57 protein-coding genes (1 of these 57 cut by a window edge) are annotated in these 56,776 nt (G+C 69.1%); 40 read left to right on the top strand and 17 right to left on the bottom strand.

All coding sequences use genetic code 11. The features are described from left to right. The 4 genes from B0F77_RS25305 to B0F77_RS25290 form a co-directional block, all read right to left on the bottom strand. A protein-coding gene (locus B0F77_RS25305) for a CHAT domain-containing protein (RefSeq protein WP_086665467.1) crosses the window boundary here: on the bottom strand, positions 1–1,723 show its 5' portion. The gene continues 269 nt to the left of window position 1, outside the view; only the first 1,723 of its 1,992 coding nucleotides appear in the window; its start codon is at positions 1,721–1,723; the stop codon falls past the left edge of the window. Then, positions 1,720–2,091, bottom strand: a complete 372-nt coding sequence (locus B0F77_RS25300) for a hypothetical protein (protein ID WP_086665466.1) — start codon at positions 2,089–2,091, stop codon at positions 1,720–1,722. The genes B0F77_RS25305 and B0F77_RS25300 overlap by 4 nt, the downstream gene beginning before the upstream one ends. Further along, positions 2,088–2,618: an RNA polymerase sigma factor gene (locus B0F77_RS25295; RefSeq protein ID WP_086665465.1), complete on the bottom strand. Its 531-nt coding sequence runs from the start codon at positions 2,616–2,618 to the stop codon at positions 2,088–2,090. The genes B0F77_RS25300 and B0F77_RS25295 overlap by 4 nt, the downstream gene beginning before the upstream one ends. Positions 2,619–2,714: 96 nt before the next feature. Further along, positions 2,715–3,878 (bottom strand): pyridoxal phosphate-dependent aminotransferase, encoded by a 1,164-nt coding sequence (locus B0F77_RS25290; RefSeq protein ID WP_086665464.1) that lies wholly within the window; start codon positions 3,876–3,878, stop codon positions 2,715–2,717. An 87-nt stretch (positions 3,879–3,965) separates the two neighbouring features. Between B0F77_RS25290 and B0F77_RS25285 the strand changes: the two genes are divergently transcribed. Together B0F77_RS25285 and B0F77_RS25280 are read left to right on the top strand one after the other, a co-directional pair. Further along, the gene (locus B0F77_RS25285; protein ID WP_086665463.1) at positions 3,966–5,108 is read left to right on the top strand and encodes an RNA-guided endonuclease InsQ/TnpB family protein; all 1,143 of its coding nucleotides are present in this window, start codon (positions 3,966–3,968) and stop codon (positions 5,106–5,108) included. A 122-nt stretch (positions 5,109–5,230) separates the two neighbouring features. Then, entirely contained in the window at positions 5,231–6,478 is a 1,248-nt protein-coding gene (locus B0F77_RS25280) for a DUF445 domain-containing protein (protein ID WP_425435718.1), read from the top strand. On the opposite strand, the gene B0F77_RS49100 is transcribed toward B0F77_RS25280, so the two are convergent. Then, positions 6,451–6,951 carry a CGNR zinc finger domain-containing protein gene (locus B0F77_RS49100; RefSeq protein WP_245848606.1) on the bottom strand — a complete coding sequence of 167 codons (501 nt, stop codon included), beginning with the start codon at positions 6,949–6,951 and terminating at the stop codon, positions 6,451–6,453. The genes B0F77_RS25280 and B0F77_RS49100 overlap by 28 nt on opposite strands. Before the next feature lie 86 nt (positions 6,952–7,037). Between B0F77_RS49100 and B0F77_RS25270 the strand changes: the two genes are divergently transcribed. Genes B0F77_RS25270 through B0F77_RS25260 form a run of 3 tightly spaced genes read left to right on the top strand, consistent with a single transcriptional unit; the run spans position 7,038 to position 10,473 of the window. Then, a complete protein-coding gene (locus B0F77_RS25270; RefSeq protein WP_086665579.1) occupies positions 7,038–7,562 on the top strand; it encodes a PadR family transcriptional regulator in 525 nt (174 codons plus the stop codon). After that, positions 7,559–8,239: an ABC transporter ATP-binding protein gene (locus B0F77_RS25265; protein WP_086665462.1), complete on the top strand. Its 681-nt coding sequence runs from the start codon at positions 7,559–7,561 to the stop codon at positions 8,237–8,239. Before B0F77_RS25270 ends, B0F77_RS25265 begins: the two co-directional genes overlap by 4 nt. Then, entirely contained in the window at positions 8,236–10,473 is a 2,238-nt protein-coding gene (locus B0F77_RS25260) for an FtsX-like permease family protein (RefSeq protein WP_086665461.1), read from the top strand. The genes B0F77_RS25265 and B0F77_RS25260 overlap by 4 nt, the downstream gene beginning before the upstream one ends. Here the strand turns inward: B0F77_RS25260 and B0F77_RS25255 are convergent. Both B0F77_RS25255 and B0F77_RS25250 read right to left on the bottom strand, forming a co-directional pair. After that, on the bottom strand, positions 10,409–12,427 hold the full coding sequence (locus B0F77_RS25255; RefSeq protein WP_245848605.1) for an NACHT domain-containing protein: 2,019 nt from the start codon (positions 12,425–12,427) through the stop codon (positions 10,409–10,411). The two genes, B0F77_RS25260 and B0F77_RS25255, sit on opposite strands and share 65 nt — an antisense overlap. A gap of 71 nt (positions 12,428–12,498) precedes the next feature. Beyond that, entirely contained in the window at positions 12,499–13,566 is a 1,068-nt protein-coding gene (locus tag B0F77_RS25250) for a methyltransferase domain-containing protein (protein ID WP_086665460.1), read from the bottom strand. A 118-nt stretch (positions 13,567–13,684) separates the two neighbouring features. Here B0F77_RS25250 and B0F77_RS25245 point away from each other — a divergent pair, with 118 nt between their 5' ends. The 5 genes from B0F77_RS25245 to B0F77_RS25225 all read left to right on the top strand — a co-directional run bounded on the left by B0F77_RS25245 (position 13,685) and on the right by B0F77_RS25225 (position 16,393). Further along, complete coding sequence (locus B0F77_RS25245) at positions 13,685–14,062, top strand: helix-turn-helix domain-containing protein (RefSeq protein ID WP_169730979.1); 378 nt, start codon at positions 13,685–13,687, stop codon at positions 14,060–14,062. Between the two features lie 5 nt (positions 14,063–14,067). Continuing rightward, positions 14,068–14,742 (top strand): hypothetical protein, encoded by a 675-nt coding sequence (locus B0F77_RS25240; protein ID WP_143466899.1) that lies wholly within the window; start codon positions 14,068–14,070, stop codon positions 14,740–14,742. Positions 14,743–14,906: 164 nt separating this feature from the next. Then, complete coding sequence (locus tag B0F77_RS25235) at positions 14,907–15,182, top strand: DUF2516 family protein (protein WP_086665576.1); 276 nt, start codon at positions 14,907–14,909, stop codon at positions 15,180–15,182. Continuing rightward, on the top strand, positions 15,179–15,835 hold the full coding sequence (locus B0F77_RS25230) for an alpha/beta fold hydrolase (RefSeq protein ID WP_086665458.1): 657 nt from the start codon (positions 15,179–15,181) through the stop codon (positions 15,833–15,835). Before B0F77_RS25235 ends, B0F77_RS25230 begins: the two co-directional genes overlap by 4 nt. Positions 15,836–15,844: 9 nt before the next feature. Continuing rightward, entirely contained in the window at positions 15,845–16,393 is a 549-nt protein-coding gene (locus B0F77_RS25225; RefSeq protein WP_086665457.1) for a DJ-1/PfpI/YhbO family deglycase/protease, read from the top strand. A gap of 27 nt (positions 16,394–16,420) precedes the next feature. Here B0F77_RS25225 and B0F77_RS25220 read toward each other — a convergent pair whose 3' ends face one another. Then, positions 16,421–17,176 (bottom strand): MerR family transcriptional regulator, encoded by a 756-nt coding sequence (locus B0F77_RS25220; protein ID WP_086665456.1) that lies wholly within the window; start codon positions 17,174–17,176, stop codon positions 16,421–16,423. A gap of 155 nt (positions 17,177–17,331) precedes the next feature. Here B0F77_RS25220 and B0F77_RS25215 point away from each other — a divergent pair, with 155 nt between their 5' ends. Further along, positions 17,332–17,880 (top strand): YbaK/EbsC family protein, encoded by a 549-nt coding sequence (locus B0F77_RS25215; protein WP_086665455.1) that lies wholly within the window; start codon positions 17,332–17,334, stop codon positions 17,878–17,880. Positions 17,881–17,884: 4 nt separating this feature from the next. On the opposite strand, the gene B0F77_RS25210 is transcribed toward B0F77_RS25215, so the two are convergent. After that, positions 17,885–21,295: a WD40 repeat domain-containing protein gene (locus B0F77_RS25210; RefSeq protein ID WP_086665454.1), complete on the bottom strand. Its 3,411-nt coding sequence runs from the start codon at positions 21,293–21,295 to the stop codon at positions 17,885–17,887. A gap of 238 nt (positions 21,296–21,533) precedes the next feature. Between B0F77_RS25210 and B0F77_RS25205 the strand changes: the two genes are divergently transcribed. Both B0F77_RS25205 and B0F77_RS25200 read left to right on the top strand, forming a co-directional pair. Then, positions 21,534–22,694 carry a hypothetical protein gene (locus tag B0F77_RS25205; protein ID WP_086665453.1) on the top strand — a complete coding sequence of 387 codons (1,161 nt, stop codon included), beginning with the start codon at positions 21,534–21,536 and terminating at the stop codon, positions 22,692–22,694. A gap of 57 nt (positions 22,695–22,751) precedes the next feature. Then, complete coding sequence (locus B0F77_RS25200; RefSeq protein WP_245848604.1) at positions 22,752–23,177, top strand: hypothetical protein; 426 nt, start codon at positions 22,752–22,754, stop codon at positions 23,175–23,177. A gap of 15 nt (positions 23,178–23,192) precedes the next feature. Here the strand turns inward: B0F77_RS25200 and B0F77_RS25195 are convergent, their stop codons facing one another. Beyond that, positions 23,193–24,260, bottom strand: coding sequence for an LOG family protein (locus B0F77_RS25195; RefSeq protein ID WP_086665452.1), 1,068 nt, complete (start codon positions 24,258–24,260; stop codon positions 23,193–23,195). Between the two features lie 126 nt (positions 24,261–24,386). Here B0F77_RS25195 and B0F77_RS25190 point away from each other — a divergent pair, with 126 nt between their 5' ends. The 4 genes from B0F77_RS25190 to B0F77_RS25175 all read left to right on the top strand — a co-directional run bounded on the left by B0F77_RS25190 (position 24,387) and on the right by B0F77_RS25175 (position 26,740). Then, positions 24,387–25,361 (top strand): aminotransferase class III-fold pyridoxal phosphate-dependent enzyme, encoded by a 975-nt coding sequence (locus tag B0F77_RS25190; RefSeq protein WP_086665451.1) that lies wholly within the window; start codon positions 24,387–24,389, stop codon positions 25,359–25,361. A gap of 55 nt (positions 25,362–25,416) precedes the next feature. Then, on the top strand, positions 25,417–25,842 hold the full coding sequence (locus B0F77_RS25185; protein ID WP_143466898.1) for a hypothetical protein: 426 nt from the start codon (positions 25,417–25,419) through the stop codon (positions 25,840–25,842). Then, positions 25,839–26,243 carry a hypothetical protein gene (locus tag B0F77_RS25180; protein ID WP_086665449.1) on the top strand — a complete coding sequence of 135 codons (405 nt, stop codon included), beginning with the start codon at positions 25,839–25,841 and terminating at the stop codon, positions 26,241–26,243. Before B0F77_RS25185 ends, B0F77_RS25180 begins: the two co-directional genes overlap by 4 nt. A gap of 197 nt (positions 26,244–26,440) precedes the next feature. Beyond that, positions 26,441–26,740 (top strand): hypothetical protein, encoded by a 300-nt coding sequence (locus B0F77_RS25175; RefSeq protein ID WP_086665448.1) that lies wholly within the window; start codon positions 26,441–26,443, stop codon positions 26,738–26,740. A 1-nt stretch (position 26,741) separates the two neighbouring features. Here B0F77_RS25175 and purU read toward each other — a convergent pair whose 3' ends face one another. From purU to B0F77_RS25155, 4 genes are read right to left on the bottom strand one after another with little or no spacing between them, the layout of a single operon-like run. Then, the gene (gene purU / locus B0F77_RS25170) at positions 26,742–27,617 is read right to left on the bottom strand and encodes a formyltetrahydrofolate deformylase (RefSeq protein WP_086665447.1); all 876 of its coding nucleotides are present in this window, start codon (positions 27,615–27,617) and stop codon (positions 26,742–26,744) included. A 25-nt stretch (positions 27,618–27,642) separates the two neighbouring features. Continuing rightward, positions 27,643–28,368 carry a maleylpyruvate isomerase N-terminal domain-containing protein gene (locus B0F77_RS25165; protein WP_245848603.1) on the bottom strand — a complete coding sequence of 242 codons (726 nt, stop codon included), beginning with the start codon at positions 28,366–28,368 and terminating at the stop codon, positions 27,643–27,645. A gap of 9 nt (positions 28,369–28,377) precedes the next feature. Then, positions 28,378–29,184, bottom strand: a complete 807-nt coding sequence (locus tag B0F77_RS25160; protein ID WP_086665446.1) for an SAM-dependent methyltransferase — start codon at positions 29,182–29,184, stop codon at positions 28,378–28,380. Beyond that, entirely contained in the window at positions 29,163–29,651 is a 489-nt protein-coding gene (locus B0F77_RS25155) for a DUF2505 domain-containing protein (protein ID WP_211294009.1), read from the bottom strand. Before B0F77_RS25155 ends, B0F77_RS25160 begins: the two co-directional genes overlap by 22 nt. Here B0F77_RS25155 and B0F77_RS25150 point away from each other — a divergent pair. Together B0F77_RS25150 and B0F77_RS25145 are read left to right on the top strand one after the other, a co-directional pair. Continuing rightward, positions 29,650–30,750, top strand: coding sequence for a UDP-N-acetylmuramate dehydrogenase (locus B0F77_RS25150; protein WP_245848602.1), 1,101 nt, complete (start codon positions 29,650–29,652; stop codon positions 30,748–30,750). The genes B0F77_RS25155 and B0F77_RS25150 overlap by 2 nt on opposite strands. A gap of 76 nt (positions 30,751–30,826) precedes the next feature. Beyond that, positions 30,827–31,855 carry a chymotrypsin family serine protease gene (locus B0F77_RS25145; RefSeq protein WP_086665445.1) on the top strand — a complete coding sequence of 343 codons (1,029 nt, stop codon included), beginning with the start codon at positions 30,827–30,829 and terminating at the stop codon, positions 31,853–31,855. Here the strand turns inward: B0F77_RS25145 and B0F77_RS25140 are convergent. Beyond that, positions 31,809–32,540, bottom strand: coding sequence for an SDR family oxidoreductase (locus tag B0F77_RS25140; RefSeq protein WP_086665571.1), 732 nt, complete (start codon positions 32,538–32,540; stop codon positions 31,809–31,811). The two genes, B0F77_RS25145 and B0F77_RS25140, sit on opposite strands and share 47 nt — an antisense overlap. Before the next feature lie 93 nt (positions 32,541–32,633). Between B0F77_RS25140 and B0F77_RS25135 the strand changes: the two genes are divergently transcribed. The 6 genes from B0F77_RS25135 (at position 32,634) to B0F77_RS25110 (ending at position 39,168) form a co-directional block, all read left to right on the top strand. Continuing rightward, positions 32,634–33,773, top strand: a complete 1,140-nt coding sequence (locus B0F77_RS25135) for an Ig-like domain-containing protein (protein WP_086665444.1) — start codon at positions 32,634–32,636, stop codon at positions 33,771–33,773. A 58-nt stretch (positions 33,774–33,831) separates the two neighbouring features. Beyond that, entirely contained in the window at positions 33,832–34,581 is a 750-nt protein-coding gene (locus B0F77_RS25130) for an alpha/beta fold hydrolase (protein WP_245848601.1), read from the top strand. Further along, on the top strand, positions 34,578–35,825 hold the full coding sequence (gene mshA / locus B0F77_RS25125; protein ID WP_086665442.1) for a D-inositol-3-phosphate glycosyltransferase: 1,248 nt from the start codon (positions 34,578–34,580) through the stop codon (positions 35,823–35,825). Before B0F77_RS25130 ends, mshA begins: the two co-directional genes overlap by 4 nt. After that, entirely contained in the window at positions 35,822–36,301 is a 480-nt protein-coding gene (locus B0F77_RS25120; protein ID WP_086665441.1) for a type III secretion system chaperone family protein, read from the top strand. Before mshA ends, B0F77_RS25120 begins: the two co-directional genes overlap by 4 nt. A 38-nt stretch (positions 36,302–36,339) precedes the next feature. Next, on the top strand, positions 36,340–37,203 hold the full coding sequence (locus B0F77_RS25115; protein WP_086665440.1) for a DUF4349 domain-containing protein: 864 nt from the start codon (positions 36,340–36,342) through the stop codon (positions 37,201–37,203). 399 nt (positions 37,204–37,602) lie between these two features. Then, positions 37,603–39,168 (top strand): 4-coumarate--CoA ligase family protein, encoded by a 1,566-nt coding sequence (locus tag B0F77_RS25110; RefSeq protein ID WP_086665439.1) that lies wholly within the window; start codon positions 37,603–37,605, stop codon positions 39,166–39,168. A gap of 481 nt (positions 39,169–39,649) precedes the next feature. Here the strand turns inward: B0F77_RS25110 and B0F77_RS25105 are convergent, their stop codons facing one another. Continuing rightward, complete coding sequence (locus tag B0F77_RS25105; protein ID WP_086665438.1) at positions 39,650–40,450, bottom strand: hypothetical protein; 801 nt, start codon at positions 40,448–40,450, stop codon at positions 39,650–39,652. Between the two features lie 986 nt (positions 40,451–41,436). On the opposite strand from B0F77_RS25105, the gene B0F77_RS25100 reads away from it, so the two are divergent. The 14 genes from B0F77_RS25100 to B0F77_RS25035 all read left to right on the top strand — a co-directional run bounded on the left by B0F77_RS25100 (position 41,437) and on the right by B0F77_RS25035 (position 54,846). Then, complete coding sequence (locus tag B0F77_RS25100; protein ID WP_086665437.1) at positions 41,437–43,230, top strand: CocE/NonD family hydrolase; 1,794 nt, start codon at positions 41,437–41,439, stop codon at positions 43,228–43,230. Between the two features lie 185 nt (positions 43,231–43,415). Next, a complete protein-coding gene (locus B0F77_RS25095; protein ID WP_045309658.1) occupies positions 43,416–44,162 on the top strand; it encodes a phosphoglyceromutase in 747 nt (248 codons plus the stop codon). Between the two features lie 188 nt (positions 44,163–44,350). After that, complete coding sequence (locus tag B0F77_RS25090; RefSeq protein WP_086665436.1) at positions 44,351–45,523, top strand: sensor histidine kinase; 1,173 nt, start codon at positions 44,351–44,353, stop codon at positions 45,521–45,523. Beyond that, positions 45,520–46,200 carry a response regulator transcription factor gene (locus tag B0F77_RS25085; protein ID WP_086665435.1) on the top strand — a complete coding sequence of 227 codons (681 nt, stop codon included), beginning with the start codon at positions 45,520–45,522 and terminating at the stop codon, positions 46,198–46,200. The genes B0F77_RS25090 and B0F77_RS25085 overlap by 4 nt, the downstream gene beginning before the upstream one ends. Positions 46,201–46,227: 27 nt before the next feature. Continuing rightward, a complete protein-coding gene (locus tag B0F77_RS25080; protein WP_086665434.1) occupies positions 46,228–47,208 on the top strand; it encodes a Ppx/GppA family phosphatase in 981 nt (326 codons plus the stop codon). Next, on the top strand, positions 47,208–48,491 hold the full coding sequence (locus B0F77_RS25075) for a hypothetical protein (RefSeq protein ID WP_086665433.1): 1,284 nt from the start codon (positions 47,208–47,210) through the stop codon (positions 48,489–48,491). Before B0F77_RS25080 ends, B0F77_RS25075 begins: the two co-directional genes overlap by 1 nt. Further along, positions 48,488–49,333 carry a sugar phosphate isomerase/epimerase family protein gene (locus B0F77_RS25070; RefSeq protein WP_086665432.1) on the top strand — a complete coding sequence of 282 codons (846 nt, stop codon included), beginning with the start codon at positions 48,488–48,490 and terminating at the stop codon, positions 49,331–49,333. Before B0F77_RS25075 ends, B0F77_RS25070 begins: the two co-directional genes overlap by 4 nt. Positions 49,334–49,385: 52 nt before the next feature. Then, entirely contained in the window at positions 49,386–50,282 is an 897-nt protein-coding gene (locus tag B0F77_RS25065) for a proline dehydrogenase family protein (protein ID WP_086665431.1), read from the top strand. Then, complete coding sequence (locus tag B0F77_RS25060) at positions 50,279–51,061, top strand: thioesterase family protein (protein WP_086665430.1); 783 nt, start codon at positions 50,279–50,281, stop codon at positions 51,059–51,061. Before B0F77_RS25065 ends, B0F77_RS25060 begins: the two co-directional genes overlap by 4 nt. Before the next feature lie 10 nt (positions 51,062–51,071). Further along, the gene (proC, locus tag B0F77_RS25055; protein ID WP_086665429.1) at positions 51,072–51,881 is read left to right on the top strand and encodes a pyrroline-5-carboxylate reductase; all 810 of its coding nucleotides are present in this window, start codon (positions 51,072–51,074) and stop codon (positions 51,879–51,881) included. 243 nt (positions 51,882–52,124) lie between these two features. After that, positions 52,125–52,337: a helix-turn-helix domain-containing protein gene (locus B0F77_RS25050; protein WP_030477960.1), complete on the top strand. Its 213-nt coding sequence runs from the start codon at positions 52,125–52,127 to the stop codon at positions 52,335–52,337. A gap of 120 nt (positions 52,338–52,457) precedes the next feature. Then, entirely contained in the window at positions 52,458–52,559 is a 102-nt protein-coding gene (locus B0F77_RS25045) for a 30S ribosomal protein bS22 (protein ID WP_015105422.1), read from the top strand. 273 nt (positions 52,560–52,832) lie between these two features. Beyond that, a complete protein-coding gene (locus B0F77_RS25040; protein ID WP_086665428.1) occupies positions 52,833–53,870 on the top strand; it encodes an NAD-dependent epimerase/dehydratase family protein in 1,038 nt (345 codons plus the stop codon). Between the two features lie 16 nt (positions 53,871–53,886). Further along, a complete protein-coding gene (locus B0F77_RS25035; protein ID WP_086665427.1) occupies positions 53,887–54,846 on the top strand; it encodes a lysophospholipid acyltransferase family protein in 960 nt (319 codons plus the stop codon). Here the strand turns inward: B0F77_RS25035 and B0F77_RS25030 are convergent. Further along, positions 54,815–56,080: an isocitrate lyase/PEP mutase family protein gene (locus tag B0F77_RS25030; protein WP_086665426.1), complete on the bottom strand. Its 1,266-nt coding sequence runs from the start codon at positions 56,078–56,080 to the stop codon at positions 54,815–54,817. The two genes, B0F77_RS25035 and B0F77_RS25030, sit on opposite strands and share 32 nt — an antisense overlap. On the opposite strand from B0F77_RS25030, the gene B0F77_RS25025 reads away from it, so the two are divergent. Then, on the top strand, positions 56,017–56,776 hold a 760-nt coding region (locus B0F77_RS25025), incomplete at its 3' end, for an ArsR/SmtB family transcription factor (protein WP_342746829.1). The two genes, B0F77_RS25030 and B0F77_RS25025, sit on opposite strands and share 64 nt — an antisense overlap.

Here is a 56,776-nt window from a genome sequence, read left to right as displayed (position 1 = left end):
CCTCCAGTTCCAGGTAGGAGAACAACGGGTTCTCCGGGTGGACATGCCCGTGTGCCGCGATGTGCGCGACCCCCGAGCCTTCGAGCACTCGCAGTGCCCCGTCCACAGTGGACGCTGTGGTGCCGCCGAGTTCTCTTTGCAGCGCAGGCACTTCCTCACGGTGCAGTCGTGGCCCGGCAATCCAGACCCGATGGCCGCCTCGGCTGGCGGGTCGCCACTGCCGCAGCGACGGAATGACGTGGACTCGCCGGCCGAGCGCTGCCCACGGCACGTCGTGCAGCACGCCGTCCGGGATCACCACGACCTCGTCGACGTCGGGCAGCAGCGCGGGCGCCGTTCTTCCGGCCGTGACCGCCAGCCTGGCCTCGGCCACCAGCCGGGCGGGGTCGGGCACGTCGCGCAGGCTCGCGCGGCCGTTCAGCACGGTGACCGCCCGCATCTGTCCATTGTGGAAGATGAAACTGACCAGCGGCAGCCCGAAGTGCTCGCCCGAGGCGTGCCGCGCACGTGGTGACGTGGCCAGGGTCAGCCTGCGGACATCGCGCTCGAACGGTTCCAACGGCATCCCGAACGCCCGTGCCCGCCGCAGTCTCGTGAGTGCCTGAGCGAGCTCGGGTTCGTTGGGAGGCAAGGGCGCCGAGCGACGGTGCTCCTCGGACCAGCGCAGCACCTCGCGAGCCGTCCGCGCCAGCCCGAGCGCATGCCCGGTCAGCTCGTGGCGAGGCCAGTCGCCGTGGTGTTCGTCGAGCAACCGGAGCCCAGCCCGGCAGGCAGCCAGCGTCCCGCGCCGATCAGACCTGCGGGCCTGCGCGAGCCAGCCGAGCGCCCGCGTCTGCACCGGCCCGCGAAACCGATGGGCCGCAACGGCATCCAGCTTCCCGGCGGCGAGCATGAACTCGACGTCGGAACCGCGGTGCCTGCGCGCGGGCCCCGGATCTCCGTCGCGCAACGAACAGCGCGCACTCAAGATCGCCAGTTCCGGCACCTGCCGATTGCACTTGCGGAGCAGTTCCAACGCCGGCGCCAACACCTTCCGCGCCTCCGCCGTGAGCCCGGCCGCGAGCAACGCCTCGGCCCGGTCGACCAGCGCCTCCGGCCTGCTCGCCGAGTCGAGCCCGGCCTTCGCCGCGTCCTCGTACCGCCGCAGCGCGAGGGGCAGGTCGCCGGCGAGCATCGCCACGAACCCCCTGTTGTGCAGGCACATCGCCGCCCTTCGCGGTTCACCGATGGCCTGCAGCAGGTTCTGCGCGGCGGTGAAGTCGGCATCGGCGTCGGCCAGTTTCGTGGCGCCGCACCGGGCAATGCCCCGGCCGACCAACGCGTTGGCGAGCCAACGCTCGTCACCACACCTCCGCAGGTCCTTGATGACCGACGTGAGTTCCGCGATCGCCAGCCTGGGATCGGCCGAGCCGCAGAGGTGGAGCCCGCGCAGACACCGCGCCCGCGCCAGTTCGGGACCTTTGAGATGCGGTGTGGCTCGATCCAGGTGGCGGAGGCTGTGCTGACGCCGGCCGCGGTCCAGGTCGATCCACGCGAGCGTGAGGTGAAACCGAGCCTCACCGGTGAGCCGCAGCCCGCGTTGGGCGAACCGAGCGGCGACGTCGAGATGACCCAACTCGACGTGGGCGATGCTCAGGTCGTGCAGGGCGTCGGCACGCTGGGCTTTCGTGCCCCGGACTTCGGTGGTGTCGATGGTCGTCCGCGGGTCTGAGCTGGCGCTCATGCGACGAACCACCCCGTCGTCAGCCCCAGCTCGGGCACGGTCACGCACAACGGACCGGGCCGGACGTCGGCGCGGAACCACCCCTCGGCGTCCGGGCGGAGTGCCTGGGTCGTGGTGGGCGAGCGGACCTCGACGGACACGCCCTTGTCGTCGAGCACGCCGGTCAGGCGCAGGCCGTCCGGTGCGGAGTCGAGCTGCAGATACATCCGGCCGACGCCGACGTGGAACACCAGCTGCCGGGACGGGCCACGGACAGGTTCGTCCACAGGGTCCATCGGGTCGAGGCCGGTCGCGTGCGGTGCCAGGACGGGCGGCGGAGCGTCGGTGCTGAACAGGTCGGCGATCTCGTCGAGCAACGAGTCCCTCATCGCAGGTCCCCCACCTTCCGCCGCAGGTCAGCAAGGCACCGGCTGCGCGTCGAGCCAACGCTCCCCACCTTTATCCCCAGGGCGTCGGCAACCTGTGCATAACTCAGCTCAGGGCTGTGGGCAGCGATCCGCAACAGCCGCTGACACCGCTCGTTCAACGTCATCAACGCGGCCCACAACCGCCGCTGCCGGTCGTTGGTCAACACGACCTCCTCGGGCGCTGGCAGAGGGGATTCCGGCTCCCACAGGTCGTACGGCACCTCACGCCCGCGCGCTCGCACCACGGCGATCGACTGCCGGGTGGCGGTACGGACCAGCCATGTGCCGAGGTGGTCGGGCTCTCGGAGGCGAGTCAGGTGTTCGGCCAGGCAGAGCCAGGTGCACTGATAGACATCGGCGGCGTCGGTGTGGCTCAGACGGAACGATCTGGGCACCGACCAGACCAGCCGCGAGTAGCGTTCGACAAGCGCGTCCCAGCCGTGCAGGCCCGTGCGCCAGCCGCGGAGAACCTCTGTGTTCGAGTCCATGCCATTTGGAGTCGAACCCCGGTGCCGAGGCTCCCCGTCTCACCCGAAAGTGCGTTGTCCACACCTGTGGAGGAACTCATCCACACCTGTGGACAACTACAGCTTGTGGAGGCGCTCCACCGCTTCGTCGATCACCGCGTCCTGCTTGCAGAACGCGAACCGGATCAGGTGCTGCCACTGGTCGGGCCGGTCGGTGAACACCTGGACGGGCACCGCGGTGACGCCGATTCGAGCCGGCAGGTCACGGCACAAGGCCAGGCCGTCCGTGTACCCGAGCGGCCGGACGTCGGCGCAGATGAAGTACGTGCCCTCGGACGACCGCACCTCGAACCCGGCCGCGCGCAGACCCTCGGCCAGCCGGGCGCGCTTCGAGGACAGCGAGTCACGCAGTTCGCCGACCCAGTCCAGTTCGGTGGTCAGGGCGTGGGCGACGGCGGGCTGGAACGGCGCCCCGCCCACGAACGTCATGAACTGCTTGGCCGCCCGGACCGCGCCGACCAGCTCGGCCGGACCGCACACCCAGCCGATCTTCCAGCCGGTGCAGTTGAACGTCTTGCCGGCACCGGAGATCGACAGGGTGCGCGAGGACATCCCCGGCAGCGAGGCCAGCGGGATGTGCACGAGGCCGTCGAACACCAGGTGCTCGTACACCTCGTCGGTGATCGCCAGCAGGTCGTGCTCGACGCACAGGGAGGCGATCGCTTGGAGCTCCTCCAAGCGGAACACGGTCCCGGTCGGGTTGTGCGGCGAGTTGACCAGGATCGCCCGCGTCCGCGGCGTCACGGCCGCGCGCAGAGCGTCCACGTCCAACGCGAGCCGGCCAGAGGAGTCCTCGCGCAGGCCGACCGTCACCCGCGTCGCCCCGGCCATCGCCACGGAGGCGGCGTAGGAGTCGTAGTACGGCTCGATCAGGATGACCTCGTCGCCGGCCTCGACCAGCGCCAGCAGCGACGCCGCGATCGCCTCGGTGGCACCGACCGTCACCAGGATCTCGGTGTCCGGGTCGTACGAGAGCCCGTACCGCGACCGGTGCGCGGCCACCGCGTTGCGCAGCACCGGCATGCCGGGGCCGGGCGGGTACTGGTTCACGCCGGACGCGATCGCGGACTGGGCGGCCGCGAGCATCGACGCCGGACCGTCGGTGTCGGGGAAGCCCTGACCGAGGTTGACGGCGTCGTGCTGCACGGCCAACGCCGTCATCTCCGCGAAGATGGTCGACGTGAACGGCTGCAACCGGGGAACTAGCGCTGGTACCCGCACAACGCAGGATCTTGACCTGAATCTCGTCTTGAGGGAAGCCCGGCCCCTTGGCGATCAGGAATCGAACGTGTGTTCTACGCTCATGATGTGAAGATCGTCGTCCAAGTTCGCCTGCTGCCGTGTGCCGCTCAGGCTGCTGCACTTGAGGCGACTCTGCTCGCGTGCAACGCGGCAGCGGACCGGGCGTCGTGTGTGGCGTTCGAACGGGGCGTGCATTCCCGCAATGACCTGCAGAAGTTGGTCTACGGCGAGATGCGGGGATCTGGGCTGGGGGCTCAGGCGTCGGTGCGGACGGTGAAGAAGGTGGTCGATGCGTATGCCAGCCTGCGCGCGAGCATCCGCACCGGGCATTTGACAGGCCTCCGTCGGCTCAAGGCTGAGAGCAAGCCGATCAAGTTTCGTGAAGGTGCAGCACAGCCGTTCGACGACCGCATGCTTTCGTGGCAGCACGAAGCTCGGACGGTGTCGATCTGGACTACAGCGGGTCGGTTGAAGGGTGTTCGGTACGCAGGGCATTCCAGTCAGCTCGCAGCGCTCGTCGCACATCGCGAAGGCGAATCCGACTTGGTACTGCGTGACGGTAAGTGGCTGCTGATCGCCACCTGTGATGTGCCGGAACCCCCGTCATCCGAGCCGGGTGACTGGATCGGAGTGGATCGCGGCATCGTCAACCTCGCGACCACCTCGGACGGAACGAACTTTCAAGGTCGTCGACTGCGGCGCTATCGGCGGTGGCAGGTGCGAAAGCGCGCAGAGTTGGAGGCCCGGCGCACCAAGTCAGCGACTCGTCGGCTCCGTCGGCGTGCTCGTCGGGAACATCGTCATGTGACTCATCTCAACCACGCCATCGCCAAGGAGTTGGTGGCTGTCGCGAAACGCACCGGCCGTGGTGTCGCCCTCGAAGACCTGAGCGGCATCCGCGATCGGGTACGGCCTCGGCGCGACCAGCGAGCCATCCATTCCTCCTGGCCGTTTCAGCAGCTCGGCGCATTCATCGAATACAAGGCCAAGCGCGTCGGTGTGCGGGTGATCACCATCGATCCGCGCTACACCTCGCAGATGTGCCCAGGTTGTGGGCACACGGCGCGCAACAACAGAACCAGTCGCGACCTCTTTCGCTGTCGCCAGTGCGGCCTCGCTGGGCCTGCCGATCACGTCGCTGCGATCAACGTGCGCAACCGCGCACGCTCAGCGTGGGTACCTGTCAACGTGCCCGAACCGGCTGCCTGAGCGCGGCGGTTGATGCGGCCTGTCCTCCACAGCCAGTGGTGGGCAGAGAACGCGACCCCGGCTTGAACCAGTTGAGCGGTCAGCTCAACCCTCAAGCCGAGAAGTTGACGGACAATGGCGTTGTGGAGCAACTGACCGCCGCTGACCAGCAGAAGCGCACCGACCTGCGCAAGATGAAGCTCGTCGCGACGAGCTTCCTCGTCGGGGCCACGGTCATCTTCTTCGGCACGCACGCCTTCGAGGGCGCCTGGGTCGGGTACGTGCGAGCGGCCGCGGAGGCCGGCATGGTCGGCGCGCTCGCGGACTGGTTCGCCGTCACGGCGCTGTTCCGCCGGCCGCTCGGCCTGCCCATCCCGCACACCGCGATCATCCCGGAACGCAAGAACATGTTCGGCCAGACGCTCGGTGACTTCGTGGGCGTCAACTTCCTCAGTCCCGAGGTCGTGCAGGACAAGCTGAGGCGAGCGGGCATCGCGGAGCGGGCCGGCGCGTGGGTCAAGCAGCCGGAGAACGCCGAACGCATCACCAACGAGCTCGCGAACGTCATCAAGGGCGCGATCACCGTGCTCAAGGACGAAGAGGTCCAGGCCGTCCTGGAGCACGCGATCGTCAAACGCATCACCGCACAGCCCTGGGGACCGCCGCTCGGCAAGCTGCTCAACCAGGTGCTCACCGACGGCGCGCACCACAAGCTCGTCGACCTGATGTGCGACCGCGCGTACGAGTGGGTGCGGGACAACTACGACAAGGTCAGCCTGATCGTCACGGACCGCGCGCCCACGTGGTCGCCCAAGTTCGTCGACGCCATGCTCGGCGACAAGGTCTACACCGAGCTGGTCAACTTCGCCTGGGCGGTGAAGACCGACGTCAACCACCCGATGCGGCTCGCGGTGGACCAGTTCCTGCTCGAGTTCTCCTCGGACATGCAGACCGACGAGGCCACCATGCAGCGGGCCGAGCAGGTCAAGCAGCAGGTGATCACGCATCCGGACGTCCAGAAGCTGATCGACAGTGCTTGGGGCACGGCCAAGAAGATGCTGATCGATGCCGCCGAGGACCCGTCGAGCGAACTCCGCAAGCGCGTCACGCAGGGCCTGATCACGCTCGGCACCAACCTCACCGACGACCCGGAACTGCGCGCCAAGGTCGACGGCTGGCTGGAGCAGGCCGCCGGGTACGTCGTCGGCAACTACCGCGCGGAGATCACCACGCTGATCACCGACACCGTCGAGCGGTGGGACGCGGAGGAGACCTCGCGCAAGATCGAACTGCAGGTCGGCAGGGACCTGCAGTTCATCCGGATCAACGGCACCGTGGTCGGCGCGCTGGCCGGCCTGGTGATCTACACGGTGGCCAACGTGCTGTTCTGAAGTTCCGTGTTCTGGGCGCGTGTCCGTTTTCGGAACGTGCGCGCTTTCTCCCGGTTGCCGCACACCTGCATCGAGCACCAGGTGCGCGAGCGGTTGCGGGAGCGGTCGAAGAACGCACGCAGGCAGTCGTCGGCCGGACAGATCTTGAGGCGCTCCCAGGAACCCAGCACGGCGAGGCGGGCCGACGCGGCGAGCACCGCGCCGAGAGCGTCCGCGCTCGCCAGCATCGGGACGCCGTCGGTCAGCTCGATGTGAACCACACCGGCCGCGGTCTGGGGCCCTGAGGACCCCTCGATCGACGACCGCAGCGCCGCTCTCGCGGCGCGCGCCTGTGCGATTTCCCCGCTCCGCCCGAGGCCGCGCTCGGTCACCCATGCGCGCCAGGAGGCTTCACTGTCCAGTACGTGTCGAGTGTTCAGGAAGTCGAGCAGCAGCTCGACGTCGTGATCCCAGCCGACAGTCAGACCAGTCACCCCACCACTGTAGGCGCCACGGCGGTGGCCCGTCAGGGCATCTGATGAATACACCCGGTGTATACATGGTGTGTATAGTGCTTCTCATGTCGATCGGACACGCACTGTTGGGCCTGCTAGAAGGCGGTCCAAGGCATGGTTACGACCTCAAGCGCGCCTACGACGAGCGCTTTGGGCAGGACCGGCCGTTGCACTACGGACAGGTGTATTCGACCCTGTCGAGGTTGCTGAAGAACGGCTTCGTGACCGAGGCCGGCGTCGAGGCCGGCGACGGTCCGGAGCGCAAGCGGTACGCGATCACGGACGCCGGGGTCACTGATGTGGAGCGCTGGCTCGGCACGCCGGAGAAGCCAGAGCCGTACCTGCAGAACACGCTCTACGCGAAGGTGGTGCTGGCGCTGCTGTCCGGCCGCAGCGCCGCGGAGGTGCTCGACACCCAACGCTCGGCGCATCTCGACACGATGCGCGAGCTGACCAGGCGCAAGGGCGACGGCGACCTCGCCGACCAGCTCATCTGCGACTTCGCCCTGTTCCACCTCGAAGCGGACCTGCGGTGGCTCGAACTGACCGCGGCGCGCCTCGACAAACTCGCCGAGGAGGTGGCCCGATGACGAACACCCTGCTCAGCGCTGAGGGCCTCCACAAGTCGTTCGGGAAGACGAACGCGCTGGACGGTGCCGACATCTCGATCCGCGAGGGCGAGGTCGTCGCGATCATGGGCCCGTCCGGGTCCGGCAAGTCCACCCTGCTGCACTGCCTCGCGGGGATCCTGCCGCCGGACACCGGCACGGTGACCTACCGAGACCGAGAGCTGACCGCCATGAACGACGGCGCGCGCAGCGAACTGCGGCGGACCGAGTTCGGGTTCGTCTTCCAGTTCGGTCAGCTGGTGCCGGAGCTGACCTGCCTGGAGAACGTCGCCCTGCCACTGCGGCTGAGCGGCATGAAGCGCAGGGACGCCGAACGGGCCGCGCAGGTGTGGATGGCCCGGCTGGAGGTCGACACCGTCGCCGACCAGCGGCCCGGCGAGACCTCTGGTGGTCAGGGGCAACGCGTGGCGGTGGCCCGCGCGCTGGTCACGGCACCGAAGGTGATCTTCGCCGACGAACCGACCGGCGCGCTCGACTCGCTCAACGGCGAGCGGGTGATGCACCTGCTCACGACCGCGGCCAGGGAGACCGGCGCGGCGGTCGTGCTGGTCACGCACGAGCCGCGGGTCGCCGCGTACTCGGACCGCGAGGTCGTGGTGCGGGACGGTCGTGCGCGGGACGTGGAGTTCGTCAGGTGAACCGCGTCCTGAGCGACCTCGCCCTGGGCGTCCGGCTGGCCGTCGGGGGCAGCCGGAAGTCCTGGGTGAGGCTCCTGCTCCAAGGCATCGGCATAGGCATGTGCGTGGCGGTGCTGCTGCTCGCCGCGTCGATCCCGACCGCGTTCGGCAACCGCGACCTGCGCGCGGACGGTCGCGACGTCGTGGCCAAGGGCACCGGGGCCGCGCCGCTGCTGCTGGAGACCTCGTCGGTGGCGTTCCGCTCCGACTACGTCATGGGCTCCTACGTCCGCGTCCTCCGGCCGGACGCGCCCAAGCCGCCCGGTGTGGAGCGGTTGCCGGCCGACGGCGAGGTCGTCGTGTCACCGAAGCTCGCGGCGTTGCTGGCCGGTCCGGAGGGTGAGCTGCTGCGGCCGAGGTTCCCGCAGAAGATCATCGGCACGTTCACCCAGGAAGGCCTGACGGGGCCGCAGGACCTGCGGTTCCTCGCTGGCGACGCGTCGATCGAGCAGAACCCGGGCAACCAGGTCTACGCGTTCGGCGGCACCCGCCCTGGTGGCGGGCTGCCGACGATCCTGTTGATGCTCAGCATCGTCGGCGCGGTCGTGCTGCTGTTCCCGGTGCTGGTGTTCGTCAGCGTCTCCACCAGGCTCGCCGCGGCTCAGCGCGACCGCAGGCTGGCGGCGTTGCGGCTGGTCGGGGCCGGTGCCACGCGGGTGCGGCTGATCGCCTCCGGTGAGGCGCTGGCCGGTGCGCTGGTGGGGCTCGTGATCGGGTTCGGGCTGCTGTTCGCGCTCCGGCCGTTCGCCGACGACATCCCGATCGCCGAGCTCGCGGTGTTCCCGAGCGATCTCACGCCGACGTTGCCGTTGACGCTCGTCGTGGTCGTCGCGGTGCCGGTGCTGGCCGTGCTGACCTCGGTGTTCGCCATGCGCCGGACGATCATCGAACCGCTCGGGGTGGTGCGCGAGCAGAAGCCGGTGAAGCGCAGGCTGTGGTGGCGGGTCGTGCCGGCGCTGGTCGGCGCGGCGCTGCTGGCGAGCCAGTTCGGCAGGCTCGACGAGACGTCGAAGCCCGCACAGTGGCCGGTCGTGGGCGGTGTCGTGTTGCTGATGTTCGCCATCCCGGTGCTGCTGCCGTGGCTGGTCGAACGGGTCGTCTACCGGGTGCGGGGCGCCACGCCCGCGCTGCAACTGGCCGTGCGGCGGTTGCAGCTCGACGCGGGCACGGCGGCGCGGGTCGTCGGCGGTGTGGCGGTGGTGCTCGCCGGCACGGTGACGCTGCAGGTGATCCTCGCGGGCGTCGAGCACGAGGTGAAGGCCGACGAGAGGCGGGAGGTGAACTACAACTACCTCTCTGTCACCGTGAGCGAGCCCAGTATCCAGCCGGAACTGCCAGGCCTGCTGGCCGGCGCCAAGGGCGTGATCGGTGTGCACGAACTGACGCGCACGTACGGGACGTTGCCCGCTCACGGGTACATCGACATCGGCATCGGGCCGTGCTCCGTGCTTCAGTCGATGGCGAGCATCACGCACTGCACGGACGGCAAGGCGTACGTCGTGCGAGAAGCCTCCGGCGGGACCAACCCCGAGGCCGGCGACTCGATCGAGGTCGAGGACAGCGGCGCCAGGTGGACGGTGCCCGCGGTCGAGCAGGCGAACGGTGCCCGCCCCGGTCTCTACCTCACGCCCGCCGCGGCCAAGGGCTTCGGCGTCGTCAAGGGCAGGACCGAGTTGCAGGCCCAGCTGGACCCGGCATTGCCCGACGTCGCGGAGCACGTGCGCAACGCCATCGCGCCCTACGCGTGGCGGGTGTTCACCTACTACGTCGGCCAGGACGACATCGACGAGATCGAGCAGGTCTTCTTCGCGGTGCGCAGGGCGCTCTACGCGGCCGCGCTGCTCACGTTGTTGCTCGCCGGGGCGTCGCTGCTGGTCGTGGGGCTGGAACAGGTGCGGGAACGACGCCGTCCGCTCGCCGTCATGGCCGCCAGCGGGGTGCCGCGCGGCACGCTCGCCCGGTCGCTGGTGTGGCAGAACGCGATCCCGTTGGTGATCTCCACGGTGGTGTCGGTCGCCACCGGCATCCTGCTCGGCGTGCTCGTCACACGGGTGTTCGGCAGCGAGGTGGCCTACGACTGGGCGGGCATCGGGATCGTCACCGGCATCTCGGTGGGGCTGGTCGTGCTGGTCACTGCTCTGACGTTGCCTTCGCTGAGAAGGGCGACCGGAGCACTTGGGTTGCGGACCGAGTAGTGACCTCGTGCTCTGCCAGGCGGTCCTGCACCAGTCCGTGCCGGAACTGGTAGCAGGCCCCCGCCCGGCAGAGCACGCCCAGCCTGCGCGCGTCCTCGAGGAAGACCATCAGCTCCCAGGGCAGTTTTCCGCGCAGTGCCAGCCAGATCCGCGCCACGGTGAACCACCACCAGCGCAGGTGCAGCACGGCCAGCGCGAAGCCGAGCATCAGCCCGGACGCGAGCCCCAGCCCGACCATTCCGGTCTGGCCGGGCCCGAACACCAGTGCCGCCGCCGAACCGAACACCACGGCCAGCACCAGAGATCCGGTCCACACCGCGATCCGGTCGCGCGCCATCGTCCACTGAGGACTGGACGCCTGTGACAGCTCGGCGGCGCTCGACAACGCGAACCGCAGCGCGACCGCCACGGCGAGACCGAGTCCGACCACGAGACCGGCGGAAAGTCCGTACAGGGCCCCGAAGACGAGTCCGGCCGCGAGCCCGAGCACACCGGGCACGAGCAGCAGACTGCGCCAGATGCCCAGGCGCGGCTTGGCTTTGCGTTCCTGCGACGCGGTCAGCGCGGCCGCGCCGACGCCGATGCCCGCGACCAGACCGGTGATCGGGGCGAGTGACGGCGTGATCGAGTACGCCATCAGCCAGCCGACGCCGAACCCGCCGATCGCGCCCAGCACCAGCGCGCCGAGCAGCGCGAGCCACGTGCTGCCGACCGACCGGCGCAGCTCCCACCAGGCCAGTTCGCGGATGCCCCGGTCGCGCATCTCGTGGGCGAGGAACTCGAGCCAGCGGCGGGCCCGGTCGCGCGGCCAGACCTGCGTGGCCTTGGCGTGGTGCGCGAACGCGCGGTTGCCGAACGCCCTGGACACCAGCTCGTCGCAGAGGTGGTCGGAGATCGCCCGCGCGTCCGGGAAACGGCCGCGGTCGAGCAGTTCGGTCGGCTCGGCCTCGTTGTCCGCGTAGACCATGCTGGCCAGCCACATCGTCAGCGGCGTGGACAACGCGTCGGCGAGCCGGCCGTCCGGTTCCTCGCGCAGCTGGATGAACACCGGCTCCCACCGCGCCGCGCCCACGGTGTCCGCGCTGGCCCGCAGGTAGGCGGCGACCTCCTCCAGGTCGAGGGGCGCCAGTTCGACGACGTCCGCGCCGGGCAGCGGTCCGGCGAGGTGAACGGACTGCGCGTACTCGGCGGTGCGGCAGGTCAGCACCAGCGGGCGCTTGGCGGGGAACGCCTTCGCGATCCGGGCGAGCGCGTCCGCGCGCTGGTGGGCCGGGATGTCGTCGAGGCCGTCGAGCACGGGCAGGACCTTGTGCTGCTCGACCAGCAGGTCGCCGGCGTAGCTGCCGTACAGCTCGGTGTTGCGCAACGCCGGGTGGTCCTCGTACAGCCTGCGCGTGAGCCACGTGCGGATGTCCTCGACCGCCGGGTTCCACGTCGACAGCGGCAGCAGGACCGGCACCATGCCGCCGTCGTAGCGGTCCAGCAGGCCGCACGTCAGCAGCATCGCGACGGTCGTCTTGCCGGTGCCCGCCTCGCCGACGATCACCATCCTGCGGTTGATCTGCCGTTCGAACGCGCCGACCACCGCGTCACTGCGTCCGGGCGGCGCGTCCGGCTCGTCGCTCATGTCCAGCTCGGCCGCGGTCCAGTGCAGGTCAAGCACGTCCGGGTCGGTGAGGCCGCGCGAGCGCACCTCGTCGTTCCACTGCGCCTGCAGCCCGATCGCCAGTGCCCGGCACGCGGCGTCGAGGTGCTCGTCGCTGCTGAGCTCGGCGTTGTGCCGGCGGCGGACCCACGGGTCCAGGACCGCTAGGAACACGAGAAACGCCAGTGCCAGAACGATCAGCCACAAATGCGGGTTGATGCCGTGGTCGGTCACGAACAGACCTGCCGCGGTGAGCAACGCGGTCAGCACGCAGCCGGCCAGCAATGCCTGCTGGCGGAATCTGGACATGCGTCGCATCATGACGCACCGCATCCGTCAGGTGTCGATTCAGTGACCCGTGTCGTGACGTTCGTTCTTGATCACAGGGGCCAGTCGAGGTTGCCCAGGGTCAGGAACCCTCCGCCGGGCCCGACCGTGATCCCGAACTGGTGCCTGCGGGGTTTGCCCAGGTCGTGCCAGTCGACGACGGCCTGCTCCGCGAGGTCCCAGAGCTTGCGCGGCCCGCCCTGGTCGACGTGCGTGCCGTGGTGGTGCACCCAGGAACCGTCCGGATGGGCCAGCCAGTCCTGGCCGGCGACCGCACCCGGCAGCGCGATGCCGGCGAAGAACTCGAACGGGCTGGCCGGGTCGACCACGGTCTCCAGCGGCAACGTGGTGGCCCTGCGGTCGAACGTGCCGGAGCCCGCCGGCGCGGGTGGGTGGGCGTGCGCGCGCATCGGCATGAACCGGCCGTCCTCCGCGAGCACCCTGCCCTCGCCGGTGCCGTCACCGTTCGACACGATCTGGACGAGCCCGGCACCGATGGGACGGTGCAGCGTGGTGACCACCAGACCGCCGGGCCGGGTCTGCTCCAGCCAGGCGGGCGGGATGGTCGCGACGGAGCAGGTGGCGAGCAGGCGGTCGTACGGTGCGCGCTCCGGATGGCCGAGCGCGCCGTCGCCCGTGACGCAGGTCGGGAAGAACCCGTTGCGGCGCAAGCGATCTTGAGCTCGCTGCGAGATGTTGCGGTCGACGTCGATCGTGGTCACGTTGTCCGAACCCATGGCGTGGCACAGAAGAGCCGCGTTGTAGCCCGTGCCGGTGCCGACTTCGAGGACCGTCTGTCCGGTGTGGACCTCCAGGGCCTCCAGCATGATCGCCATGATCGTGGGCATGCTCGACGAACAGGTGGGTGTGCCCCCGATCACCGTGTCGTCGCCGTCGAACTGGGTAACCCACACCCGGTCGGCGTAGACGAGTTCCAGCCAGTCCGGGTGCTTCGCGGTGACCCGTTCCCAGGCACCGCTGTGCGTCTGGCGGTAGAAGCGCGGCAGGAACTCGTGCCGTGGCACGGCCCGAAAAGCCTTGAGCCACTTGGAATCGTGCAGCACACCATCGCCGAGCAGGTGGTCCGCCAGCTCGGTGCGCAGGGCCCCGGCGTCGTCCATGTCACCTCCCACGGTATCCCTGTGGCGGAGCACACGCAGCTGTTGCTAGCAGGGTGCTTGCAATAGCTAGCACTCGTCGCTAACGTAGTTGGTGGCACGAGGAACGGGAGCGGGAACAGTGGACAAGTCCATCGACAAAGCAGTCGCGGACCTCGGCCGCAACATCGGTGAGTACATCCGCGAGCAGCGCAACACCGCCAAGATCTCCTTGCGGGAACTGGCGAAGCAGGCGGGTGTCTCCAACCCATACCTCAGCCAGATCGAGCGAGGACTGCGCAAGCCGTCCGCGGAGATCCTTCAGCAGATCGCCAAGGGCCTGCGCATCTCGGCCGAGGTGCTTTACGTCGAGGCCGGGATCCTCCAGCAACGCGAAGGCGGTGCGTTGGCGGACGCCATCGTCGCCGCGACCGATCTGACCGAGCGGCAGAAGCAGGTGCTGCTCGACGTATACGAATCTTTCAGGCGGGAGAACGCCGCCAAGAACAAGGAGGAGTGATCTCCATGCCGAAGCTCACCCAGGACGACGTTCGCAAGGCCGCCGAGCAGGGCGCCCACGCCGCACGCCAGGCGCTGCTCGCCGCGCTCGGTGCCGGTGACCTCGCCGCCAAGGCGGTCGTCGAGGCCCTCAACAAGGCCAAGGAGCGCGCGGAAGAGGCCCGCACCCAGGCCAAGGACCTGCCGACCGAGCTGGGCGACCTGCGCGACAAGCTGCAGCCGGCCGAGCTCAAGAAGCTGGTCGACGCCTACACCGCCTCCGCGGTGAACCTGTACACCTACCTCGCCGAGCAGGGCGAGCAGACGCTGGAGCAGATCAAGGCCCAGCCGCAGGTCAAGCAGGCCGTGGAGCAGGTCGAGCACGCTGTCGAGGCCGCGCAGAAGCGCGCCGAGTCCGCCGCCGCCGACGCCCGTGAGCTCGCGGACGACGTGCTCGGCAAGGTGACCCGTCGCACCCGCTCGATCGGCGAGAAGGTCGCCCACGAGGTCGAGGACGGCGCCGAGAAGCTGGCCGAGGAGATCGTCGAGGCCGGTGGCGAGGCCGCGCACGAGGTTCGCAGCACGACCCGCAAGGCCGCGAACCGCACCGCGCCGCGCAAGCCCGCGACGACGACCCGCAGCACCGGCACCACCGCCGCGGCCAAGAAGACGACGACGACCACGACGAACACCACCAAGTGAGTCGCTGAAGTCAGCTGAAAAGGGGAGCGCACCGCCCGGTGCGCTCCCCTTTTTCGCGTTCGCGGGGGAGCCGCCCGTCGGGGTCGCTCCCCTGTTCGCGCACCGGCACGTAGTCTGGGTCCGTGTTCTACGTGCCGGCATTCACCTTCGACAACCTCGACGGCATCGTGTACTTCCTCGCCGACGTGGGGTTCACCGTCCTCGGGCTGTTCGCGTTCTTCCACGCGCTGACCCAGCGCGTGGACGCGTACACGGCGGCCGAGCGCATGACCAAGCCCGCCTGGCTGGGCATCACGGGTGGTGGTGCCGCGGCGATGCTGCTGTTCGCGCCCTACAGCTTCGGGTCGATCTTCTGGCTCGCGGGTCTCGTCGCCGTGCTCGTCTACATGGTCGACGTGCGGCCGAAACTGATCGAGGTGCAGCGCGGCCCTCGTTGGTGATCACGAACTCCTACGGCTCCGGCTCGCCGGTGACCCTGGTCGCCCACGGGCTCGGCGCCACGCCCGGTGAGGCGCGGATCCCCGCCTCCGGGCTGCCTGGGACCCGCGTGGTCGTGACGCTGCCCTCGCACGGTGACGCGCCCGACGCACCGCCCGGGTACTGGGACTACGGCCGCATCGCCGCCGACCTCGCCACCGTTGCGGCTGATCACGCCGTCGGCGTTTCGCTGGGCGCCGGGGCGTTGGTGCGGCTGCTCTCGCTCGAACCTGATCGTTTCGACCGGGTCGCGCTGCTGCTCCCGGCGGTGCTGGACCAGCCGCGGCAGTCGTTCACGATGCAGCAGCTCTCGGACCTGACCGTGGGCCCGCCGATCTACGTGGCGGAACGGCGTGAGGCGCTGCGGCGACTGACCGCCGCGGCCGAGGAACTACCTGGTCAGGTCGCTGTCGAGGACGCGTCGGTGCTCGCGTCGGTGCAGATCCCGGTGCTGGTCATCGGCGCTGTCGGAGATCCGCTGCACCCCGAGGACGTGGCGAAGGCGACGGCGGCGGCGTTCCCGAACGGTGAACTCTGGCTGGTCGACTCGCCGGCCCCGATGCTGACCCACCGCGCCGAGGTACGGCACCGATTGGTCTCGTTCTTCGCCGGGTAGCCGACGTGCATGGCTGAACAGAAGAAGATCGCATTCCTGGTCGCGTCGGAAGGCATCGAACAGGTCGAGCTCACCGATCCGTGGACGCACGTCGAGAAGGCCGGCGGAGTGCCGCGGCTGCTCGCGCCGCAACTCGGTGAGGTGCGCGGCTTCAACCACCTGACGCCTGCCGACTCGTTCCCGGTCGACACGACGTACGCCGACGCGGCGGCCGACGACTACGACGGCGCGGTCATCCCCGGTGGCGTGGCGAACTCGGACTTCCTGCGCATGGACGCCGACGCCGTTCAGCTGGTCAAGGAACTCGTGGCGGCGGGCAAGCCGGTCGCGGCGATCTGCCACGGGCCGTGGTTGCTGGTCGAGGCGAACGTGGTGCGCGGCAAGATGCTGACCTCGTTCCCGAGCCTGCAGACCGACATCCGCAACGCGGGTGGCGACTGGGCCGACGAAGAGGTCCGGGTGTGCGACATGAACGGGTGGACGCTCGTGACGTCCCGCAACCCCGACGACCTGCCGGCGTTCAACCGCGAGGCCCTGAAAGCCTTCGGCCTGGACTAATGCGGGGTCTGCAGCCCCCGCATCGCTTTACAGCCGCGTCTCGGCGTAGTGCGCCATGGCATCACGAACCCACTCGGCCATGTTGTCGCCGTTGACCTCGAAGTTCACCCGGAACTCGTCCGAGTCGACGTAGAGGTCGCCGAGACCCTTGTAGGACTCGCGGTTCGGCGTCCAGCTCAGGCAGATCCAGCGGTAGTGGCGGTCGATCAGCTCCTGCGTCTGTGGAGCGTCGATCGCCGTGCCCGCGGTGAACAGGGCGCCGAGCTCCCGCGCGATGTCCTGCCACTGCTGCATGAACTGGTCCGCGTCGGCGCGCGTCCAGCTCTTGAGCTTCTGCCTGCTCTCGGCGATGTGCTCCTTGACGCCCTCGCCGTAGCGCTCGACCAGTTCGGCCTCGTGGCGCTTCTGCCTCGACGCGTCGAAGCCGTCGAACAGCTCTTCCAGTTTCACCTCGTCCCCTCCTTCCAGTTCTTCGATCGTTCGCGCGACGGTGCTGGCGAGCCGGTCCAGCCGTTCGCGTTCCTTGCGCAGCCACCGGTGGTGGTCGCGCAGGACGGTCAGCTGGTCCGTGCCGTTCAACATGTCCGCCACCACGTCGAGGCCCAGGCCCAAGTCGCGCAGCAGCAAGATCTGCTGCAGGCGGTGCACCTGTTCCTTCTCGTAGTAGCGGTAACCGTTGTCGCCGATCCAGGCCGGCGGCAGCAGCCCGATCGAGTCGTAGTGCCGCAGCGTCCTGGACGTCACCTTCGACATCCGGGCCACCTGGGCGATCGACCAGGCCATCTCGGTCCCCCTTCGCGCTCTGTTCCGACCGTAAAGGTTGACGCAACGTCAAAGTCAACGCGACTTTTCAGTGCACGCGGGGAGCTTTCGTGCGCTATGTCAGTACGAAAGGGCCCCGCGTGCGGAAAACAGGGGTGGGGTGGCGGGCTGGCAGGATGGGTGGCGTGTGGACCATCGCTGGATCGTTGGAACCCTTTCCTGTGTTGTCGCGGCTTGATTTGGTGCCTGGGCCTGTTGAGGCGGCGCTGAAGGCACTGGACGGCGTTGAGCGGGTGGCCGTCGCCGAGATCGACCCGACTCTCGCCGACACCGCCGAGTTCTGCGCGCACTACGGCTCACCGCTGACCGCCTCGGCCAACTGCGTGGTCGTCGCCGGCAAGCGCGGCGGCGAGATCCGTTATGCGGCCTGCATGGTGCTCGCGACCATGCGCGCGGACGTGAACGGCGTCATCCGCAAACGGCTCGACGCGCGCAAGGCGTCGTTCGCGCCGATGGACGAGGCTGTGGCGTTGACCGGCATGGAGTACGGCGGCATCACACCCATCGGTGTGCCCGCGGACTGGCCGATCCTGGTGTCACCCGAGGTGGCCGCCGCCCCCGAACTGGTCGTGGGCAGCGGCATCCGGGGCAGCAAGATCCTCATCCCCGGCGACGTCCTGATGAAGCTGCCGGGCGCCGAGATCCTCGACGACCTGGCGCGCTAGGGCCCTAGCAGCCAGACGCGCACAGTCGGCTGATCACCTGCTCCGGGTCGAGGTCCCACCTGATCACCCGCGGGTCAGGGCCGGACGACGTGAGGTCACCGTCGGCGTCGAACAGCACCGCGTTGACCGGCCCGGTGTGCCCGGTCAGCGTGGCGACCTGCGCACCGTCGGAGACCTGCCACAACGTGATCAGGCTGTCGTTCGCGGCCGCCGCCACGGTCGTGCCGTCCCGGCTGGCGGTGACCGCTCCGACGGCGCCTCGTCCGGTGACGAGTGTGCGCGCCTTGCCGTGCGGGCCCCACAACGCGACCTCGCCGCCCGCGTCTCCGACCACCAGCAGGTCCGAGCCAGGTACGGCGGCGATCGACTTCACCGCGGGGCCGGTGTCCCGGACGACCTCGGCCTGGTCGCCGGGCCACCGCAGCACCCGGCCGTCGGCTCCTCCCGAGACCACCAGGTCGCCGAGGAACGCCACGGTGTTGACCGGACCCGAGTGACCGGCGGGCAGCGGCCGGCCCGGTTCGGCGGACTTCAGGTCCCAGACGACGACCGCGGCGTCCACCCCGCCGGTCACCGCGCGGTCGCCGGCCACGACCAGGCTCTTGATCGCGCCTCGATGCACCTGCCACGTGCGCACGATCTGGCCGTCGGTCCGCCACGCGGTCAGCACACCGCGCACGTCGGCGGCCACGATCTCGGTCGCGGTCCGGAACGCCAGCGCGGTCACGTGCGCGGGGACGTCGATGCGCCCGATCTGCTCGCCCTCGCGGTTCCAGAACAGGATCATCCGGTCGCGCCCGCCGCTCGCCAGCACCGAACCGTCCGGGGAGAGCGCGATGCCGTCCGGCGGAGTGGTGTGACCCGTCAGTGGCGGCAGCGGCAGGCTCCAGAGGCTCACGCTCTCGTCACCGCCCGCCACGAACCAGTTGCCGTCCGGGCTGAGCGCCGCCACGTAGAACGGGTGCGTGCGGGTGATCAACCCGGTCAGCCACCCGCCTTCCGGCACCGTCCACCAGCGGATGCTGCCGTCGTCGCTGGTCGACACGACTTTGGTGTCGGTGGCGTCGAACTGCACCGAGCGCACCGCGCCGACGTGTCGGCGCAGCCCGGACGTCCTGCCGGTCGCCAGCACGCGCAGCACGACCTGGTGATCGTCGCCGCCGGACGCCAGGGTGCGGCCGTCGTGGCTCAGCGCGACCGTGCGGACCGGCGCGTCGTGATCGGTGAACGTGCGTTGGACGCCGTTCTCCACCACCAGCGTGCCGTTCGACCCACCTGCGGCGAGCACGGATCCGTTCAACGCGAGCGCGTGTACCTCGCCCAGTTGGTGTGCGACCGTGCCCGTCCGTGTCCAGTCATCGGTGCGCCACAAGGAGATCAGGCCGTCGGCTGTCGCGACGGCAGCGGTCGAACCGTTCGCCGTCAGCACGAGCACCCGTATCTCGGCGTCGAGAGAGACGGTCCGCAACGGCAGGTGCGTTCTCGTGTCCCACAAGATGATTCGCCGGTCGTCGCCAGCGGACACGAGCACGGCGCCGCCGGGCATGAACGCGAGCGCGCGCACGGAACCGTTGTGCTGCGCCAGAACAGCCGACGAACCAGCAGAAGAGGGTGATCGCAGCAGCACGGTGTGGTCATCGCCCGCGGTGGCGAACAACGAACTGTCAGCACTGAACGCGACCGCGCGAACCGGCCCGCGGTGATCTTTCAGCACGGACCGCGCGGGCTTGTAGGCCGCCGTGCTGAGCAACGCCCCGCGTGCCTCGGCGGTGGCCGACGTGCGGTAGGCGTTCACGGCGAGCTGCGCGGCGGCATCCGGCCAGGACGCGCTGAGATCCTGTGCCTGCACGGCGATCTGGCGTGATTCGGCCACCTGCTGTTCCCGCCGGGCGGTGTTGCTCTGCACGACGGCCATCGACGTCACCGCGAGGCACGCCACGGTCAACCCGGCCAGCGATTTCACCAGCGTGCGCGACCGGCGGGCCTGCCGGTCCGCCGCCTGCCTGGAGGCGTTCTCCTCGTCCACCGCCGCCTGCAGGAACTCGCGTTCCAGCTCGTTGGACGCCACCGCCCATTCGATTCGCCCGGCCAGTTCGCGCATCGCGGCGAGCCGGGCACCCCGGTAGAGCAGGCCGGGATCACGGCCGGTGGACTGCCAGGCCGCCGCCGCCGTGGTGAAGTCGCGGTGCCGCCGCAACGACTCCCGGTCGTCGTCGATCCACTGCCGCAACCGGGGCCACGCGCGTACGAGCGCTTCGTGCGCAACCTCCACAACGCCATCCGCGACGACGATCAGTCGTGCGTTCGCCAGCACGTTCACGACGTGCGCGGTGTCGGCTGGCCGGCCCGCGGCCAGCACCTCGTCGAGCGGGGCCCGGCGGCGCAGGTCGTTCACGTCGTCGTGGGTCTGCACGAGTCTCAACAGCACCGCTCGTGCGACGGCTCGTCCGCGGTTCGACAGCTCGGCGTAGGTGCTCTCGGCGGTCGCGGCGACGGCGCCGGCGACACCACCGCTCTCCCGGTAGCCGTCGAGCGTCAGCCGGCCGCGGTCGCGTCTTCGCCACGTTTCCAGCAGCGCGTGCGACAACAACGGCAGCGCGCCCGACTGTCCTCGCACGTCGGCCATCACGGCGGCGAGCATGTCCGGCTGCACCTTCAACCCGGCTCGCATCGCCGGTAGCTCGACTGCGGCCCGCAACTCCTCGTCGGTCATCGGCCCGACCAGCACCTGGGCGTCGCGCAACGCGTCCACCAGCGCGGGAATCGTGGCGCAGTGACCGAGAAAATCCGCCCGTACGGCCAGAAACACCCGTTTGTCGCCATCGAGCAGTGACGCGACGAACGCTTCCCGATCGACCGCGCTGTCGAAGTGGGTGAACAACTCCTCGAACTGGTCGATCACCACGAGATCGGCCTTGCCGCCGCGCCAGGTCGTCGGCGTCGCGGTGAGCACCGTCCAGTCCGTCAGCGCGGGCAGCACCCCGGCGTGGATCAACGAGGACTTGCCAGACCCGGACGGCCCGAACACACCGACGACGCGCTGTCTTCGGATGCGGCCGGTGAGGTCGGCGGCGAGGTGGTCCCGTCCGAAGAACCGGTCGGCGTCGCCGATCCCGAACGCCGCCAGCCCGAGGTACGGAGTCGAGTCGTCCTGCCCCTTGGCGGCCTCACGCCAACGCTGCTCCCATTGGCCCACATCGCCTTCGCATGCCTGGACGTACGCGAGCGCGACCGCCAGCGACGGCAGCTGCTCGCCCGCGGCGGCCTGCGACAGCGCGGTGGCGGAGTAGTGCGCGCGTTGGGCGAGCGTTCGGTAGTTCGGTGAGCCCGCCTTCTCCCGCAGCTGCCGCAGCTCCCACGCGAACCGCTGGACCGGGCCTTCCTCGGGATTGATCGGCCGCTCTCGTCTACCCACTCGAACTCCAGTTGATCTGAGTTGATTGATCAGCGCCTGCGCCACTGCCTGATCAACTCAACTCGCTCTAAACCTGATGACGCAACGAAATCAGGGCTGAGCAGGAGTGACGATGACCAGACGCTGGTACGTGGCGTTACTAGTAGCTTCACTGGCCTTGCCGGGTGTCGCGTTGCACGCGCAGGCCCAAGATGCGGCAGACGACCTAATCCACAGCCGTCCAACGGGTGCATTCGCATTGACGCCCGACTGGAGCTTGGAGCCGTACGCGGAGAAGCTGCAGACCGCCGTCGGCACCACGACGTCGGTCGCCGCCCTGTTGCGTGACGCGAACCGGGACATCGCGTCCTGCAACACCGCGCAGCAGCAGGCGCTCCCGGAGAACTACGACCGAACGGACTACCCGCTGTCGTCCGGCCAGATCCTGCACAGCAGCGAGAAGTTCTGCTGGGACCCCGGCGACAGCAAGGTCGCCTACTGGATCCCGCAGGGCATCACCGGCTCGGCGGACGCGGACAAGGACGGCCTCTGGGGCGAGAACCGAGTGCTGCTCGTGAGTTGGTACTACGACCTGTCGGCGCCGAACAAGGGCGTGCGGATCTCGTTCGTCGACATGAAGAACCGCAAGTACCGGCACGCGCTGCTGGTCGAGCCGACGAAGACGACGACCCCGGACTACCAGGCCGTCCCGATCCACGCCGGCGGGATCGCCTGGCTGAACAACTACCTGTACGTGGCCGACACCAAGGTCGGTCTGCGGGTGTTCGACCTGAACCGCCTCCTCGAGGTGTCCGACGCGCAGGACAGCATCGGCAAGAGCGGCAGCACCTACTACGCCCACAACTACAAGTACGTGCTGCCCCAGGTCGCCACCTACCGGCAGCCCGAGTACTCCACCCCCGGAGCCTGCGTGCCCAGCGCCACGTGGATGTGCTTCTCGTCGTTGTCGCTCGACCGCAGCACGACCCCGGACACGCTCGTCGTCGGCGAATACCGCGACGGCCGCAGCACCAACGCCGCGGTCGACGGCGGCCGCGTGGCCAGGTACCAGGTCGACGCCTCGACCCGGAAGCCCGTGCTGACGAACGGCAAGGCCGTCCCGCAGGACGTGGTGACCATGCCGCGCAGCAACATCCAGGGCGTCCAGACCTGGGAGAACAACTACTACCTCGGCCGCAGCTCGAGCCGGAGCCACAGCTGGATGTACTCCGGTTCGGTCGGTGACACCACGAAAACCCACAGCTGGGCCATCGGCGGCGAGGACCTCTACCACGAGCACGGCGCGAACGAGACCGCCGGAAAGCTCTGGACCGTCGCCGAGCACGCCTGGTCCCTGGACGGCGGCACCTTCATCGACCGGCGCGCGATCTTCGCCGTTCCGCTCAGCTCGATCGGCTGAGCCCACTCACGTCCGTCTCGTTCGAGCCGGAAAACCCGCTACGGAAGGGAATTTCCCATGCGCAAGGCAATTGTGGCCTTCTCGATGGCCTCCGCCGCCGCCATCAGCATCATGGTGCCCGGCACCGCGCTGGCCATCGACCACGAGCTCGACTACGGGACCAAGGGCGGCACGCCGCCGGGAGCCGCCGTGTGCACTGACGCGAAGGAAGACGTCAGGGTTTGCTACGAGCGCGGCGGCGACAAGTGGTGGGTGCAGGACCGCAAGTCGGACGGCAAGTCGGCCATCGTGGAGTGGGCGAACTACCGCAACGGTTCCCTGTACCGCTACGGCCGCTGCGTCAACAGCCACGAGGCCGGCTCCTGGGCGTCGTGCAACAAGAACTACTACGAGGACAGCACCCTGTTCGGCTACCAGGGCGTCTGGAACCGCAGCGCCGGATCCACGACCGAGCTCTACACGACGGAGTGGAAGTTCCAGTGAGCCGGTGCCACGCCCCTAAGCCTGGTATTTGACGAGTAGCTCGACCGCCTCGTCGATGTCATCGGTGACGAGGATCCACTGCTCCGCCTCCCGGCCCGCCGCCAGCTTCTGCACCAGCGGCGCGGCCGGGACCTCGTCGGTCCAGAAGTCCTTGCCCAGGAACACCATGGGCGCGGCCGGGCCGACGCTGCCGTAGTAGTTCTGCGTGAAGTCCTGGAAGACCTCCTGGACCGTGCCCGCCTTGCCCGGCGTGTAGACGATGCCGCCGGTCGCGACGGTCAGCAGGCCTTCCTCGCGCACCGAGTTGGCGAAGTACTTCGCGTGCAGTTCGCAGGCGGGGTTGGGCGGCTCGTGGCCGTAGAACCAGGTCGGGATGCCGATCGTGCGCGGCTTCGCGAAGCTGGGGACCTCCGGGAACGCGGCCAGCCACCGGCCGATCGACTCGTCGTCGTGGCCGAACGACGGCGCCTGCGCGACGGCGTTCAGGACGTCCTTGTCGGCCTCGCCGAGCCGGACGCCCAGCGGCACCGCCTCCATCGCGCCGGGGCCGCCGCCTGTCAGCACCGTGAAACCGGATCTGCCCAGCGCTGCACCGAGTTCGACGGCGTTGCGGTAGCCGTCCGAGCCGCGAGCCAGCGCGTGGCCGCCCATGACCGCGACCGGCGAGCCCGTCAGCGTCTCGTCCAGCGCCTCGGTGATCGAGTGGTCGTGCAGGCGTTCTGCCAGTGCGTGCAGCGGATCGGGGTGGTGGCCCTGCTGCTTGCTGTGCTTGTAGATCACCGCGTCCGGGGTGTCCGCGTACGACTTCGGGTTCGCCGGGTCGAAGCCCGTGAACAACTCCTCCGGCGTGTAGAGCTTCGACCGGTACACGTCGTACGGCAGGTCCGGGATGACCGGGAAGATCAACGCGCCCGCGGCGTCGGCCCGTCGCTGCATCGTCTCGCTCAGGGTGCAGCCCAGCAGCAGCGCACCGTCGATCGGCACCCGCACGTCCTCGCGGGTGAGGTCCAGTCCGATGATGACGGCTTTGCGCAGGTCAGGCTCTGCCCGCAGTTGGTCGAGGTCGGTGATTTCGATCCGCACGGGAAAAAGCCTATGCCTCGGGCGAACCAAGGGGTCGTGGAATCCGAATGAGTAGTGGGAACTCAGGTCCGCTCGTCGTCCCGTCGAGCGGCCTCGGGCCGCGCTGCCCAGGAAAGGTTCCCCGCAATGGCTACCGAACAGCTGACCGGATGCGCTGCCCGTGGCGCCCGAGTGGTAGATCCCCACCGCGTCGAGTACCTGGACTGCGGCGGCTACGGAGTTCCCCTGCTAGGCCACGCCCACCCCGCCGTGGTGCAGGCCGTGGTCGGCCAGGTGCGCCGGCCGTCACTGCTGGACCGCCTGATGCTCGACCTGGTCACGCCCAACGGCCTCGACCACGTGCACACCTTCCCGTCGGCCTCCGAAGCCGCCCAGTTCGCCGTTGCCCTCGCACAGGCCAATGGCCGCCCGCGAGTGTTGACCACCGGTGACGTCCCGTACGGCGGCATCGACTCATTGCGCGCCGTCCTCGCGTCCGGCCCGCCCGCCTGCGTGCTCGTCGAACCGGTCCGCGGCGTCTCGTGCCCGCCTGACGGCTACCTGACCGCGATCGCCGAGGTGTGCCGCGAGCACGACGCCCTGCTGATCGTCGACGAAACCCGCACCGGCCTGGGCCGCCTCGGCGTGTGGTGGGGCTCCGACCTCGACGGCGTGACCCCGGACATCCTGCTGGTCGGCGAGGGCCTCTCCGGCGGCGTGCTGCCGATCGCCGCCGTCGTGGCCACGGCCGCCGTCGAAGTGCCGCTGTGGCGCGGCTCCGACGACGTGTCGCCGCTGGCCTCGGCCGCCGTCAACGCCTGCCTGCGCGTCACCGCCGCCGAGGGGCTGGTCGAACGCGCCAAGCTGCTGGGCGACGAACTCCTGCTCGGGCTCAGGGCCGTCGTCGCGGGCAAGGCCCACGCGTCCGGCCGCGGCCTGCTCCTGGGCGTCGAACTGCCGGACAAGCGCGCCGCCGACATCTTCACCGGCGAACTGCTGCGCCTGCGCGTGCTCGCCGACTTCCGCGGCCGCACGGTGAGCTTCACCCCGCCCGCCGTGATGTCGGCCGCGGACGCCGGGTGGCTGGTCGAGGCCGTGGGCAGGGCCGCGAACAAGATCTGACGTTCACCCGGCACTCACCGCGCGCCCCTGCCAAGATCCTCGGCGGGGGCGCGCGATGCTCAGACTTCTACCGATTCTCCTGCTGTTGACCGGGTGCAGCGTGCTCGAAGGCTTCAACGAGGACGTCAACACGATCGGCAGGCAGATCGTCGCCGAGTGGAAACAACGCCAGGACGTCGCCGCCGCGCAGTTCGAGTACCGCCACGGCCTCGACCTGGGCGAGAGCATGACGGTCGAGGCGCTCGTGCACGCGGACAAGATCACCGACACCACCGTCGACGACCTGGTGGAGATCGCGAAACGCGACTACTGGCGCGGCACCTGGCGGAGCGTCTCGACCAGCTACCTCGTCTACTCCACCGACGATCCGCCCTACGCCGACAAGCGGGGAGAGGCCAAGCCCATCGCCCACGGCAAGATCACCTTCGACGGCGACCCGGCGCACAGCTACGGACCCCGACCGACGCAGCCGAGCAAATGAGGCGCCTCGCGCTCCTGGCGCTGCTGCCCCTCACCGCGTGCGGCACGTCCGACGACACCGTCGAGGACCTGGGGGATCGCATCGAGTCCGACCTGAAGGCGAACGAGGGCGTCACCGCGGTCGAGGTGAAGTACACGACCGGCATGGACTACAGGCAGTACCTCACCGTGACCGCGACCGTGCCCGACCGCGCAAAGGCCGATGAGGCCATGGAGATCATCCGGCGCGACTACTGGACCGGCACCGGGCGCCGGGTGGACTTCCGGATCGCGTTCAGGTCACCGGCCGGCGCTGAGGTGCTGAGCAGCGACGACGTCAGGTTCGAGCTCGGTGACGTCGTCGAGATGGAGCGCGATTACGGGCCGCGCTCGGAGGCCGGCGAGCTCGAACCCGGCCGCTGAGCAGTTCCGCTCATCTTGCCCGGTTCGCTGTGCAAGCTCTCTCCTCGTCATGGTTTGCTCACCGCGAGTGAACGGGGGCTAGGAGATGTACGGCAATCCGGACGAGCTGGACCGCATCGCTGGCGAGATCGAGAAGCGCCGAGCTCCAGCGCAACGCCGCAGCCTTCCGCCGCAACCTCGAATCCGCCGGCACGACCGTGACGACCGAGGACAAGTCCATCACCGTCACGGTCGCCTCGAACGGTGCGCTGCTCGACCTGAAGATCGAGGGCAACACCGACCTGGCGACCAAGATCGTCGCCCTCAGGAGGATCGCCCGCGAGCAGGCCGCGGCGAACGTGCTCGGCGAGTTCCGCCAGGTCGTCGGCAGTCACGCGAACGAGCTGGACACCGACATCTCGGTTCCCGCTCCGCCGGTACCCGAGCAGCCGAGGAAGACCGAACAGTCCGAAGAGGACTTCAGCGAGAAAACGGTCTACCGCAAGGAGAGCTGGTAGCTCAGAAGATCACCGTCTGGTTGCCGTGCACCAGCACGCGGTCCTCCAGGTGCCACCGCAACCCGCGCGCCAGCACCACCTTCTCGATGTCCCGCCCCTTGCGCACCATGTCCGCGACCGAGTCGCCGTGCTGCACGCGCAGGACGTCCTGCTCGATGATCGGCCCCGCGTCCAGGTCCGCCGTGACGTAGTGGCACGTGGCGCCGACGAGCTTCACGCCGCGGCGGTGGGCCTGGTGGTAGGGGCGGGCGCCGATGAACGACGGCAGGAAGCTGTGGTGGATGTTGATCGTGCGGCCGGTCCAGGCCGCGCACAGCTCGGGCGGCAGGATCTGCATGAAGCGGGCCAGCACCACGGCATGCGGGTCGTGCTTCTCCACCAGGACCCGGAGCTGGGCGAACGCCGCCTGCTTGCCCTCGGGGTCGTTGGCGGGGAACGGCACGTGGTGGAACGGGATGCCGTGGGCGCGGGTGATGTCGCCGAGCTCCGGGTGGTTGCCGATGACCGCGGACACCTCGACGTCGAGCTCGCCGGTCGCGACGCGGGCCAGCAGGTCGTAGAGACAGTGGCCTTCCTTCGAGACCAGGATCACCACGCGCTTGCGGGAGCCCGTGTCGGTCACCGTCCACGTCGACTGCGCGCCCAGCGACGCGGCCACCTCGCCGAACTGCGCGCGCAGCTCGTCCACGCCGAACGGCAGGGAGTCCGCGCGGACCTCCTGGCGCGTGAAGAACCAGCCCGTCTCCGGGTCGGTGTGGTACGCGGCCTCGACGATCCAGCCGCCGTTGTCCGCGAGGAACGACGAGATCCTCGCGATGATGCCGGTGCGGTCCGGGCAGCCGAAGGTGATCACATAGCGACGCTCAGGCGATGACACGCCCCCAGAGTATTCGCTGCGCTGTTCACGGCCTGGGCAGCGCCGCCAACAGGGACTGGTCACCGGACACGATCGCGTGGTTCGGCCGGGCGTACACGGCCCGGTAGATGGCGTCCGCCCCGCCTGCGAGAGTGGCGTCGGCGTCGAAAGCCGAGTCGTGCACGGCAGAGATCACCAGCGGCTCGCCCTCGGTCAGCGTGACCTCCCACACACGGCCCGCGTCGGCGGCGTGCACCAGGAGCCGGCCGGAAGCCGAGACCGCGCGGCCCAGCTCGATCCGGCGGGCCACCAGCACGGTCAGGTACTCGTCGATGCCGTCCGCCGCGAACTCCGGGTCGAACACCAGCGCGGGCAGCTCGTGCCCGGTCGCGAGTTCCGCGTCCAGGCGGTGGATCGACGTCTCGTGCGCCTGCCTGCGGGACCAGAAGGCGGCGCGGAAGGACTTGTCGAACGTCCACGCGGGACGGTCGGTGGGCGTCTCGCGCAACCGCTCCAGCAGCAGCGAAAGCCCGTTGTCCCACCAGGGGAACACCTCGTCGAAGTCACGTGGCGCCTTCACCCACTCCGGGCGGCCGGCCTCGGGTGCGGTGACGACGGCCTGTGCTGCCCACGTGTGCACCTCGGCCATGTGCTGTACCAGCTGCAGCACTGTCCAGTCAGGACAAGAAGGAACCGGTGCGCCCGCGCCCGCCTTCAGCGCGGCCGAACGCATCAACGAAGCCTGGCTCTCGATCTGCGCGACGTAGTCCACGAAACCACCCTAGGGCGCTACGGCTGCCCATTCGAGCGAGATTTCGCCGAGCCGCCAGCGCCGCCGGTCGTCCACCACGGGCCAGCCGCGCTCGACCAGCAGCCGCGCCGACTCCACCCACCGCGCACGGGGCCCGAACGGCGCGAACGGGGCCGCCGTCGCCCAGCAGGCGTCCAGCTCGGCCAGCAACGCGTGCACGCGCTCGCCCGGCACGTTCTTGTGGATCAACGCCTTGGGCAGCCGCTCGGCCAGGTCAGAGGGCACGTCGATGCCGGACGGCTTGCAGGCCAGCGTGAACCGCAACGGTCCGTCCGCCGAGAGCGTCACCCACGTGCACCGGCGGCCGATCTCGTCACACGTGCCCTCGACGATCAACCCGCCGGGGGCCATCCGCGAGAGCATCGTGTCCCACGCCTCGAACGCCTGCTCCTCGGTGTACTGGCGCAGCACGTTGAACGCGCGCAACAACACCGGCCGCGCACCGGCCAGCTCGAAGCCGCCGCGCCGGAAGTCCAGGAACGGCGGCGAGGCGACGGCCTTGCCCGCGTCGACCCGTTCCTGGTCGATCTCCAGCCCGAGCACGCGCACGTCCGGCCGCACGACCCGCAGCCGGGCGGCCATCTCCACGGTGGTGATCGGGGTCGCGCCGTAGCCGAGGTCGACCACCAGCGGGTCGGCGGCGGAGGCCAGGAACGACGAGAGCGTGCCGGTCATCCACCGGTCGACCCGGCGCAGGCGGTTCGGGTTGGTCGTGCCGCGGGTGGGGACGCCGAGCGCGCGGGCCCGGCCGGCCGCTAGTCGCGGTTTGCGAGCCATTGCGTGGTGAACTCGCTCTCCTTGTCGAGCAGCACGACGACCTGCTCGGCGATCACCTTCTCCAGCTTCCCGCCCATGAGCGGGATGCTGACCTTGGCCTCCCCCGTGAGGGTGACCTTCGAGCCGGATCCGTTGCCCGTGATGGTGAACGCGCCGTCGAGCCGTCCGGGCACACCGACGAGCGTGACCTCGACCGTGCCCGCGCCGGCCGCCCAGTTCTCGACGCGCTTGATCACCAGGTCGCCGCCGAGCAATGACTTCGCCACGGACGGCAGGTGCTCGGCAGGCACACCCTGCTTGAGCTCGTAGGACGCCTTGCCGTCGGCGTACGAGAACGAGACGAGCTCGGCGTTCGTGCCGCCGATCGCGGCGAGCCGGTCGCGCAGATAGGTCTCGTCGACCATCGCGCCGAAGACCGTCTCCGCCGAATGGGGTGAGGTGGTGTGGTGCTCGATGCGGCGTGCCATGTCGCGGAGGCTACCGTTGACGCCTGTGACCACCACGCAGTCCGTACCTCTGGCCGAGCGCACCACGCTCCGACTCGGTGGCCCGGCCGCGCGGTTCGTCCACGCCACGACCGCCGCTGAGCTGGTCGAAGCCGTGCGAACAGCCGACGCCGCCGCCGACGAGAAGGTCCTCGTGCTCGGCGGTGGATCGAACCTCGTGATCTCGGACGGCGGCTTCGACGGCACCGTCGTGCACGTCGCCACCAAGGGTTTCCGGCTCGACCCGCTGGGCGGCGGGATCGTCCAGTTCACCGTCGAGGCGGGCGAGGAGTGGGACGCGGTCGTCGCCGAGGCGGTCGCGCAGGGCCTCGGTGGCCTCGAGTGCCTCTCCGGCATCCCCGGCCTCAACGGCGCCACGCCGGTGCAGAACGTCGGCGCGTACGGCGTCGAGATCTCCCAGGTGCTGCAGTCGGTGGATCTTCTCGACCGGCGCAGCGGCAAGGTGCACCAGGTGCCCGCCGCCAAGCTCGGCCTCGACTACCGCACCAGTGTGCTGAAGGGCACGGACAACGCGGTCGTGCTGCGCACCAGGTTCTCGCTCACCGCCGGCGGCATGTCCGCGCCGATCCGTTACGCCGAGCTGGCCCGCGTTCTCGGGGTGGCGCAAGGTGATCGCGTCCCGGCCGACGAGGCTCGCAAGGCCGTGCTGGAACTGCGCCGCGGCAAGGGCATGGTGCTCGACGCCACGGACCACGACACGTGGAGCGCCGGCTCGTTCTTCACCAACCCGATCATCGACGACTCGACCTTCACGAGCGTCCTGCTCCGCATCTCCGAACGTCTCGGCGCCGACGTGAACGTGCCGGTCTACCCGGCGGGCCCCGGCCAGAAGAAGCTCTCCGCCGCGTGGCTGATCGAACGCGCCGGGTTCCGCAAGGGTCACCAGGGTCCTGGCGGCCGGGTGTCGCTGTCCGGCAAGCACACGCTCGCCCTGACCAACCGCGGCGGCGCCTCCACCGAGGACCTGCTCGACCTGGCGCGCGAGGTGCGCGACGGCGTGCGGGCGGCGTTCGGCGTGGAACTGCGCCCCGAACCCGTTTTCGTAGGCGTTCAGCTCTAAGTCCGTCCGGGTGACTCCGTGTGACGAACCACTACTTGGCGTGTTTCATTGAGGTAGGGGTGGAACGGAGGTCGCTATGAGCTACCTCGACGAGGGTGCGCGCGAGGTCATCAGGCCGATCAAGCGCATGGTCGAAGACGAGTTCCTGTCCCGGCCGGGCGTGATCGGTGTCGACATCGGCGAGAAGGTCACCGGCGGACGCCCGACGGGCCGGGCCGCGATCGTGGTCTACGTGTGCGCCAAGGGACCTCTTCATCCGCAGCAGATCCCGCCGGAGGTCGGCGGCGTGCCGACGGACGTCGTCGCGGAGTCGATCGTGCTGCACCGCGCCAGGATCACCCGCACGTCGGACGTGCAACCCGTTGAGGCGCAACGGCATCCGGTGCTGCGGGGTGGCATCGGCATCGGGCCCGCCCGGTCGTTCCGGGTGGTGCCGCCCGAGGTCGAGAAAGCCGGCGAGTACGTGATCGCCGGCACGCTCGGCGCGTTCGTCGTCACCCGCGACGAGCCGGGGAAGGTGCTGGGGCTCACCACGTTCCACGTCGGCTGCGTCGACGACTCGTGGGCGGTGGGCGACGAGTTCGTGCATCCGTCCAGAGTGGACGGTGGGATTCCTGGGCCGGACCAGGTCGCGGTGCTGGACCGCGCGGCGCTCGCGGGATCCGTGTCGGCGGCGGGGCTGCGGATGGGCAACCGGCCGTTCCGCGCGGAGGTGCTCGACATCGGCGCGCTCACCGGGACCGCGCCGGCCGAGGTCGGCTCCACCGTGCGCAAGACCGGCCGCACAACGGGTCTGACCCACGGCATGGTCACGTCGACGGACGCGACCGTCCGGCTGGACTTCGGCGACGGTCTCGGCGTCAGGACCCTGCGCGACCAGATCCGCGTCCGCTCGTCCGAACGCTTCGGCGACCACGGCGACAGCGGTGCGGTGCTGGTCGACGCCGACAACCGCGTGGTGGGCCTGTACCTCGCCGGCTCAGGTTCGAAAGGGTCCTTTTCGGCAGGGTTCGCGAACCCGATCGAACCTGTGCTGCGTCAGCTCGACGTGGAGCTGCTCACACCCGGTGTGCCCGAGTCGCGGAGGCCTGAGCGCGAGGCTTGAGCACGATCGTGTCCAGGTTCACGTGCGACGGCCGGGTGACGGCGAACGCGATCACGTCCGCCACGTCGTCCGCGACCAACGGCGTGATGCCCTCGTAGACCTTGGCCGCGCGCTCGGTGTCACCGCCGAACCGGTTGGCCGAGAAGTCCGTCTCGACCATGCCCGGCTGGATCTCGGTGATCCGCACCGGCTGCCCCAGCAGTTCGCCCCGCAGCGTCCGGTGGAGTGCCGACTGGGCGTGCTTGGCGCTGGTGTACCCGGAGCCGTTGTCGTAGGCCTCGAACGCGGCGATGGACGTCACGGACACGATGTGCCCGTCGCCGGACGCGATCAGCTTGGGGATGAACGCCTTGGTCACCAGGAGGGTGCCGAGGACGTTCGCCTCCCACATCCAGCGCCATTCCTCCGGATTGCCCTCGGCCACGGTCGAGAGCCCGCGCGCACCACCCGCGTTGTTCACGAGGACGTGGGCTTCGGGTACCCGGTCGGCGAAGGCGGCGACGGAGGCCTCGTCGGTGACGTCCAGCTCGATGGCCGTCCCGTCGATCTCCTTCGCGATAACGTGAAGAAGATCCAGGCGACGTGCGCCGAGCACGACGTGGAAGCCCTCGGCGGCCAGCCGCCGAGCGGTGGCCTCGCCGATGCCCGCGCTAGCTCCGGTCACTACTGCGACAGGTCGATTCACGACCACGATCGTAGGCGGCGAGCCTGGGTGTGACGGACGTCACTCACACCTTCGGGTCGTGCTGGACGTCCACCATGGTGGGAGGTCGAAACCGTGAAGAGAACACTTGTCGCGCTGGTCGCCGGGCTGACGCTGCTGACCGGCTGCTCGAGTGTCGAGGCGGGCAAGCCGAGTGCGGACACCTCGCAACCGGCCGCGAAGGTCACCCTGTCCCCGGTCGACGGCACGAAGGACGTGCAGGTCACGACTCCGGTGCAGGTCACCGTGGTGGACGGGACGATCGAGTCCGTCTCGGTGAAGTCGCCGGAAGGCAAGGACGTCAAGGGCACCCTCACCGAGGACAAGTCCGGCTGGACGATCGCCGAGCCGCTGGGCTACGGCAAGACGTACAGCTACTCCGGCAAGGTCGTCGGCAAGGACGGCAGGCCGGTCGAGCTCAAGGGCTCGTTCACCACCGTCGCGCCCGGTTCGCAGACCCGCGCGACGCTGTGGCCCTCGGACAACCAGACCGTCGGCGTCGCGGCGCCGATCATGGTCAAGTTCGAGGCCCCGGTCGAGGACAAGGCGACCGTCGAGAAGGCGCTCAAGGTCACCAACTCCGCGAACGTCACCGGTACCTGGGCCTGGCTCAACGCCCAGGAAGTGCACTACCGGCCGGAGAAGTACTGGCCGGCGAACACCACGGTCAAGGTCGAGGCCAAGCTCTACGGCGTGAACTACGGCGGTGGCGCGTTCGGCAAGGCCGACGTCACCTCGGACTTCACCATCGGCCGCAACCAGGTCGTGCAGATCAACAACCCGACGCACCAGCTCGTGGTGCTGCGCGACGGCCAGCAGGTCGCCTCGTATCCGGCGTCGTTCGGCAAGGACGCCGACCCCGAGCTGACCACGCCGAACGGCACGTTCGTGGTCATGTCGAAGAACGACACGTTCTCGTTCGACAACCCGCGTTACGGCTACACCAACGTCGTGAAGAAGTGGGCCGTCCGGTTCTCGAACCACGGCGAGTTCATCCACGAGAACAACGACAACGCGGGCAACATCGGCAAGGCGAACACCTCGCACGGCTGCGCGAATCTGCTGGAAGCCGACGCGAAGGCGTACTACGACTCGGCGATGGTCGGTGACCCGGTCGAGGTGACCGGCTCCATCACCACGCTGCCGGCGCAGTTCGACTGGTACGACTGGCAGATCCCGTGGGACCAGTGGAAGGCCAAGTCCGCGGTGAAGTAGGACCGGCGGGAATGCGTCCCCCGACCAGGTCGTTCGCACCTGTGTGCACCTAACACACGTGACGGCGGCCGGCGGGGGACGACTGGCCGTCCGTGAGGCAGGACCGCTCGACGCGCCACCGGTGGTGCTCGTCCACGGGTGGGCGCAGACCGGCGCGGTCTGGGACCTGCCCGACTTCCGGACTTACGCCGTTGACCTGCGAGGACACGGCGAGTCCGACGACTTCGGCGACTACCGTGATTCCGCCAGGTGGGCCGACGACCTCAGGCTCGTGCTCGATCACACCGGACCCGCGACCGTCGTCGGGTGGTCCTACGGCGGGCTGGTGATCACCGACTACCTCCGCCACCACGGCACCGAGCTGATCGACGCGCTGGTGTTCGTGAGCGCCATCACGGAGATCGGCCGTGATCGTCCCGGCGGCTCCACCGGCCCCGTGATGCGTGCCGCGTTGCCCGGCGCGATCACCGACGACGCCGTGCTGGCGGAGTTCTGCCGGGCCATGGCACCCGCGCTACCTGCCGGGACGGTCGCTGAACTCACAGCCGCGGCGACCTCGGTGAGCCATAAAGTGCGAGGTGAGCTGTTCCGCAGGGATGTGGGCAGCGCTGACGTGCTGAAGGGCGTCGACGTGCCGACGCTGATCGTGCACGGAACTCAAGACGAGGTGGTCGCTCCTGCCGCCGCCGAGTACTCCGCCGCCCTGATCCCCGGAGCCGAGTTGAGCCTCTACCCCGACACCGCGCACGCGCCTTTCCTCGAGCGGCCCGACCAGTTCCTCTCCGACCTGAAGCGGGTGGTCCGATGAAGCGCGTGGCCGTGCTCTCGGTGCACACCTCGCCGCTGGAGCAGCCGGGGACGGGTGACGCCGGCGGGATGAACGTCTACATCGTGCAGACGGCCACGCGGATGGCCCAGCGCGGCGTCGAGGTGGAGATCTTCACCCGCGCCACGTCGTCCGAGCTGCCCCCGGTCGCCGAACTGGCACCCGGCGTGCGCGTCCGGCACGTGGCCGCGGGACCGTTCGAAGGGCTGGGCAAGGAAGAACTTCCTGGTCAGCTCTGTGCGTTCACGGCGGGTGTGCTGCGCGCCGAGGCACGGCACGAGCCCGGCTACTACGACGCGATCCACTCGCACTACTGGCTGTCCGGGCAGGTCGGCTGGCTCGCGCGGGAACGCTGGGGCGTGCCGCTCGTGCACACCGCGCACACGCTGGCCAAGGTGAAGAACCTCGCGCTGGCCGAGGGGGACGCGCCGGAGCCCAGGATGCGGGTGATCGGCGAGGAACAGGTGGTCACCGAGTCGGACCGGCTGGTGGCCAACACCGACATCGAGGCCAGTGAGCTGATCAAGCTCTACGACGCGGAACCGTCCAAGGTCGCCGTGGTGCCGCCTGGCGTCGATCTCGACCGCTTCACGCCGGGTGACCAGGCTCGCGCACGACACCGCTTCGGCATCCCGCAGGACGCGGTCGTGCTGGCGTTCGTCGGCCGCATCCAGCCGTTGAAGGCCCCTGACGTGCTGCTGCGCGCGGCCGCCGAGATGCTGGTCCGCGATCCCGGACTGCGTGCACGGCTGGTCGTGCTGATCGTCGGCGGACCTTCTGGTTCCGGCACGGAACGGCCGAAGGCGCTGGAGGAGCTGGCCGTCCAGCTGGGGATCGCGGACGTGGTGCGGTTCCTGCCGCCGCAGCCGGGACCGGCGCTGGCCGAGGTCTACCGGGCCGCCGACCTGGTGGCGGTGCCGAGCTACAACGAGTCCTTCGGGCTGGTGGCGCTGGAGGCGCAGGCGTGCGGGACGCCGGTGATCGCGGCGGCGGTCGGCGGGTTGCCGGTGGCGGTCAACGACGGGATGTCCGGGGTGCTCGTGCACGGGCACGAACCGGGCGCGTGGGCGGCGGCGATCAGCGGGACGGCGTTGCCGCAGCGGGAGCACCTGGCGAGCAACGCGGTAGGACATGCGCGACGCTTCTCGTGGGATCGCACGACTGATGCCCTGCTGGCGGGGTATCAAGAGGCGGCAGACGTGTTCCGCCGGGAGGTTGTCGCTTGAGCATCGACAGTGTGATCAAGGCTTTTCTGGACGAACGGGAGCTGAAGTACGACCGTCGCGAAGAGGGCAAGTTCTTCGTGACGCTGCCGGGCACCAAGAAGCTGCAGACCAACGTGTGGCTGGTCGAGACGACGCACGCGTTGCTGGTCGAGGCGTTCGTGTGCCGGCGGCCGGACCAGTCGTTCGAGGACGTCTACCGGTTCCTGTTGCGGCGCAACGCACGGCTGTACGGCGTGCACTACACGATCGACGCCGAGGGTGACATCTACCTGGTCGGACGGGTCGGGAAGCACGCCGTGACGGCCGACGAGCTGGACCGCGTGCTCGGGCAGGTGCTGGAGGCGGCGGACGGCGACTTCAACCCGCTGCTGGAGATCGGGTTCGCCGACGCGATCCGGCGGGAGTGGGCGTGGCGGGTGTCGCGCGGCGAGTCGCTCGCGAACCTGCAGGCGTTCCAACATCTCGTTTCGGACTAGGCGGCAACCACCGGTCCGCCCGGCCCCGTCTGACTGGCATGGGTAAACCAGTGCTGTGGGTGGGAGTCGCGTTGCTGGCCCTGGTTTCCGCGGGGTGCAGCAACAGTTCGAAGGAGATGAGCGGGTCGGCGGCGATGGATGCCGCTCCACCGCAGGCGGCGCAGCAGAAGGTGCCGCAGCAGGAGAACGGCAAGAACACGCAGAACGCGCAGGGCGTGCAGCCGGTGCAGCAGCAGGAACGGCAGCTGGTCCGCACGGCGACCGTCGACCTGCGCAGCGACAACGTGCTGAAGGCCATCGGTGACATCAAGGACCGGGCACAGGCCGTGGGCGGGTTCGCGGGACAGGAGAACTCGACCAAGGAACGCGGGTCCGTGACCGTGCGGGTGCCGTCCACCGAGCTGGACCGGGTCGTGCGCGATCTGGCGAGCGTCGGCGAGGTGACGCGGAGCGAGGTGCGCAGCGAGGACGTCACCGACCAGCTGGTCGACGTCGAGGCGCGGATCGCGACGCAGAAGGCCAGCGTCGAGCGGCTGCGGGTGCTGTTCGAGCGGGCGGGCACGACGGCCGAGATCGCCCAGATCGAGAGCGAGTTGACCAAGCGGCAGAGCGAGCTCGAGTCGATGCAGCGGCGCAGCGAGTCGCTGAAGGGCAAGGCCGCTCTCGCCACGTTGACGGTGCAGGTCGCCACGGTGCCGATCGCGCCGCCGGAGCCGGAGAAGGCCGGGTTCCTCAGCGCCCTCGCCGGTGGCTGGAACGCGCTGCTCACCGTGGTGGGCGGGATCTTGATCGCGGTCGGCACGGTGCTGCCGTTCGTGGTGGCGCTCGGAGTGCCCGCAGCGATGGTGATCTACGTCCTGCGGCGCCGAAAGCGTGTCACTCGAATGAACGAGGCAGCATGATCAAGTTCTACTGAGAGTAGTCCTTTGATGAGGCGCGGAACGGCTCGGGAGAGAGGGGGAGTCGCATCGAGCCGTCCCGCGTCAAAGGTCCCCGCTGCATGGATCCGTGGACGGGGGGAGCCTGCGGATCCGAAGCGGGCCACGCGATTCGACGGGGGATGACGAATCGCGCAAGGTGCATCCGCTCGTCGAGTAAGCGTGGGAGCCGACTCACGGAGGCGGTATCAACTTCCCAGATACATCCTTGCGTTCACAAGTGCTTGTATTACTCCATTCGAGTGGAATTAGTTGCGCAAAGTAACGTCTCTGTAGCGATCTAGGAGTCCTTGACCTGGTCTGTGGGCTGGCTCACGATGACCCCACAGGCTGGGTGTACAGCGAGTGAATGAGGGTCGCCGCATGGTTTTTCGCAGTCCGTTCCCCGACGTCGAGATCCCTGATGTGTCGCTGCACCAGCTGTTGTTCGGCGACATCGCCGATCGGGCGGACCGGGTTGCGTTGATCGACGGCATGTCCGGTGCCTCGATCACCTACGGCCAGCTCGCCGGGATGATCGACCGCATGGCCGCCGCACTGGCCGCGCGCGGCATCGGCAAGGGCGACGTGGTCGGCATTCTCAGCCCGAACACGCCCTACTACGCCGTCGTCTTCCACGGCATCCTGCGTGCGGGCGCCACGGCGACCACGCTCAACGCGCTCTACACGGCGGACGACGTCGCGCACCAGTTGCAGGACGCGGGCGCGAAGATGCTGTTCACGGTGTCCGTGCTGCTGCCGAACGCCGCACCGGGCGCCGCGAAGGCCGGCGTGACCGACGTCGTGGTGCTGGACGGCGCCGAGGGCTACCCGTCGTTGCCCGAACTGCTGGCGAACGACCACCCGGTGCCGTCGGTCGAGATCAACCCGGCCGAGGACGTCGCGGTGCTGCCGTACTCGTCCGGCACGACCGCGTTGCCCAAGGGCGTCATGCTGACGCACCGCAATCTGGTCGCGAATCTCGTCCAGTGCGGCCCGATTCTTTCGGATGTCGGCCCGCACACCCGAATTCTTGCGGTGCTGCCGTTCTTCCACATCTACGGCATGCAGGTGTTGATGAACAACGGCCTGTACATCGGCGGTGTCGTCGTGACGCTGCCGAAGTTCGAACTGCCCGAGTTCCTGCGCGTGATCGCCGAACACAAGACCGACCGCGTCTACATCGCGCCCCCGGTCGCGGTCGCCCTGGCCAAGCACCCGATCGTCGACAACTACGACCTGTCCGCGATGGCCACGCTGTTCTCCGGTGCCGCGCCGCTGGACGTCGAACTCGCCGACGCGGTCCGCAAGCGCCTCGGCTGCCGCGTCTCGCAGGGCTACGGCATGACCGAGATGTCCCCGGTCAGCCACGCGATCCCGGACACCCGCGACGACATCTCGGTGGGCACCGTCGGCGTGATCATCCCGAACCTCGAGTGCCGCCTGGTCGACCCCGCGACGGGTGAGGACGTCGGCGTGGGCGAGCGCGGCGAACTGTGGTGCAAGGGCCCGAACATCATGAAGGGCTACCTCAACAACCCCGAGGCCACCGCCGCCACCATCGACGACGAGGGCTGGTTGCACACCGGCGACGTGGCCGTGATCGACGCCGACGGCATCGTCTCGATCGTCGACCGCGTCAAGGAGCTCATCAAGTACAAGGGCTACCAGGTCCCGCCGGCCGAACTGGAAGCCGTGCTGCTGACCCACCCGGAGATCGCCGACGCGGCGGTCATCGGCGTGCGCGACGCGGACGGCGAGGAGGTCCCGAAGGCCTTCGTGGTCCGGCAGGCCGAGTCGGCGATCGACGGCGACGCCGTGATGGCGTTCGTGGCCGAACACGTGGCGCCGCACAAGAAGGTGCGCGCGGTGGAGTTCATCGAGGCGATCCCGAAGTCGGCAGCGGGCAAGATCCTGCGCAAGGACCTCAGGGCTCGCGAACAGGGTTGATCTTGACGTCTCGGACGTGATGGTTCCGGCCTGAGCTGCGGAAACGTTGCTCGGGTCGGTCCGGCCGGGTGGTCACCGTCTGCCGTTGACTGCGGGATTCTGCCACCGCTCACGGAACATGCACGGAACGACGAACGCCCCCAGCAAGATCATTGCTGGGGGCCGGCACGGCGTTTGACGTCACTCTGGCGGCTTTTCCAGTCGAAAAAGCCCTGTTCGCGATGACAACGAACAGGGCTTTCTCATTCCGCTCATCGACGCCGTGCGCCTGCCCGCCCAGAACAAGAAGCAAGTCTCAGGCGGGCCGCCCCGAAGATTCGGTCGAGCTAGCGGTGAACAGACACCGAGGAATCTGTCCGGCACTTCTTGCGAGTGCAAGCAATAAGCTTCTGGACGAATTGGGTGGATGTCGCCCGAGCCCTCGAAGGCGACATCCACCCATCACTTCCGGAGTGCGGCCTGAGTATTGGCAGACCGAGCCTTAGCGGCCGAGCAGGCTGCCCTTGACGGCCGCGTCCTGCTGGTAGACCGGAGCGGTGCTGCAGGCGTTGTAGTCAGAGCCGAGCAGGCCACCCTGCTGCCACGGAGCCGGGCACGGGACGTTCACGTTGACCAGCGGCGCACCAACGGTGCCCACCAGCTGGTTGATCGGCGCGTTGGCGTACACCGGCGCAGCGGCGGTCTGACCGAAGCCCGTCGGCTGGTCCGCCCAGGTCCGCTCCGTGCCGATGAGGTCACCGCCGACAGGGGCGTCCTGCTGGAAGACCGGAGCGGTGTTGCAGGCGTTGTAGTCGGCGCCGAGCAGGCCGCCCTGGTTCCACGGGGCCGGGCAGGGGACGTTCACGTTGACCAGCGGTGCACCAACGGTGCCCACCAGCTGGTTGATCGGGGCGTTGGCGTGCACCGGAGCGGCAGCGGTCTGACCGAAGCCCTCGTTGCGGGAGCTGGATTCGCCACCCAGGTCACCGAAGACCGGCGCGCTCTGCTGGTACACCGGGGCGGTGTTGCAGGCGTTGTAGTCGGAGCCGAGCAGGCCACCCTGCTGCCACGGGGCCGGGCACGGGATGTTCGCGTTGACCAGCGGCGCACCGACAGTGCCGACCAGCTGATCGATCGGCGCGTCCGCGTACACCGGGGCGGCCGCGACCTGGCTGAAGCCAGACGCCTTCACGTCGTCCCCACCTGCGAAGGCGACACCGGACGATCCCAGAACGGAACCAATCGCGACGGTGACCGCCACGGTCCCGAGGACCGTGCGACGCAGGGTACCCAAATTGAACATGGAAACTTCTCCGTTTCTTGCCAGACGAGGGACCGCTCAGATAACACCCCGCCCAGGATCGGGAAGGAATGCACGCGGTGAATCGAGCGCCGCCACATTAACCCCGACCGCCTCTGTCGCAAGTGGACAGACGCGCCTTTCTGGCGTTCTTCACCCGAAAGTGTCGGCGTCCAACGTGTAACAGCTCACCGGGATGGGTATGTCCAGAGATTTCAAGGCAGAACACACAATGAGCCCCGGTTGGTGACACCCAGGCGGATATTCGAGACCACCAGGTCTCACGGCGGAGCGGCCAGAGCGATGCTTCAAGGAGCCACGTCGCGCCGGTGAACGGTCCGACAATCAACGGGCTCACCGATGACTGCGCTAATTGTCCGCAGGCCGGATACCGCTCTGGAGCGGTATCCGAAGCAGCTCCGCAGGTCCCGCATCCAGTTGGCGTCGAGTGTGCCGGCGGCAGCATGTCCTCGTGTCGACCGACGCCCTGGCTTGGAAGCTGCTGGGCGTGATCGTCGTGACTACGCTCGATCACCGTTCAGGAGTCAGTGACGGAGGGGTGATGGTGAGGCCCAGGTAGTGAAGGTGTTGGCGCGTTGCTGGTCCTGAGGACCGCGACGGACTAGCTCCCTTGGCAAGGCGGAGAGTGGGGACGAGCGACAGGCGATCACCTTGATCGAGCTGGGCACGGCGCTCGGCTGCCGCGCCTATGGACAGCTCAACGCCGTGACGGCATCGACCAGCCCGCAGGCCTGCCTTCGTTGGCCGGTCGGAGGCGGGGGCGGCAGACGACTGGGTGGGCACGTGTCCAGCGTCCGCACGATCGACGGCGGCATTGATGAGTACCTGTCGGATGCTCAGGTGCCGACTCCGCCGCGCGGCCGGAGCATCCGTTGCAACCTCCGTGGATCAACACTCGTTTCCACAATTGCGTCGTTGCGCAACGCGATCGCACGTTCCGGTCTCAGTTCCCTGCCGCAGGAGTGCAGATGCCTTGGAAAGTCCCCGGTCTTCTGGCGCGCTCTCGGCGTGTGAAGGCCATGTCGTTGCTCGGCGCGCTGGTGCTGGTGGTGTCGGAACAGTCCGCCGCCGGTGCGGCCGGGCCGCCGACTCTGTCCATTGTGAACAACGAGACCCAGCCGGTCTTCTCCTACGCCGACGCGATCATCGAGTCCGTGTCGGTCGAAACGGGACAGGACACCGACGGTGACGGCGTCGTCGACCACGTCTACGTGGACATCATGCGCCCGAGGGAGGGCGAGAGAGGGCTCAAGTCGCCGGTTCTCCTCCACGCCAGCCCCTACAACGAGGGCTACCTGGATCCGGAGAACGATGACGAACCTCTCCCCCCAGCCGTCGGCGCGGGGCCGGGCTTCGCGATGAGGATCCAGGGCGATCCCAAAACCGACCAGTTCGTGCCACGTGGATATGCCGTGGCACAGATGCAGATCCAGGGCACGGGTCGCTCCACCGGCTGCCCGGACGCGGGCGGTCCGCACGACATCGCCGCGGTCGCCGCGGTCATCGCCTGGTTCACCGGCTCCGGCAGGGCCTTCCACCTCGACGGCTCCCCCGCCACCGCGGAGTGGAGCAACGGCGCGGTCGGCATGTACGGCCACTCCTACGACGGCCACCTCGCGGTCGGCGCGGCCCACGCCGGCGTGCCTGGCCTGAAGGCCGTCGCTCCTACCGCGCCGGTGACCGACGGGTATGCCTGGTCTCGTTCCAACGGCCTCACCAACCGCCCGCATGCCACCTCCTGGCTCGCTGACATCGTCGCGGGCCCGGTCGCCAGGCCGGTGTGTGCCGGCCATGTCGCCTCGCTCGCGGCTGCCGAGGACGCCGAGACGGGAGACCGCAACTCCTTCTGGGACGGACGCGACTTCATCCACGACATGAGCCGGTTCACCGCGCCCGTGCTCACCAGTTGGGCTCGCGACGACATGAACGTCGACTCGGTGCAGTTCGACGGCTTCTGGAAGGCGCTGGGCACCAAGGGCGTTCCCCGCAAACTCTGGGTCGTCGACGGGCCCCACGACCATCAACCTGACATCTGGCGGTGGCAGGACTGGAAGCGGACCATGCACCGGTGGATGGACCGCTGGCTGCTCGGGCTCGACAACGGCATCGACCGCGAACCCGCCGTGGACACGCAGATCGACCCGCAAATCGAGACCGCACCCGAGATCACGGCCACCTGGCCACACCCGTCCGCTGCGCCGGTGCGGCTGCACGCCGGCGACATGGCAGGCGGTTCCGCTCCACTCACCACCGAGCCGTCCGCGTCAGCCGACTTCCACCTCGTGCCCAACGCCAAGGCGGGTCCGACGCTGAAGTTCCAGCCCGCGCCGGGACCGCCGTTCCGGATCTTCGCGATCACTCCACCCGCGGCGGCCGTGACTCGCTTCTCCGGCACACCCACGATCACCGCCACGGTCACGCCGAGCACCAGGAGCACCCCGCTCTCGGCCTACTTCGTCACCTACCGGGACGGGGTGAAGGGCATGAAGATCCTTTCCCGTGGGCTCTTCGACCTGAAGAACCGGAACTCCCTCCATCGACCCGAGCCCCTCGTGCCCGGTGAGAAGATCACGATCACCTGGGAGATGAGCGCGCTCGACCAGTTCGTTCCCGCCGGGCAGCGCTTGGGGCTGATCCTGACCGGGGACAACTACGGCTTGGACACCACGCCCGATCCGGACGCCGGTCCGATCGACTTCGACCTGACCGGGACGAGCATCACGGTGCCCGTGGTCGGTGGCCGTCCGGCGATCACGCTGTAGCGCCGTCCTCCCTGAGCCGTGAGGTTTCCAGGGCCCTGGCCAGCCAGTCGCGATGGCGTCCGGCTGGCCGGCCCAGTTCCGGCCGACGGGCTGGAGATCCACGTCCGCACCGACGCGTCCCATGGCGTGGATCACGGTGCCCGGCCGAGGTACGCCGGGAGGGTCGGCATGGCAGGCTAGCTGCCATGTCTGTCGGAACCTTGGTGCTGCTCCGCCACGGCGAGAGCACGTGGAACGCGGAGAACCTGTTCACCGGATGGGTGGACGTTCCCCTGTCGGAGAAGGGCGAGCGGGAGGCCCGTCGCGGCGGCCAGCTGCTGCGCGAAGCCGGCGTGCTGCCGGAGATCCTGCACACGTCGCTGATGCGCCGGGCGATCATGACCGCGAACCTGGCCCTCGACGCCGCCGACCGGCACTGGATCCCGGTCCGCCGCGACTGGCGTCTCAACGAACGCCACTACGGCGCGTTGCAGGGCAAGAACAAGAAGCAGACGCTGGAGGAGTTCGGCGAGGAGCAGTTCATGCTCTGGCGCCGGTCCTACGACACCCCGCCGCCGCCCATCGAGCCCGGCAGCGAGTACTCCCAGGACACCGACCCGCGGTACGCGGACCTCGGCCCCGACCTGCCGCTGACCGAGTGCCTGCTGGACGTCGTCAAGCGCATGCTCCCGTACTGGGACGAGGCGATCGTGCCGGACCTGCGCACCGGCAAGACCGTGCTCGTGGCCGCGCACGGCAACTCGCTGCGGGCGCTCGTGAAGCACCTGGACGGCATCTCCGACGAGGCCATCGCGGGCCTGAACATCCCCACCGGCATTCCGCTGCGCTACGACCTCGACGAGGACCTGAAGCCGCTCAAGCCGGGCGGCGAGTACCTCGACCCCGACGCCGCCAAGGACGCCATCGCGGCCGTCGCCAACCAGGGCCGCTGACACCTCACGCGGGGGCCTTTCGTTCATGTGGAGTGAACGAAAGGTCCCCGCGTGCACTTGAAGCATCACGGTTGGGTGAACGGGGGCTGACCTGGGCGGGAACAACCGTCCATTGAGGTGTCGCGGGTATCACGGTTCACGCTTCCGCACTAGGCCAAGACACCTCTGAGCTGCTTACCATTCGCCTCGTGACCACAACGGGTTACCTCGCTGTGTCGATCGGCCTCGCGCTCATCGGCGCTACGGCCGCTTTCCTCATCGGCCGGTTCACCGCTCCCCGGCGCCCGAAGAAGCCGGAGGGTCTCACGGTCGGTGACCTGATCCAGCAGATCGTCCGGGACTCTCACAACGGCATCGTGGTGCTGAACCACTTCGGCGACGTCGTGCTGCACAACCCGCGGGCGGAAGAGCTCGGGGTCGTGCGCAACAACCGCGTCGACGACCGCGCCCGCAAGGCCGCGGAGGCCGTCCGCAGCAGCAACGAGGTCGTCTACGTGGACCTCTCGCCGCTGGACGGGCAGCGCGGCGGCCGGCAGCCGGAGGCCGTGCACGCCGAGGTCCGGCAGCTCATCGAGGACTTCATCTTCGTCGACGCCACGGACGAGTCGGAGTCGGTGCGGCTGGAGAAGACGCGCCGCGACTTCGTGGCGAACGTCAGCCACGAGCTCAAGACCCCGGTCGGGGCCCTCGCGCTGCTGGCAGAGGCCGTGCTGGACGCGAGCGACGACCAGGAGGAGGTCCGCCGGTTCAGCGCGAAGATCATGCAGGAGGCCACCCGCCTCGGCGTGCTCGTCACCGAGCTGATCGCGCTGTCCCGCCTGCAGGGCGCGGAGAAGCTGCCGGAGCTCAGCGACACCGAGATCGACGTCGTGATCAACGAGGCGCTGTCGCGGTCCAAGCTCGCCGCCGAGTCCGTCGACATCTCGATCACCACCGACGAGCCGAGCGGGTTCGTCGTGCCGGGTGACCGGTCGTTGCTGGTCACGGCGCTGACGAACCTGCTGGACAACGCCGTCGCGTACTCGCCTCCCGGAAGTCCGGTGAGCGTCAGCCGCCGGTTGGTCGACGGGCACGTCGAGATCGCTGTGACCGACCGCGGCATCGGCATCGCCGAGGACCAGCAGACACGGGTTTTCGAGCGGTTCTACCGCGTGGACAAGGCTCGCTCGCGGGCGACCGGAGGCACCGGCCTCGGGCTCGCGATCGTCAAGCACGTCGCCGCCAACCACGGCGGCGAGGTGAAGCTGTGGAGCCTGCCAGGAACGGGTTCCACCTTCACGCTGCGGCTTCCGGCCGCGGCGGCCGAACCCAACCCGACCCTCGTCCCCACCGGCGCGGGTGACACTGGAGGAGAGCTGTGACCAGGGTGCTCATCGTGGAGGACGAGGAGTCCTTCGCCGATCCGCTCGCCTTCCTGCTGCGCAAGGAAGGGTTCACCGCGGCGCTCGCGGCCACCGGCCAGGAGGCGCTGGAGGAGTTCGACCGCAACGGCGCCGACATCGTGCTGCTCGACCTCATGCTGCCCGGCATGAGCGGCACCGACGTGTGCAAGCAGCTGCGGCAGCGCTCCGCCGTGCCGGTGATCATGGTGACCGCACGGGACAGCGAGATCGACAAGGTCGTCGGCCTGGAGCTCGGCGCGGACGACTACGTCACCAAGCCGTACTCGGCCCGCGAGCTCATCGCCCGCATCCGCGCGGTGCTGCGCCGCGGCGGCGAGTCCGAGGACCTGCTCCCGCAGATCCTCGAGGCCGGCCCGGTGCGGATGGACGTCGAACGCCACGTCGTCACCGTCGCGGGCGAGGACATCAGCCTGCCGCTCAAGGAGTTCGACCTCCTCGAGTACCTGCTGCGCAACGTCGGCCGCGTCCTGACCAGGGGGCAGCTGATCGACCGCGTGTGGGGTGCGGACTACGTGGGCGACACGAAGACGCTGGACGTGCACGTCAAGCGACTGCGCTCGAAGATCGAACCGGACCCGTCGGCCCCGCGGCACCTGGTGACCGTGAGGGGTCTCGGTTACAAGTTCGAGTCCTGACGGACACGACCAGGTACCGTTTCCGGCGTGCGCCTGGGCGTTCTCGACGTGGGTTCCAACACCGTCCACCTACTGGTGGTGGACGCGCATCGTGGTGCCCACCCCATCCCGACCACGTCCGAGAAGACGATCCTGCGGCTCGCCGAGCAGCTCGACGAGAAGGGTCAGCTGACGAAGGCGGGCTCTGACCAGCTGGTTCGAGCGGTGGCCGGCGCGAAGGCGTCGGCCAAGCGGTCCGGCTGCGAGGACCTGATGGCGTTCGCCACCTCGGCGGTGCGTGAGGCGGGCAACTCCGCCGAAGTGCTCGACCGGGTGCGCAACGAGACCGGGGTCGACCTCAAGGTCCTCTCCGGCGAGGACGAGGCCCGCTTCACGTTCCTCGCGGTCCGCCGCTGGTACGGCTGGTCCGCGGGCAAGCTGCTGTGCCTCGACATCGGCGGCGGCTCGCTGGAGCTCGCCGTCGGTCGCGACGAGAGCCCCGACATGGCCTTCTCCGTGCCGCTGGGCGCGGGCCGGCTCACCAGGACCCGGTTCAAGAAGGACCCGCCCCGGCGCTCGGAGGTCCGCGAGACCACCGACTGGCTCGCCGAACAGCTCGCGCCCGTGGCGCGGAAGCTGAAACGCGCGGGTGAACCCGATCGAGTGGTTGCGACCTCAAAAACTTTCCGAACGCTGGCGCGGCTCACCGGGGCCGCGCCATCGTCTGCCGGGCCCAGAGCGCGCCGAGTGCTCACCGACGCGGGCCTGCGGCAGCTGATCGCGTTCATCTCCCGGATGTCGGCCGGTGACCTCGCCGAACTGGAAGGTGTGAGCACCTCGCGCGCGCACCAGCTCGTCGCGGGTGCCCTGGTCGCGGAGGCAACAATGCGAGCCCTGTCACTCACGCAGCTGGAGATTTGCCCCTGGGCGCTCCGGGAGGGTGTCATCCTCCGACGGCTGGACCACACTGATGGGACGGACCAGAGCGATACTGGACGGACTGGCCAGCACGGGGCACGGTGGAGTTGATGAGTCGAGAGAGCGGATCGGACCAGACGCAGCGCACAGTCGCTGAGCTGCTCGCCCAGTACGGGGGCAGCGCAGAGAGTGCGCCACGTCGGCGACGCCGCCGGGCGGCTGATGACGAGGACGACGTCCAGCAGCCGGAGACCGCGCCCCAGACGATCATCGAGCGGGTCCTGTCCGACAGCGGCCGGCTGATGGCGATCCGCGACGACGACCAGCCGCAGCCCGGCCGTCGCGCGGCCCCCGAACCCCCCGCGCCGCCCGTCGGACCGCCGCCCGCGGTCGCCGAGCGCACCGCGTACCAGCCGAAACCGCCGGTCGTTCCGCCCACCCAGCCGCCGCAGGTCCGCAGACCGGCACCCACGCCCGCACCGCAGCCTCCCCCCGTCGTGCCGCCGCCCGTCGCGGCCGCCGAACAGACCCGGCAGGTGCCGCAGGTCCGCGACCAGCCGTCGCGTGCCGACCTGCCACGTCCCGAGGCCGCACGTCCCGAGGCGCCTTCGCGCCCGGACATGCCCCGGCCCGACCTGAGCTCGCGCCTGGAGGCGGGCGCGCCGCCCGCACCGGCCCCGTCGCGCACGAACATCACCCGGCCGCCGAAGCCGGGCCCGCCGCCCGCGTCCATGCCCACGCCCGCGGGCATGCCGCCGCGCGAGGCGATGACCGAGCAGCTCCCGCGCATCCCGGCCAAGGCGCCGGTGGACAAGATCGCCGCGCTCGAGACCGAGTCCGTGCTGATCGTGCCGCCCGCCCCGCCGCGGCTGCCGGACCCGTTGCCGAACAACCAGCCCGACGCCTGGTTCGCCGACGACGACATGGACGTCCAGACCGACCTGTCCATGGCGCCGATGGAGTCGACCGCGGCGCACCCCGGCCCGTACGTGGACGACGACTCGCAGGAGTACGCCGCCTACCGCGCCGAGGACGACTACCTCGCGGACGACGACGAGGAAGAAGACGGCCCGGCCGGCCTCGACGACGTCGACGAGGTGGCGGAGGAGCCGGAAGACGCCGGTCAGCGCTCGGCCGGCAAGGAATGGCTGATCATGATCGGCCAGCTCGCCGTCGGCGTGCTCGGCGGCGCGGCCCTGTGGCTCGCGTTCAACTTCCTGTGGCGCTCCGTACCCGCCGCCGCACTCGTCGTGGCGCTTGCGGTTACCGTGGGCCTGGTGTTGCTAGTCAGAAAGATCCGCCGAGCGGACGACCTGCAGACCACCGTCCTGGCCGTGCTCGTGGGCCTCATCGTCACGGTCTCACCAGCGGCGATGCTGCTGGTGAAGAATTGACCGCGCGCATCCCGGTCGGGCTTTCCACGGCGTCGGTCTACCCGCAGCCCGCCGGAGCGGCCTTCCAGATGGCCTCCGACCTGGGCTACGACGGCGTCGAGCTGATGGTGTGGGCCGATCCGGTGTCGCAGGACATCCGGGCCGTCGACCGCCTGTCGTCCCGATCGGGCATGCCGGTTCTCGCCGTGCACGCCCCGTGCCTGCTCATCTCGCAACGGGTCTGGTCACCGGACCCGGTCGAGCGGCTGCGCAAGTCGGTGCAGGCCGCGCAGGACCTGGGCGCGCCGACCGTCGTGCTGCACCCGCCGTTCCGATGGCAGCGCAAGTACGCGGACGGGTTCGCCGACCTCGTGTCGTCGCTGGAGGACGAGAGCGGGATCGCCATCGCGGTCGAGAACATGTTCCCGGTGCGGCGGCCGCTGGGCCGGGGCCGGTCGGTGCAGATGACCGCGTTCAAGCCGTCGATCGACCCCACCGACGTGGGCCACCGCAACTACACCCTGGACCTGTCGCACTCGGCTGCCGCGCACGTGGACGCGCTGGAGCTGGCCAAACGGATGGGCGACGGGCTGCGGCACATCCACCTCGCGGACGGGTCCGGCGCGCCCAAGGACGAGCACATGGTGCCGGGCCGCGGCACCCAGCCGTGCGCCGAACTGTGCGAGATGCTGGCTCGGGGCGGGTTCGACGGCCAGGTCGTGCTGGAGGTCAACACCCGGCGTGCGGCATCACCGGCCGCCCGGCAGGAGATGCTCGCGGAGGCTTTGCTGTTCGCGCGGCTGCACCTGGAGTTTCCGGTCGAGGGAACCGCGGGGAAGAGCCGTTCCGCACTGCCGCGTTGATGTCGCGGTGGCCAGACACCGGTAATTCGACTGGCGAGTTAGGGTTCGTGGTGTGAACCCGCTGCGAGCGTTGATCATGGCCGCGTCTCGCAACGAGACGGTCCGCCATCTCGTCGCCAGCGCGCCGATCAGCCGCGACGTCGTGAAGCGGTTCGTCGCGGGCGAGACCACCAGGGACGCCGTCGACGTGGTGCGCGGGCTCGGCCTGCCGGTGACGCTGGACTACCTCGGCGAGGACACCACCGACAAGGCGCAGGCCGAGAAGACCGTGCAGGCGTACCTGGAACTGCTCGACGCGCTGCACGCCGCCGGACTGGCCGAGGACGCGGAGGTGAGCGTCAAGCTCTCCGCGGTGGGGCAGAACCTGGACGAGGCGCTCGCCCTGACGAATGCCAGCCGGATCTGTGCCGCGGCCGAGCAGTGCGGCACGACGGTGACCCTCGACATGGAAGATCACACCACCACGGATTCGACGCTGCGGATCCTGCTGGAGCTGCGGCGCAGCTGGCCGTGGGTGGGCGCGGTGCTGCAGTCCTACCTGCACCGGACCCTGGACGACTGCAAGCAGCTCGCGGGGCCAGGAAGCAGGGTTCGGCTGGTCAAGGGCGCCTACGCGGAGCCTCCCGAGGTCGCGATCCAGGATCCGCACGAGGTCGACCTGAACTACGTGCGGTGCCTGAACGTTCTCCTCGCTGGAGAGGGTTATCCGATGTTCGCGACGCACGACCCTCGGCTGATCGAAATCATCGGCGAGCGGGCTCGCTGGTATGACAAAACCGACTTCGAGTACCAGATGCTGTACGGCATCCGGCCCGAAGAGCAGAAACGTCTCGGGACGCGCGTTTATGTTCCCTATGGCGAGCAGTGGTACGGATATCTCATGCGGCGACTAGCAGAACGGCCTGCCAACGTGTCCTTTTTCTTGCGGTCGCTGGCCAGCCGCTCATGACCTTCACCAAGTCCAGTGCGGTCCGGTCGCTCGGTGACGGAACCTTCACCGCCTCCCTGCCCGCCGAGTGGACCGTCGGCCCCAAACCCCACGGCGGGTTCCTGCTCGCGGTCATGACCCGTGCGGCCGCGCAGGTCGCCGACGGCGATCCGCTGGCCGTGTCCGCCCAGTTCCTGCGGGCACCGGAGATCGGTCCGGTGCTGGTCAGGACGGACGTGCGCAAGGCGGGGCGGACGGCCACCGTGGTCGCCGTGACGCTGGAGCAGCGCGGTCAGGTGTGCGTCGAGGCGACGGTGACGACGGGCCGGATCCCGGAGCACCGGGCCGACTACGTGAACCTGCCGTCGATCCCGGCCGCGCCGCCGCCCGGCTCGGTCGAGCTGGGGACGTTCCCGACCGGTGGCGTCTACAAGGTCGGCAGCCTCTGCGACCTGCGGATCGACCGGGAGTCGGCCACGTTCCTCGACCGGCGCACCGACGGGCCGCTGACGCTGAAGCTGTGGGCGCGGCCCATCGACGAGCAGCCAGACCCGTACTTCGCGTTGCTCGCGGGCGACCTGTCGATGCCGGTGACGTTCAACCTCGGCCGCTTCGGATGGTCGCCGACGGTGCAGCTGACCGCGTTGCTGCGAGCCAGGCCGGCGCCGGGGTGGCTGCGCATCCACGTCACCTGCCAGGCGGTGCACGGGCAGTGGTTCGACGAGGACGCCACGGTGATCGACGCAACCGGTCGGCTGGTGTGTCAGGCACGGCAGTTGGCGTTGACCCCTGCTGTGTGAGACTTGACCGATGACGAAGATCGCGGTGCTCGGCGCGGGCAAGATCGGTGAGGCGCTGCTGTCCGGGCTTCTGCAGGGTGGCCGTTCGGCCGCCGATCTGATGTTCACCGAGAAGCACGAGGCCAGGGCTCGCTCCCTGACGGAGCAGTACGGGTTCGAGGCGGTGGACGTCCCCGGCGCGGCCGCCAACGCCGACGTGTTGATCGTCGCGGTCAAGCCGCAGGACATCGAGCCACTGCTCACCGAGCTCAAGCCGGTGCTGCGCGCGGGCACGCTCATCGTGTCGCTGTGCGCGGGCCTGCCGACGGCGCTGTACGAGCGCAGGCTGCCGGCCGGCACACCGGTCGTGCGGGTGATGCCGAACACCCCGATGGTCGTCGGCGAGGCCATGAGCGCGGTCTCCGCCGGTTCCAACGCCACGCCAGAGCACCTCAAGGTCGTCGAGGAGCTCCTCTCGACCGTGGGCAAGGTCGCGGTGGTGCCGGAGTCGCAGCAGGACGCGGTGACGGCCCTGTCCGGCTCGGGTCCCGCCTACTTCTTCTTCCTGGTCGAGGCGATGATCGACGCGGGCATCCTGCTCGGCATCCCGCGCGACCTGGCTTCGACGCTGATCATCCAGTCGGCCGTCGGCGCGGCGACGATGCTGGCCGAGGGCTCCTCGCACCCGGTGATCCTGCGTGAGGCGGTCACCTCGCCGGCGGGCACGACGATCATGGCGATCCGCGAGCTGGAGAAGCACGGCGTCCGTGCCGCCCTCCTCGCCGCGATCGAGTCGGCGCGCGACCGCTCCGTCGAACTCGGCCGTCAGCACGAAGACTGACCCGCACGCGGGGCGCTTTCGTACTACGTGACAGTACGCGGGGTCCCCGCGTGCGCCAGGAGTGCACGCGGGGAGCTTTCGTTCACTTGGAGCGCACGCGGGGCCCCCGCGTTTCCTGAAACTGACTAGTTGGACGTCGCAGGAGTCACACCAGTCCCGCTACTCTCAGAGGCAGCACGTGCGTGTCGAACCGTCGGTGGGGAAGACCGACGGCACGACACGTGTCGAAGGATGCGGTGATGTATGCCTGCGAAGGAGAACGAACGAACAGGTCTCGCTCAGGTCCAGTTCCTGACCGTGGCTGAAGTGGCCTCGATGATGCGGGTCTCGAAGATGACCGTGTACCGGCTGGTGCACTCCGGCGAGCTGCCCGCGGTGCGGGTCGGCAAGTCGTTCCGTGTGCCCGAAAAAGCGGTGCACGCCTACCTCGAGAACGCGTACTTCGACGCTGGCTGAAGGCTGGCGAACCCCGCCGGGTAGACTGGTAGGCCGATCGTGCTTACCGGCGCGCCGTGCTTGACACGGCCAAGGCTGGGGCGCGCCAGTCAAAGCAACGTCTAGAGCTAAGGAACCCGCATGGGCTCGGTCATCAAGAAGCGCCGCAAGCGCATGTCGAAGAAGAAGCACCGCAAGCTGCTGCGCAAGACCAGGGTCCAGCGCAGGAAGCGCGGCAAGTAAGCCCGCGTGCGCTCTTACCGCCGCCGGTCCCTCCACGGGGTCGGCGGCGGTTGCGTTTTTCCAGGTCCGTCCGTGACCTGGCCGGGTGCTTGCGCGGGCACGGATATCACCCAGTGAGACGAGCGGCAGGAAACACGGGAACGGTCGCCGCCGATCGGGTGATTAGCCAGTAAAGCCTGCGTGACCTGCGTCAAGACGGCGTTCCGGCCCCCTCCGGTTTCACATCTGGTCTGTAGCATCGACCAATCGCAACGCCCTCGTGCTTGGAGTCGCATGACGCCCAAGGTCGTCCTCGTCACCGGAGTCAGCCGCTTCCTCGGCGGTCACCTCGCCGCGCGCTTCGCCGCGAACCCGGACATCGAGCGAGTGCTCGGTGTGGACACCGAGCCGCCGCCACGTGATCTCCTGCGGCGGATGGGCAGGGCGGAGTTCGTCCGCGCGGACATCCGCAACCCGTTGATCAGCAAGGTCATCTCCACGGCGAACGTGGACACGGTCGTCCACGCCTCCGTCACCGCCAACCCGGCCGGCCCCACCGGTCGCACGGCGATGAAGGAGATGAACGTCATCGGGACCATGCAGCTGCTGGCCGCGTGCCAGAAGTCGCCGAAGGTCCAGAAGCTCGTGGTGAAGTCCACCAGCGCCGTGTACGGGTCCAGCAGTCGCGACCCCGCGGTGTTCACCGAGGACATGGGCCCCAAGGACCTGCCGTCGTCCGGCTACGCCAAGGACGCCGTCGAGGTCGAGGGGTACGTCCGCGGGTTCGGCCGCCGCCGGCCGGACGTGAACGTCACCACACTGCGCTTCACGAACTTCATCGGGCCGCGCATCGACACCGTGCTGACCCGCTACTTCGCCCTTCCGGTCGTGCCCACCGTCCTGGGCTACGACGCTCGTGTGCAGCTGCTGCACTCCGAGGACGCGCTGGCGGTCCTGGAGCGCGCGACGCTGCACGACCTGCCCGGTGTGTACAACGTGGGAGGCGACGGCGTGCTGCTGCTGTCGCAGGCCATCCGGCGGGCGGGCAGGCTGAACCTGCCGGTGCCCAGCATGGCCGTGCCCACGGTCGGCGGCTTCTTCCGGAGCGCCCGGCTCGTCGACTTCTCGCCCGACCAGATGAGGTTCCTCAACTGGGGCAGGGTGGTCGACACGACCCAGCTGAAGAAGGAATTCGGGTTCACGCCGCGGTGGACCACCCAGCAGGCCTTCGACGACTACGTGAGCGGCCGGGGCCTGAAGCCGTTCGTCGATCCAGAGACGATTGCGTCGGCGGAACGGGGAATCCTCGACGCAGCCGCTCGTTTCCGCTGATCTTTGCCTTGAGGAGATGAACGCAGTGGCAGGAGCACGCGTTATCCCGCTGCACGACCCGGAGCGCGACGCCGCGCGCAGATCACGCCACGTCGAGGTGGTCCCCGAACCCGCGCAGCAGCAGTCCGAGACACCGGACTGGGAACGCAGGCTGGCCGACCTGCTGTCGTTCGCGCGCAGGCGGATCGCGGGCGACTACCAGATCGACGAGTTCGGGTTCGACCGCGACCTGACCGAGAACGTGCTGATGCCGCCGCTGAAGCCGTTGTACGAGAAGTGGTTCCGGGTCGAGACCATCGGGCTGTCCAACATCCCGACGGCCGGCGGCGCGCTGATCGTGGCGAACCACTCCGGCACGTTGCCGCTCGACGCGCTGATGACCTCCTACGGCATCGCGTCCGAGCACCCCGCGCAGCGCCACATGCGCATGCTCGGCGCGGACCTCGTGTTCCGGACGCCGTTGCTGGGCGCGCTGGCCCGCAAGTCCGGCCAGACCCTGGCGTGCAACCCGGACGCCGAGCGGCTGCTGTCGAACGGCGAGCTCGTCGGCGTGTGGCCGGAGGGCTTCAAGGGCATCGGCAAGCCGTTCAAGGACCGCTACAAGCTGCAGCGCTTCGGCCGCGGCGGGTTCGTGTCGGCGGCGTTGAAGACCGGCGTGCCGATCATCCCGTGCTCGATCGTCGGGGCCGAGGAGATCTACCCGATGATCGGCGACATCAAGGCGTTGGCGCGGTTGTTCGGGTTCCCGTACTTCCCGGTGACGCCGTTCTTCCCGTTGCTCGGGCCGTTGGGTGCCATTCCGTTGCCGTCCAAGTGGTACATCGAGTTCGGTGAGCCGATCCGGACGGACGTGTTCGGGGAGAACCCGGCTGACGATCCGATGCTGGTCTTCAACCTGACGGACCAGATCCGGGAGACGATCCAGCAGACGCTGTACCGGCTGCTCACCCAGCGTCGGAACGTGTTCCTGGGCTGATCAGGGCCTGGACTTCGGCGTAGCTGAACGCTGCCGCGGTTCCTCCGTCGCGGACGGCCCTCGCGGTCGCGACGGTGTGGTGGAGCGCGGCCCGGAACAGCAGTGAGCCGGTGCTGATCCGTTTGACGCCGAGGTCGCCGAGTTCTTTTGGTGTGCGCTGCTGGGCGAGGACGTTCAGCGGGGCGATGCCGGCGAGCTTCTCGATGTCGTGCGGGTCGGTCAGGCCGGGCACGAAGATGCCGTCCGCGCCGGCGTCGACGTAGCGCTTGGCGCGCTCCTCGGTCTCCTCGATGGCGATGCCGTGCCAGTGGGTGTCGATGCGCGCGTTCAGGAAGACGCCGGGCGCGCGTTCCTTGACCTTGCTGATCAGGAGAGCCTGCTCCTCCGGTGTGGCCAGGCCGTGCGGGCGGCCGTCCTCGAGGTTCACGCCTGCCGCGTCCAGCCCCGCGACGAGGTCGGCGGGGTCCTGGCCGAATCCCGACTCCAGATCGATGGTGACCGGGCAGGGCAGGTCCTTCAGGAGAGCGGCGAGCGCGGTCGCCTGCCGACCGGCCAGCCCCATGCCGTCCGGGATGCCGTGGGCGGCGGCGACACCGAGGCTCGTCGTGCCGATCGCCCGGAAACCCGCCTCGTACAGGGCCGCGGCCGACGTGTAGTCCCACGCGTTGGGGAGGATCAGCGGCTCGTCCTGGTGGTGCATCGAGTGAAACGCCATGTTCTTGGCGATCTTCGTGGCCAGTTCCCGGCCGGGGCAGGCGTGGGGGCCGTGGCCGAACGGGTGGTCCTTCAGGCTGACCTCGATCACGCCGGCTTCCGTGGCCCTGCGGGTGATCGGTACGGGCGGCGCGGGATTTCCGGATTCCAGGTGCTCGGCAAGCGCGTTCGTGGCTGCCCAGGCCTGTACGAGCAGGCCGATCCTCGCGGCCGTTTGCTCGTCGTGGGTTCCCGCCAGCCGTTCGACGGCTGCGTCTGCCTCTGCGGTGGCCGGGAGGTGCGGTTGATAGCACGGGGCGATCTTGGCGATCTCGTCCAGTGAGTTGGGCAGGTGCAGCGCGGTTGCCAGTTCTTCGAGGGTGGTGGCGGTGACGTTCTCCAGGAGGCTGGTCGTCAGGGCGCGCCTGCGGGTGTGCTCTGGGCCGTTGCTGAAGCGGACGACGGTGGACCTGAGCCATGCCATGCCGTGCTCGCCTGCGGGGGCCTGCGGGACTGGGAGGTTCAGCAGCTCTTCGGTCATGGGGTGACGGTAGGGCGGTGACTGTTCGGTGGGGGCCGAAGTGTTGTGGGCTCAGAATGGGTTTTGTGGAGGGACTTGCTCAGGTTGCCGGGCTGCTTGCGGATCGGACGCGGGCGGCGATTTGCTCGGCTCTGCTGGATGGGCGGGCCTGGACTGCCAACGAATTGGCTGCGCATGCTCGGGTGGCGCCTTCTACGGCCAGCGAGCACCTGACTCGGCTGATCGAGGGTGGTCTCTTGGTCGAGCACCGCCAGGGTCGCCACCGGTACGTGGCGCTGGCTGGGCCGCACGTGGCCGAGTTGCTGGAGACGATGGCTGGGTTTGCTGGGCCTGATCCGGCGCCGCGCGGGCTGCGGGCGGCTGCTGCTTCGGAGGCTCTGGTTCGGGGGCGGACCTGTTACGACCACCTGGCTGGGCGGCTGGGGGTTTCGTTGCGGGTCGGGTTGGTGGAGTTGGGGGTGGTGTCTGGTGAGCTGGCAGTCACCGAGGCCGGGATGGTGTGGCTGAAAGAGCTCGGGTTCGAGGCGTCCAAGAGGCAGGTCAGTCGGGCTTGTTTGGATTGGACTGAGCGGGTGCCGCATTTTGCTGGGGCGGCTGGGGCTCACCTTTGTTCGGTGTTTTTTGAGCGGGGGTGGGTTCGGCGGATTGGGTCTTCTCGGGCGGTCGTGCTCACGTCTGCTGGGGAGTTGGGGTGGC

It is taken from the genome of Lentzea kentuckyensis (genome assembly GCF_002150765.1).
In the GTDB taxonomy this organism is placed as follows: Bacteria; Actinomycetota; Actinomycetes; order Mycobacteriales; family Pseudonocardiaceae; genus Lentzea; species Lentzea kentuckyensis.
Note: the sequence above shows the minus strand (reverse complement) of the source record. Positions and strands in the feature narration are given on the sequence as shown.

Coding starts and splice junctions, on each gene's coding strand:
- B0F77_RS25300 (WP_086665466.1), bottom strand. CDS start 2,091: ATGAGGGACTCGTTGCTCGACGAGATCGCCGACCTGTTCAGCACCGAC.
- B0F77_RS25295 (WP_086665465.1), bottom strand. CDS start 2,618: ATGGACTCGAACACAGAGGTTCTCCGCGGCTGGCGCACGGGCCTGCAC.
- B0F77_RS25270 (WP_086665579.1), top strand. CDS start 7,038: ATGTCGATCGGACACGCACTGTTGGGCCTGCTAGAAGGCGGTCCAAGG.
- B0F77_RS25265 (WP_086665462.1), top strand. CDS start 7,559: ATGACGAACACCCTGCTCAGCGCTGAGGGCCTCCACAAGTCGTTCGGG.
- B0F77_RS25255 (WP_245848605.1), bottom strand. CDS start 12,427: ATGTCCAGATTCCGCCAGCAGGCATTGCTGGCCGGCTGCGTGCTGACC.
- B0F77_RS25250 (WP_086665460.1), bottom strand. CDS start 13,566: ATGGACGACGCCGGGGCCCTGCGCACCGAGCTGGCGGACCACCTGCTC.
- B0F77_RS25240 (WP_143466899.1), top strand. CDS start 14,068: ATGCCGAAGCTCACCCAGGACGACGTTCGCAAGGCCGCCGAGCAGGGC.
- B0F77_RS25225 (WP_086665457.1), top strand. CDS start 15,845: ATGGCTGAACAGAAGAAGATCGCATTCCTGGTCGCGTCGGAAGGCATC.
- B0F77_RS25220 (WP_086665456.1), bottom strand. CDS start 17,176: ATGGCCTGGTCGATCGCCCAGGTGGCCCGGATGTCGAAGGTGACGTCC.
- B0F77_RS25215 (WP_086665455.1), top strand. CDS start 17,332: ATGGGTGGCGTGTGGACCATCGCTGGATCGTTGGAACCCTTTCCTGTG.
- B0F77_RS25200 (WP_245848604.1), top strand. CDS start 22,752: ATGCGCAAGGCAATTGTGGCCTTCTCGATGGCCTCCGCCGCCGCCATC.
- B0F77_RS25190 (WP_086665451.1), top strand. CDS start 24,387: ATGGCTACCGAACAGCTGACCGGATGCGCTGCCCGTGGCGCCCGAGTG.
- B0F77_RS25185 (WP_143466898.1), top strand. CDS start 25,417: ATGCTCAGACTTCTACCGATTCTCCTGCTGTTGACCGGGTGCAGCGTG.
- B0F77_RS25180 (WP_086665449.1), top strand. CDS start 25,839: ATGAGGCGCCTCGCGCTCCTGGCGCTGCTGCCCCTCACCGCGTGCGGC.
- B0F77_RS25160 (WP_086665446.1), bottom strand. CDS start 29,184: ATGGCTCGCAAACCGCGACTAGCGGCCGGCCGGGCCCGCGCGCTCGGC.
- B0F77_RS25150 (WP_245848602.1), top strand. CDS start 29,650: ATGTCGCGGAGGCTACCGTTGACGCCTGTGACCACCACGCAGTCCGTA.
- B0F77_RS25155 (WP_211294009.1), bottom strand. CDS start 29,651: ATGGCACGCCGCATCGAGCACCACACCACCTCACCCCATTCGGCGGAG.
- B0F77_RS25145 (WP_086665445.1), top strand. CDS start 30,827: ATGAGCTACCTCGACGAGGGTGCGCGCGAGGTCATCAGGCCGATCAAG.
- mshA (WP_086665442.1), top strand. CDS start 34,578: ATGAAGCGCGTGGCCGTGCTCTCGGTGCACACCTCGCCGCTGGAGCAG.
- B0F77_RS25115 (WP_086665440.1), top strand. CDS start 36,340: ATGGGTAAACCAGTGCTGTGGGTGGGAGTCGCGTTGCTGGCCCTGGTT.
- B0F77_RS25110 (WP_086665439.1), top strand. CDS start 37,603: ATGGTTTTTCGCAGTCCGTTCCCCGACGTCGAGATCCCTGATGTGTCG.
- B0F77_RS25105 (WP_086665438.1), bottom strand. CDS start 40,450: ATGTTCAATTTGGGTACCCTGCGTCGCACGGTCCTCGGGACCGTGGCG.
- B0F77_RS25100 (WP_086665437.1), top strand. CDS start 41,437: ATGCCTTGGAAAGTCCCCGGTCTTCTGGCGCGCTCTCGGCGTGTGAAG.
- B0F77_RS25095 (WP_045309658.1), top strand. CDS start 43,416: ATGTCTGTCGGAACCTTGGTGCTGCTCCGCCACGGCGAGAGCACGTGG.
- B0F77_RS25075 (WP_086665433.1), top strand. CDS start 47,208: ATGAGTCGAGAGAGCGGATCGGACCAGACGCAGCGCACAGTCGCTGAG.
- B0F77_RS25060 (WP_086665430.1), top strand. CDS start 50,279: ATGACCTTCACCAAGTCCAGTGCGGTCCGGTCGCTCGGTGACGGAACC.
- proC (WP_086665429.1), top strand. CDS start 51,072: ATGACGAAGATCGCGGTGCTCGGCGCGGGCAAGATCGGTGAGGCGCTG.
- B0F77_RS25050 (WP_030477960.1), top strand. CDS start 52,125: ATGCCTGCGAAGGAGAACGAACGAACAGGTCTCGCTCAGGTCCAGTTC.
- B0F77_RS25045 (WP_015105422.1), top strand. CDS start 52,458: ATGGGCTCGGTCATCAAGAAGCGCCGCAAGCGCATGTCGAAGAAGAAG.
- B0F77_RS25040 (WP_086665428.1), top strand. CDS start 52,833: ATGACGCCCAAGGTCGTCCTCGTCACCGGAGTCAGCCGCTTCCTCGGC.
- B0F77_RS25035 (WP_086665427.1), top strand. CDS start 53,887: ATGAACGCAGTGGCAGGAGCACGCGTTATCCCGCTGCACGACCCGGAG.
- B0F77_RS25030 (WP_086665426.1), bottom strand. CDS start 56,080: ATGACCGAAGAGCTGCTGAACCTCCCAGTCCCGCAGGCCCCCGCAGGC.